We start from the raw sequence: 57,671 nt of genomic DNA, 5'->3' as shown, positions 1-57,671 counted from the left end.
GAAGAATCGCATGAATTCCTGCTTGTCCGGATACGCTTCGAAATTTTCGGTTTTAAGAACGATGTCTTTTATTGATTCAATTGATTTTTCATAGACGTTTCGAGTTTTTTTGTTTTCTTCATTATATATTTCTTGTATAGTCATTGAAAGACCTCCTATTCGTTGTGACTATCCGGTCGCATCTGTGGGAATAAGATGACATCCTTTATATTATGCGAATTTGTGAGCAGCATCACGATCCTGTCGATACCAAGACCAAGTCCGCCAGTCGGGGGCATACCGTATTCCATTGCTTCGAGGAAATCTTCGTCGACTTCGCTTGCTTCGACATCTCCAAGTTCACGCTGTTTTGCCTGTCCTTCGAGACGTTCTCTCTGATCGATTGGATCATTCAATTCACTGAAACAATTACCCAGTTCAAGTCCTGCAATAAATATTTCGAACCTTTCAACAAGACGTGGATTATCCGGTTTGGATTTTGCAAGAGGTGAAATTTCTTTAGGGAAATCGATAACAAAGGTCGGCTGGATAAGATTGTCTTCAACAAATCTCTTGAAAATTTCATCGACGATTTTACCAAAATTCTCGACTTCGAGTTCAATTTCATGCTCTTTACAGAATGCTATAAGCTCCTCCATACGTGAATTCTCAACATCGATACCTGCATGTTCTTTGATGAGTTCAAGCATTGGTTTACGCTGCCATGGTTTTTCAAGATGTATGGTTTTATCATCGTAGGTGATGTCCAAGGTACCGCACACTTCCTGAGCAATTCCGGTTAGCATATCCTCCACCAGGTCCATAATATCATGATAGTCAGCATATGCTTCATACAGTTCTATCTGCGTGAATTCCGGATTGTGGGTTCTGTCCATTCCTTCATTACGAAAATCTTTGCACACCTCGTATACTTTTTCGAATCCCCCGATGATCAGACGTTTTAGATACAGTTCGTCAGCGATACGCAGGTAGAGTTCCATATCGAGTTTGTTATGCTTTGTAATAAATGGTTGAGCTGCCGCGCCACCATATATGGGCTGAAGGATCGGAGTTTCAACTTCGATATATCCTCGGGCATCGAGAAAATCTCTCATCATTTTAATGATCTTGCTGCGGGTTTGGAAGGTATGTTTCACCTCAGGATTGAGGAGAAGGTCGAGATAGCGTTTGCGATATCGAAGTTCTTTATCTGCAAATTGATCATACATGACCTTTTTTCCGTCTTCGATCTTTTCTTTGACTACTGGCAGCGGCCTGATCGCTTTTGCAAGGAAGGTGAATTCCTCGGCATGAATGGAAAGTTCATTTGTCTGAGTATAAAAGACAAATCCTTTCACATGAACAAAATCCCCGAGGTCGCATTGTTTGAATATTTGATACTTATCAGTACCAATGTCGTCTCTTTTTACGTAAATCTGGATTTTGCCGGTTTCATCTTCAATATGACAGAAGCTGGCTTTGCCCATTTTTCTGAGTGAACGTATCCTGCCTACGATATCGACACTTTTTTTGCCCTTGATGAATAATTCGGGATTATCAAATATTTCTTTTATATGATTTGTGCGTGCTGCTTTTGTCGGGAACGGATTAGCTCCCAATTCGAGCAGGCGTCCAAGTTTCTCTTTTCTTGCATGAATGAGTTGATTTTCATTATCCATGAGGACCTCAATTAATTCAATGATTTATTTTTTAAAAATGCATCGATGAATTGGTCAATATTTCCGTCCATAACTGCTTGAACATTTCCGGTCTGCTCATCTGTTCGATGATCTTTGACCATTGAATATGGCTGGAATACGTATGACCTGATCTGGTTGCCCCATTCGATGCTTTTCTTCTCGTTTTCTATTTTTTGACGCTCTTTATCCTGCTCTTCTTTATACATCTGATAGAGCCGGGATTTGAGCACTTTCATTGCATTATCTTTATTATGAAGCTGCGAGCGTTCGGACTGACATTGCGCTACGATACCAGTTGGAATATGCGTGATCCGAACTGCGCTACTAACCTTATTGACATGTTGCCCACCTGCACCGCTTGCGCGAAATGTGTCAATTCTTAGATCATTTTCGCTGATCTCCACTTCAATATTATCATCAACTTCTGGATAAACAAAGACCGATGCAAAGGAAGTATGTCTTCGTTTGTTTGCATCGAAAGGGGAGATTCGCACAAGTCTGTGAATTCCTATTTCGGATTTCAAGTATCCATATGCATATTTGCCTTTAATTTCAAGCGTTGCAGAACTGATACCAGCGATGTCACCGGGCTGTTTATCGAGAAGCTCAACTCCAAATCCCTGGTTTTCAGCCCATCGAATATACATACGGAGAAGCATCTCTGCCCAATCGTGAGATTCTGTACCTCCTGCTCCGGGATGGATTTCGAGCAACGCATTTTTCTTATCATATGGATCACTGAGAATGAGTTGGGTTTCGAGTTTGTCTAAAAACTTCTTTGTCAGCAAGAGTTTGTTTTCTGCTTCAGTTTCGAGCTCCTTGTCCTTATCTTCCTGTAAAAGTGCAAGGAATGCTTCGAGTTCTTCAAGAGAATTTGTTAGATTGTCTGATGTAGCGATGTCATCTTTTAAATTGCTGAGTTCTTCCGCAGTTTGACGAGCTCGTTCCTGATCATCCCAGAAATCAGGACTGCTCATATCTTTTTCAAGCCGTGATATCTTTGCATCTTTAGTTTCTACGTCAAAGATACCTCCGCAATTCGAGTATTTTTTCTTTCAGATCTTCTATATCTTTTGCGAAAACATTAACATCCATATTCTTCCTATAATTATTTGTTATTCCAGCGCTCTTCCCGGGAGAACATAGTCTTCGAGCTCCTGGTTGAAATATCGGTCGGTCATTGTAGCTATAAAATCACGTACCTTTTCGGCATTATTCGTGCTCTCAAGATATTGTTCACTTTTATGATTTAAAAAGTGATTGTAGATCTTTGAATCATCATTCTTTTTCTCGAGATCATTCATATATTTTCCGAAAAGAATTTTCATGCCGCGACGGATCGTATATTTTTCTTTTTTGATCCATGGGTGGGTATAAATTTTTTGATAATTGAATTTTTTGAGAGTGTACAATGCGTCCGAAGTGTCTTTTCCAAAGGCGACAAAATCTTTATCAAAACTATGGTAGACAACATTCATGATAAGTGTGCTGACGATTTGTTCGTTTGTGGACCCCAATTTTTGAACCGCATCTTTTGGCAATTCATCCCGCTTAAGAAAACCAAGCCGTATTGCATCTTCTATATCCTGACCGATATATGCAATCGTGTCTGCAATGCGAACAACACATGCTTCCAGAGTAGCGGGTGGACTAGTTGTGTCCTCTGTTTTCATTATCTTGAGAAATTCCTGAAGATCTTTTTCTGTTTTATGCCGTTTGGGATGAAGCTCCTCATCGTGCACTTCGCCGTCATGAGATACGATCCCATCACGAACCTGGAAAGTAAGATTCAATCCCTTCCCATGGTTCGTGATCTGATCGACAATATACAAACTTTCAATATTATGATGAAAACGTCCAATGCCATGATTCACACAGCATTCACTGAGCATTTCCTCACCATCATGTCCAAAGGGAGGGTGGCCGAGATCATGACCCAGTGCTATTGCTTCGATAAGATCAAGATTTAACCTAAGCATCTTACCAATACTACGGGAGACTTGTGCTACATAGGTTGTGTGTAGACTCCTGTTGGACATCTCTTCATCGAAGAGATTTGAGAAATATACAACCTGTGTTTTTCCCTGATATCGTCTATATGCGCCAGTATAGAGTATCCTGACTCTATCTACAGCAAACGGACCGCGCAAACGTTTTTCATGTTCTTCAACTTTCCTGTATGCATCCTCGTTTTTTGTGGCAAACCTGGAAAGTTGATGTTCATCATGAAGATTTGTCTCTTTAAAAAGCTTTTCTAAGAAATGTTCTTTCTCAAGCATACATGTTATAGAAATTATAAATCATGTGTTCTGCGGACTTTTGTCGCCTGAACTCCCTTTTCTGTTTCAACTGCTTCAAATTCTACTTCTTCATCCTCCACAAGAGTACGATAACCATCGCTCTCGATGGATCGCCAGTGGACAAAATATTCTTTGCCGTCATCTCCTGTGATGAAGCCGTATCCCTTGTTTTTACTAAACCATTTAGTCTTTCCTTTCATCTGGTCTCCTTATATCATTTTCCGACATAACACGTATGCCATTGGATTTAAGTATTGTAGCTGTTACACCCATTCCTTTTGTCAATTTTTCTTTCAAATAAATCTGATGTGTGCCACATGATGGACTGTTTTCTTTAAGGATCGCTTTTTTAACATCAAAAAGGCGACAAATCTTCAAGGCTTCCTCTGCACCTTTTCTAAAAAGATGGGAAACATTTTCATTTTGATCATTTATCATATTATTGATTCCCTGAAGGGTTAATGATCCGTCGCCTTCGATGAAGAACGATGGAGAACGGGGGGTTTGCATGCCGCCAAGTTGTTCCGGGCACAGGGGAATAAGTGTGTATGTATCTCTTAATTCCAAAACTCTCTCATCAGTGTTATTACATCCATTATAACAACAACCTAATCCAAGAAGGCAAGCACTGACAACGATCATTTCTTTCACGGTTATAACCCACCCCGATGGTAAAATTATGTCAACAAATATTGACAAAAACTCAAGTGAATATTGCAAATACAAGATGATAGAGCAATATAAAACAGTAGCTACATCAACGTGGATCAAACTGACAATCAGAAATTCCAAATTTCATGGTAAGATTTTTCACGTCAGGTCTGAAAGTGAAGTCAATGATGTTCTTCGATCTGTTGAGGATGAGTTCAAAAAACCGACACATATTGTCTATGCCTATCGTCTGCTTGAAGATGAGAATGTGTATGAATATGCTACTGATGCAGGAGAGCCGACTCATTCTTCCGGACCTCCTATCTTAAAAGTGCTTATCGGAGAAGAACTTGTGAACGTGCTCCTGGTCGTTGTTCGATATTTTGGTGGTACAAAACTTGGGATTGGTGGGCTGGTCAAAGCATATACGGAAACTACGCAGGAAGCGATTAAAAATGCAAAGATCGTTGTTATAACAAATAAGAAGGAAATCATCCTTGAAACAACCTATAAAGAACTTGGTGAAATGCTCTATAAGATCGAACAAAATCAAGGAAAGGTACTTGATATAATTCACGGTGCAAAGGTGCAGATAAAAGCATTGATACCTGTATCTGCAGGTCACAGTTTGAAAAATTGATTTAGATTAAAAACTTGACTGAACAGAGCGATGAAATTCATTTAAACAAAATTTTTAGGAGATAATAAATGCTCAGAAATAGTAAAGGGTTCTCAATTTATACAGTAATAAGCATAATAGCGATCATTGCGCTTGCTGCTATTCTCCTTATTCCACAGTTCTATAATGTTAAAGCACAAGAAAAAACAGACCAATGTATTGAGAATATGAAAAAGATCAGGGATGCCGTTGATGACTATATGTTTGAAAGAAAACAGTCTTTTAACGGTGATCTTGTGGAACTTGTCCGAACCGGCTATCTACGGCATGCTTATGAATGCCCGGAAAATGGAAATGGTGATAAATATATTGCTAGCGGAGATTTTGAAACAGGAGAGATTGTTGTAATTTGTCCAAATGAAGCTGAATTCCCGGATCACGTGTTGCCATAAAAAATAATATTTTCAAAAAAAAAGGGCGAATTAATTTTCGCCCTTTCGTTTTATATATCTTTGTTAATTATAATCTAAAGAATTTACTTCTCCAGTCTTTTACGTTCGCTTGCTCTTTCACTTTATTATACCACTGATTGTAGTTTTGATTGAAGAGTTGATTCTCTACCTGAATTCGCTGCTCATCTTTCTTTTCTTCAAATTGAGCCATATCAGCTGCTTGAATTTCGACCAGCTTGGCGATATAATATCCTTTGGCTCCTCTTATAATACCTGTTATTGAACCAGGTGTTTGAAGCTCTATCAATTCTTTTACAAGCATGGGTTCTTTGCCGACATCTTGAATGTACATATTTTCAGCAACGAAATCGGTATTGACGAGTTTTAACTCGTTATCTTTCACTACGGCATCGAAATTATCCGATGTAACAACCGGTGCGATTGCATCAACTTCTTCTTTCTTCATTTTCATTTTCATTTCTTTTGCAATCTTATCATGAATCTGTCTTTCAACATCCTCGAAAGGTTTATAGTGTTCACCAATGGCATAGGAGATTTGAGCGACGTAATAATCACCGGTATCATTACGGTAAGGAGGTGCAATATCACCAACTTCATTATCAAATGCAAAATCTATGAGCATTTGTGTTCTTCCAAGACCCGGTACATAACGTGAATCGATCGCAAAGGGATTTGTTTCTTCAACTTCAAGTCCATGTTCATCAGCCACAACATCAAAGCTGTCGATCAATGCATTTTCATAGATACTTTGGGCTATAGTTTCGATATTTCTTCGCGCATCGGCACCCGGTTCTTCTTTGACGAGAATGTGACTAGCTCGCATCTCTTCCTGTCCCATCTCATTCGTTCTGCGATCTGTCACCAATATGACATGCCATCCGAACTGGGTCTTAACAGGTTTGCTGATTTCACCAACTTTCATAGCAAAAGCAGCGTCTTCGAACTCTTTGACCATTTTTCCTTTCGGAAAATAGCCGAGATCTCCACCTTCAGGACCGGAAGGACCTTCTGAATATTCACGAGCAAGCTCTGCAAAATCCTCACCTGCGATCGCATATTCATAAACCTTATTTATCTTATCTTCGGAATTTTTAACATCTTCCGGACTTGGAGTTAATGGAATTTTCACATAGCGATATTTGCGTTGAGGTTTCTCTTCATACTCATCAAGATGATCTTCGTAATAAGTCTGGACTTCTTCATCAGAAACATAGACCGAATCGATTTGATCGATGGAGAATACGATGACATCTGCCTTGACCTTTGTTTCCTTTTTAACATAATCTTCCAGAACCATCTGCTCGGTGATGATAACTTCTGAATTTACTAAATTTTTCAGCTTATCAAATTCGAGGATCTGCTCATAGTAATCAGAAAGCCATGACCAGTCAATCTGCGGATTTTGCAAAGCCTGCAGATATTTACTCTTGTCAAACTGTCCGTCAGTTAGGAATGCTTCATAGGTCGTTATCATTTCCGGGGGTTCATTAACCATCTTAGCTGCGACTTCTTTTGGAGAGATCTTGATGTCGAAATCCTTTATCGCCTTGGTAAGAATGACCCTTTGCACAAGCTGTTCCCAGGTCTGATCATTCAACCTGCGATAGGTTGCTTCATCCATCTCTTTTCCCTGGTTAGCGGGATCCTGCATGTAATTTGTATAGGTGTTTTGTAATAATTTATAGTATTCATCATATTTTATTTTTTCACCTGCGATCTTGCCAACAAAGGGCTTTTCCTGGAATACGCTGCTGATCCCCATCGTAGCCATACCGCCGATAAAAACGATCGCAACGATCCAGATAACAGGTCGAGAAATACCACGCATCTTGTCTAACATACTGATAAACTCCTTGAAGTATATATTAGTGGATAAAATCTTGAGGACCGCAAAATTAATGCAAGTTTTTTAGAGAATGCAATTGGACTATGATGATTTTATTGACACAAACGTAATGCAGCATAACTTGTTTTACCATGAGCACAGATAACGAAATACTGTACAGAATTTTTAAAGAAGACGCTGAACGTTCCGGCATGAATATGAAGGATTTCTATCATAAGCGTCGTCGTGGATTATATCCTTTCAGGACACCTGAAGATGGGATCGTATGGCTCAAAAAGGAGCAGTTCCGTATTATGTCTGTTGTGAAAAGGGCTCACGCAAAACCAACCAAAAAAAACAGAAGCAAAGAAAGGGAGAAGGGATCGTTTTTCACGCCTGAAATGGTGAGAGCTTTTATTGTAACAGGAAGTGGGATCGTAATAATTTTCTTCTTAATTAAGCTGATCCAGATACTAAAGGTTTTCTAACGCTTTTTGTAACTCTATCTTTTTTTGAGGAATTTCCTCTTTTAACCTGACAAATATCGGTTTTCCATAGATCATTTTTACAGGGGAGAAGGGTTTGGGGATCATGAAATTATCCCAGCTGTGTAACATCCACTTAGACTTCATCAAGAAAATACCCGGTACGATTGGTTTCCCTGTTTTCAATGCAAGGAAGAGAGCTCCATCCTTTACGATTTCTTTTGGACCTGTCGGACCATCAGGAGTTATCGCAAGATCATACTTTTTTGAAATACCGATTGCTTCTTTCAGTGCTTTCATGCCACCACGTCTGGACGAACCCCGGATCGTACCGAATCCGAGTCCTGTAATAACGCGTGCAATAAATTCTCCGTCACGGTGCTGGGATATCAACACATGAACATTCTGGTTGATATGAGTGTATGCTGGTATGAGCATCCTGTTGTGCCAGAAGGCATAAATGACAGTGCCATGAGCTTCCCTCATAGCATCCATGTATGACTGATTGTATTTCTTAATACGAAGCGTACCAATCAGCAGTTTTATAAGAGACGGACCGAAAATATCAACGAAATGGAGAAGTGTTTTACGCTTCATGGATCATTTCCAATACAATTGATGCTACTTTCTCAGATGCATTTAAGGAGCCAAGTTCTTTTTGTATATTATTCAAATCTTTTTTTGTTTCCATATAATATTCTTCATTATCGAGGTAACGTGTGACTTGGTATGCTATTTTCTTCGGGCAGGCATTATGTTGAATGAGTTCGGGAACAACCTTTTTCCCAAGAACGATATTTGCAAGAGCGATCATGTTGATCTTAATGAAAGCTCGCGCAATTAAATATGATAGCCATGAAGTTTTATATATTACGACCAGTGGCGTACCGAGAAATCCTGTTTCAAGTGTTGATGTGCCGGATTTACACACCACTACTTTAGAATATTTCATCAAGCCGTGTGTGTCATCAACGATTTTTATATCATTTTTAATTGGATGAAGTATTTCATTAAAAATATCATCAGAAACAGAGTCAGCTTTTGAGATGAGATATTCCTGTGTTTTTTTATTTTTCTTTTTAAGAAGCTTAATGGTTTCTACGATTTCCGGAAGTATTCTTTTTATTTCAATGTTTCGGCTGCCAGGAATGAAACCGATCCATTCCTTTTGAGGATCAAGAGCATATCGGTGAGTAAATTCTTCCTTAGTATGTTGTATATCTATTTCTTCTGAAATCGGGTGTCCAACATAGTCAACATCTGCACCTATTTCGTTATACATCTCTTTTTCAAAAGGAAAAATGACTGCTATTTTGTCAGAATACTCAGCAATCTTATAAATGCGTTTTTTTTTCCAAGCCCAGACTTGCGGGCTAATGTAATAGAGAACAGGAATGTTCATACTATGAAGTATGTTGGCAATGCGGATATTCATACCGGGGTAATCAACGAGTATGGCAAGGTCTGGCTTTCGAGATGAAAATTCAACTTTCAACTTTTTGAAAACCTTCATAATAAAGCCAAGATGTCCGATCACTTCAGCAAACCCTATGATAGAAAATTTGATAAATGGAAAGAGTGGTTCAAAACCAAGCTTTTGCATGCGAGGTCCACCGATACCCCATAACTTGATCGAAGGGTCCTTTGTCTGAAGTTGGGCTATAACTTCAGCAGCATGAACATCTGCAGACCGTTCACCAACAAGTATGAATATATTTTTCATAGGAGCAGGACAATTTTGTGATGATAAACGTCAAGAAAAAGAAATTTCTCATGTACTACTCCTCAAAAACTTGACGTGTGAAATAGCACAAAAATAAGTAGCACCAATAAAGGAACTGCGAGTTCCTACCTTATGACGCCGATGCTGTTAATAAGGTGAGAAAAAATAATTCAATAAATATTGAAAGTGAACCGCAGTTGTTCGCTTTTTTTATTTGGAGGTGCAGAATCGCTATCAATAGACGGTTTAAACCCTGGAAACAGCGGGAAAGCTATAAGAATGACAAAAAAATTAATGAGCAAATCACTGCAAGAAGAGTTCGTTTGATTGGTCCCGAAAAGGAAGCACTGGGTATTGTTCCGACTCAGGAAGCGCTTCGAAAAGCAAGAGAGTATAACATGGATCTCGTCGAGATAGCACCTGATGCTGATCCGCCAGTTTGCAAAATTATCGATTACAGCAAACTGATCTTTGAAGAGTCCAAAAAAGCTCGTGAAGCAAAAAAGAAGCAGCATTCTACCCAGCTCAAAGAGGTCAAATTCAGACCCAGAACAGATGAGCATGACTATAATTTCAAGGTCAAGCACATCAAAGAATTCCTCGATAAGGGCAATAAGGTAAAAGTCACCATCCAGTTCAGAGGACGAGAAATGGCTCATAAAGAATTGGGCTGGGAACTCATCCAGAGAATCCAGGAAGAACTTGAGGAGTATGGTGACTTCGAACAGGAACCAAAGATGGAAGGTCGTTTCCTGATCGGATTCGTATCTCCCAAAAAAATTCAGAAATAGCGAACAGACGCAGATAAAGGAATCGTTAGGAGTTTTCATTATGCCAAAACTTAAAACAAGAAGAGCAGCAGCTAAAAGGTTTAAAAAGACAGCGAGTGGTAAGATAAAAAGAAACAAAGCGTATCGCGGTCATTTTATGGAAAAAAAGACATCAGATCAAAAATCAAACCTGCGAAAGGGCGGGTATGTTGCAAAAGCCGATGAGAAACGTGTAAAAGACATGTTAGAATCATAATATCAAAATATTAAATTTTTACAAGGAGTTGTTATGGCTAGAGCAAAAAATAAAGTAGCTTCCAGAACTAGAAGAAAAAAAATCCTCAAAGAGGCAAAAGGATATCGTGGTGGTAGAAAGCTTTATCGTGCAGCGCGTGAAGCAGTCGAAAAAGGCTGGCAATATGCCTATCGTGACAGAAAAGCCCGTAAACGAGAGTTTAGAAGACTTTGGATCATAAGAATCAATGCAGCAGTACATGAACATGGGTTGAGTTACAGCCAGTTTATGAACGGTTTGAAAGAGTTGAATATCGAGATAAACAGAAAAATGTTATCCGAGATTGCGATCAACAATCCAGCAGATTTTGCAAAGATCGTTGATAATGTAAAAAAGAAATTAGGAAAATAACCTATTGTGAAAGAACAAATACAAGAGATTTTAGAAGAAGCGAGAAGAAGTATACCTTCTTGTGAGTCAGATAAAAATCTGGAAGAGCTTCGTATTAAATATCTTGGTAAAAAAAGTTCTCTTTCAGATTTACTGAGCAAGATCGGAACACTTCCCAAAGAAGAACGCCCTCTGATGGGAGCATTTCTGAACAAAGCAAAAAAGGAAATTGGTCAGCTTCTCGAGGATAAAAAAGTTGCACTGAAGCAAAAATCAGAAGCTTCTGATATTCACAAACTCGACGTGACCATGCCTGGAAAACCTTTTCCATTGGGTGCAAAGCATCCCCTGTATAAAATTTGGGAAGAGATCGAAGATATTTTTCTCGGTCTTGGTTTCGAGGTTGCAGAAGGTCCTGAAATTGAAAGTGAATATTACAATTTCGATGCATTGAATACACCGAGTTGGCATCCGGCAAGAAATGAGCAGGATACGTTCTATCTCAAAGGCGGAATGCTTCTCAGGACACAGACCTCACCGATGCAGATCAGAGTCATGGAGAAGTTCAAACCGCCGATAAAGATCATCTCAACAGGTCGTTGCTACCGGGTTGATAAGGTCGATCCCTCACATCTGCCGGTATTCCATCAGGTTGAAGCACTCATGGTTGATGAAAGTATCACCATGTCCGACCTGAAAGGAGCTCTCGATTCGCTGGTGAAGCAGATCTTCAGTCCTGATACTCGTTCTCGTTTTCGCCCACATTTCTTTCCTTTCACAGAACCGAGTGCAGAGATGGATATCCTTTGCATAAACTGTAAAGGTACTGGATGTAAACTCTGCAAGAATTCCGGCTGGCTCGAAATGGGTGGTGCTGGAATGGTTGATCCTGCTGTTCTCGAAGAGGTTGGATACGATTCGGAAAAATATACCGGATATGCATTTGGACTTGGAATCGAAAGGATCGCGATGCTTCGGTATGGAATATCTGATATACGGAAATTGGTTACGAACGATTTGAGAATATTGCATCAATTTCAGTAAATCTTTTCTTAAGAGAGTATCATGAAAATAAGCTATAATTGGTTGAAAGAATTAGTACCCACTCAGTTGCAGATAGATGAGTTTTGCGAAAAGCTGACCATGTTCGGTCTTGAAGTTGAAGAAGTTACTCAACCGGCTAAAGACCTTGATAATATTGTTGTGGGTAAGGTTTTAACTGTCGAAAAACATCCTAATGCAGATAAGTTGCACCTCTGCAGTGTTGAAGTTGGAAAAGACGATCCTCTCAGTATCATTTGCGGTGCACCGAATGTCGTCGAAGGTATCCTCGTTCCAGTTGCCATGATCGGTGCAAAGCTTGGAGATTTCGAGATCAAAAAGGCAAAACTGCGCGGTGTTGAATCCTATGGTATGATCTGTTCAGAGCGAGAGCTCGGTATTTCAGATGATCATTCTGGTATTATGGTCATAACCCAAGACATCGAACCGGGTACAGCATTTGCGGATGCGATGGGGCTTAACGATCATATCATTGAAGTGGAAGTTACACCAAACCGTCCAGACCTACTCGGCATGATCGGTGTTGCTCGAGAAGTCTCGGTTATGCTCGATACTGAATATGCACATCCGGAAATTACATTTGAAGAATCAAATCATCAAGCTGAAGAAGAGATCTTAGTAATTATTGAAGATAGCAAGAAATGCCCGAGATATTGTGCTCGAGTTATTCGGGGGATAACTGTTCAACCGTCACCTATGTGGATGCAAAAAAAGCTGATCGCAGCTGGACTGCGTCCGATAAATAATATTGTTGATGTAACAAATTATGTGCTTCTCGAGTATGGTCATCCATTGCATGCATTTGATTATTCTAAAATTTCAGATAATACCATCGTTGTACGCACAGCTAAAGATAAAGAGATAATGATGCTTCTCGATGATACGGAGCTCACACTCAATTCGAATAATCTTCTAATCACCGATCCAAAGCATCCACTTGCACTGGCAGGTATCATGGGAGGACTTGATAGTTCTATTAATGAGGACACCAAGGATGTTGTTATTGAATGTGCATATTTTGATCCGAAAAATATTCGTGCCTCAGCTCTCGAATATGGACTTCAAACTGAATCATCATACCGATTCGAGAGAGGAATGGATCCAAATGGACTTATTGAAGTGATCGATAGGGCAGAACAACTCATTCAGCTAACCGGCGGTGGTAAAATCTCTCAAGGTGTTGTTGATTGCTATCCTAAGAAGATAGATCCTAATACATTACCACTACGCGTTTCAAGAACGAATAGTATTCTTAATGCTTCGATGAATGCAAAAGAAGTGGAACATTATCTTCAGGCATTCGAGTTCAAAACAAAACAAATTTCAGATGATAAATTTGAAGTTACTATCCCTACATTTCGTCCCGATATCGAGCGCGAGATAGACATTATCGAAGAACTTGCCCGTTGCTATGGCTACAATAATGTTGAATCACATTTTGTCACGTACAGAATCGATGATAAACAGAAAAGAACGGTTGTTCGTTCGATAAAAAATCATCTCATCTCATTAGGCTTCTATGAAGTTAATAATATGAGTTTCGGAACTCCCGATGATTTAAATATACTTAGAATATCGGATGATGATTACAGGCGTCAGGTTGTAGAACTTACCAATCCGATCGGAGAGCAGTTTTCCATAATGAGACCTACGCTTATTCCGGATCTGCTAAAAAATGCAGCATTAAATATCTCTTATAAATTCAATGACTTTAAACTTTTTGAATTGAATAGAATTTATCTCAAGCAAGAAGATGCATTTGTAGAACCTACTTACCTCACCGGTGTCATCGTTGGTAAATATGAGTCATTTTTTTGGGGAGACACTCAAAAAGAGACGTCCTTTTATGATGCTAAAGGTATACTTGAATCTATATTTGTTAAAATCCATTGTGCAGAAAAGATTTCTTATAAAATATCAAGCGAACCTTATTTTAAAAAGAATTCTGCTGCAGATCTATACTTGAAAGAGGAGAAGATCGGATCGGTTGGTGTGATGGATCAGGATATTCTTGAATCATATGACGTCGATGCACCTGTAATACTTTTTGATATTGATGTATCAAAACTTATTCCTTATTATCATGAAAAGGAACTTCGTTTTAAGGAGATCGTGAAGTATCCTTCTGTGCTGAGAGATATAGCATTAATAGCACCTTTGAATGCCGATGTGGCTTCGATCCAGGAGATAATTATTTCAGTTGAACCAAAGATCATCAGAGATGTTCAATTGTTTGATGTCTATACTGGAAAACAGATCAAACAAGGTTTTCGCAGTCTAGCTTTTAATATCAGTTTTCAGTCTGACACATCGACACTCACAGACAAATATGTGGATAAATTATTTGACAATATTGTAAACAAATTATCACGTGAACATCAAATAGAATTGAGGCAGGAGTGATGGATACGCATGTACTTGATCTGATAGAAGAAAAGATTAGAAATTTAATTTCTAAATATAAAATTTTACAAGATAAATATATTCAGGTTTTAAAAGAAAATGAAAATCTCAATAATAAATATAAAGATCTGTTCTATAACACGGAGAATTCGCAAGAAACGATAGGCGAGCTCCAGAAAGCCGTGGAGCAGTATAAAGAACAGAACCAAGATTTGCAGAATAAACTAGCTCTCAAGGAAGAGCAGATACAAAACTTTACAGAACAGGCAAACGAAATCGATTCACGAGTTGGCTCGATGCTTCAGGAAATTGATACAATAATTGGAGAATCAGTTTCTCAGTCTGCTGGAAATAATGAATAATTTAAAATATACGAATAATATTTCTGTCGATATTTTGGGTGATACATACTCAATTGCAGGAGATGTTGATCCTGACGAGATCAGGCAATACGCGAGTTTTTTGGATAGAAAACTTGTTGAACTTTCTGAAGAGTACAATCCCAGAAAGAGATATGATCTTGCCATCCTGTGTGGACTTAATATCGTAGAAGAGATGTTCAGAAAGAAAAAGGAACAAGAGAAGTTAGAAAGTTTCGTACAAAAAATTTCAAAACTATTGGATTCTTTGGACGAAGAATAATTTTGTTCTATAAGATAGATTATTGCTCTTTCCGGTAGGCCTGCCCTGTTCGTGATAGCAATCTTGTTTTGTGCTAAACAGGAACTATAGGGTGTTCGATTGTGTATGGCGTGAATGCCTGCATTGCAGTAGGACTCATAAAGTACATATAGAATTCCCATCTTTTTGAAATAATAGTTCAAACTCGTTGTTACACGGCAAGGGCAGGTCTCATTATGGAAAGGAATAGAGATGAACGAGATACTGTTAGCAATAATTGGATTAGTTGTAGGGGTGTTCATCGGTTGGCTGTCTTTCAGACTACTCACATCCAAAAAAGTCAAACAAGCACATATCGAATCCCAGAAGATCAAAGATGAAGCACGCTTAGAAGCAAAAGTAATTAAAAAAGAAGCAGAAATTGAAGCAAAAGAAGATTGGTATAAACGAAAAGCTAATCTGGAAAAGGAAATTGAGGAGAGGAAAAAAGAACTCCGAAAAATTGAGTCGAATTACAATCAGAGAATCAGTAATATCGATGAACGTCTGAGTAAATTGGACAGACGTGAGCAATCAATAACCGACAGAGAAAGACATCTCCAAAATAAGCAGACAAAGCTTGATGACGATGAAGCAAAGTTGAAAGAAATGCTCGAGCAGGAAGCAAAGCGATTAATGGAAATCGCAAACCTGACAAAAGAGCAGGCAATCGAAATGTTGCTGAAAAAATACGAAAATGAAGCGCGTATCGATGCTGCAAAATTGAGGAAGACAATTATCGATAAAGCTAATTCAGAAGCTGATGACGAAGCAGTGAAAATCATTGCAAATGCGATACAGCGAACTGCGGTTGATTATGTGACAGAATCAACTGTTTCGGTCGTCGATCTACCATCTGAAGAAATGAAAGGTCGTATTATTGGTAGAGAAGGTAGAAATATTCGCACCTTTGAAAGTAGCTCTGGGGTAGAGATCATCGTTGATGATACACCGGAAGCTGTTATCGTTTCAAGTTTTGATCCAGTACGAAGAGAGATCGCAAAACGAGCTCTTGAAAAATTGATATCTGACGGAAGAATACATCCTGGTAGGATTGAAGACATAATCGCTAAATCAGAAAAAGAAGTGAATAAGATAATCGAGGAAACCGGAAAGAAGACACTCCTTGATCTTGCAATCCATGATCTGCCCGACAACTTGAAAACATTGATCGGACGTCTAAAATACAGAACCAGTTATGGACAGAACATGTTGAAACATAGTATAGAAAGTGCATGGATCTGTGGCATGCTTGCTGCAGAGTTGGGTCTGGATCAAGCACTCGCAAGAAAGATCGGATTGTTGCATGATATTGGAAAAGCAGTCGATCACGAAATTGACGGATCTCATGCAACTATCGGTGCAGACCTAGCACGAAGAAATGGCTTACAACCCGTTATTGTAAATGCAATTGAAGCACATCATGAAGAAGTTGATCCTGAATCGGTTTACGCTGTACTCGTTCAAGTTGCTGATGCAGTCTCAGGAGCTCGCCCAGGTGCACGACGAGAGACCCTTGAATCATATCTGAAACGTCTTGAAAAATTAGAAGAGATCGCATATTCCTTTGAGGGTGTTCATAAATGTTTTGCGATACAGGCAGGAAGAGAAATCCGTATAATGGTCGAACATACTACTATCGATGATGCTCAAGCTGAACTGCTAGCATCTGACGTTGCTAAAAAAATAGAAAATGATCTTCAGTATCCGGGACAGATAAAAGTCACCGTTATTCGGGAGATACGAAAAACCGTTCTGGCGAAATAATAATGAATATTCTCTATATCGGTGATATCTTCGGGAAACCCGGGAGAAAAACAGTTCAGGGATTACTGCCTGGCCTTAGAGAAGAATTTGGACTTGATCTTGTTATAGCAAACGGTGAGAATCTCGCTGGTGGACTTGGCATGACTCCAGATACTGCAAAGGCGATGTTCGAAAGCGGTGTCGATGTGCTTACTTCAGGTAATCATTTATGGGATAAGAAAGAGATTATTGCATACCTTGAACAGGAAAAGCGCGTTGTTAAGCCAATTAACTATCCCCCAGCCGTACCCGGAAATGATGTTTTTGAAATTGAAGTTCAAGGGAAACGAGTTGTTATTCTATGCTTAATGGGAAGAGTCTTTACCGTTACTGTGGATTGTCCCTTTAGAGTCATGGATACCTATCTTGAAAGATTAACGAGAGATGATCAGATTATAATTGTTGACTTTCATGCCGAAGCAACTGCAGAGAAACAAGCAATGGCTTGGTATCTAGACGGAAGGATTACGGCACTCATCGGATCTCATACGCATGTTCAAACTGCCGACGAGCGAATCCTACCTCAAGGCACAGCATATATCACTGATGCCGGTATGACAGGTCCTCAAGATTCTATTATTGGTCTGCGTCGCGAAGATGGTATCGAACGATTTCTAACACAAATTCCTAACAGATTTAATCCCGCAAAGGAAAACCTCATGCTTAACGGCGTTTTTATTTCTATTGACGAAGATGGGACCGTTGCAAGTATTAAGCGCATTCAAAGAAAGTATCAGGTTGATTAGATAAACATGGATAAAATTTTGGATGGCAGACCGGTCGCTAAGGAAATTTATCAGGAACTAAAAGAAGAAGTTGCTCAATTATATGACAAGGGAATCATTCCACGATTATCGGTTTTTAAGGTAGGAAACGATCCTGCTTCAGAGTATTATGTTCAAAATATTCAGAAGAAAGCAAAGAAGATCGGTGTTGTCGTTGATATTTTGAACTTCGTAGTAAACACTTCTCAGGATATGATCATAGCTGAGATACAGAAAGCAAACAAAGATCCTAAAGTTCATGGTATAATGCTACAAATGCCCTTGCCGAAACATCTTAATCAAAATGATGTTGTGATGCAGATTGATCCCAGAAAAGACATCGATGGTCTCCATCCGATCAATATGGGAAAACTTGTGCTCGGTCAGGATTGTTTTGTTGCAAGTACACCTGCCGCAGTCATGGAATTAATTCATTATTATAATATACCAACTAAAGGAAACCGGGTTGTGATCATCGGACGAAGCAACATTGTTGGGCTACCCCTTTTTCATCTTCTTGTTCAGAAGAACGCTGGTGCAGATGCAACTGTTACAGTTTGTCATTCGAGATCGACGAATTTACAGAAAATAGCATTGGAAGCAGATATTCTGATCGTTGCAATAGGCAAACCAAAATTTGTTGATCATGCATATGTTTCTAGTAACTCGAACGTTATTGATGTTGGTATAAACGAGGTTTATGATGCTGACGCTGAGACAAATCTTTTTGTTGGAGATGTAAATTATATAGATGTATTTCCCATAGTGAAGGCTATTACGCCTGTCCCGGGAGGAGTTGGCACGATTACGACGGCTTCGTTGCTCAAGAATGTGGTTCGTGCAAGTAAGTTGTGAATTGAAGTATATTTTTAGAAAAAGTGAAAATCGTAATTTTTTTATTGACTTATTAATATCAGGAAAGGAATCTTTGTTCAAAGATGGGAGGTTTATAGATGTTAAAAAATAGGTCTCTTTTAGTTTTGTTAATTTTATTAGTGATTGCAGTCTTAACTGTTCTAAGCTGTGGCAGGAAAGGTTCATTAAATCCTAATATTGCTCCTTATATTGAGATATCTGATTATAGCGGAATTGCACGACCTGATACTGTTTTAACAGATTCAGCCATGTATAATGTAATAGGTAATCTTATTGATCCTACCATTTATGATTCACTATATTTTCAGGAAATATATTGGAAAGCATGGGATGTTGATGGCGTTGTAAAATCTTATGCCTACAGAATCGGAACATGGGATAGCACAAATGGAAGCTGGCAATATGACCAAACCTATGGTGTTCGCGTAAGTGCAGACGGATGGGTATTACATTTACAGCCCAATGGTGAATATGATATTTGGACTCCACTGGCGGAAAGATTTCCAAAAACTCAAGTATATTTCACCGCAAAAGACACTGCCGATTATAAAAGAAATTTTGGCAAGTTTGAGGTTAAATGTAAGGACAATTATGCCGAAGAGTCAGAAATCGCAACCCGATATTTCTGTAGCTGGTCGGATGTTCCAAGTACCAGTGTTCAGACCTCACAGGGTGCTGTCGATTCAGTAAGACTTGGTGCAGCAATATCATTTGAATTCAATGTCCTCAATGATGATGATCCATTTGGTTACGGAGATGAGGCTGCGTACTTCAAATACCGTCTCGTGTACTATCATAGCACAGGCACTGATACTGTCGAAATAAGTGCTGCTGGTGAACAGACCGATAGCACACAGTGGTATTCAACAGAGAATTATCCTGTAAAAGATGAAGTTCTTCTAATGGCAAACTATCATGATGGTAATCCTTATGGGAAACCTCAACTAAGAGTGAATGAAAAGTACGCTGACGGCACGTATGAGATGACTGAGATTCAGGTTAAATCTGTAGATAAAGCTGGTATTGAAGATCCCGATTATGCAAGCATGATATTTTTTGTAAGAGGATATTTCCACCCAGACACTGCTCCATTTATGGCACAATGGGCAGATTATCTTCCAGACTTCCTCAGCAATAGTTCCCTTGATATTTTACCTCATATCTTCGTCATCAGTGACTATACTTGGTTGAACTACTTATGCGAAAATGAAGATATTCCTAAGCGAGTCATTGCAGGTGAAAATCATTATGCCAACCAGTTCTACATGGCTCAAGATACTACATTATCTGCTATCTGGTCGAGTAATATTGAGATATATTTGAAATGGGAATATCTCGGTCAGTATGAATACGATGTTGAACGCTCCAGGATAGCAGCAAATCATACCTATTATTATGATGCAAATTTAGATGAATATGTTCAGTATTATTGCGATGTCGAGTACATGGATATTCAGCTTGATGGAAGTGCAAGCGGATTACCTCCTATTGGGACTGTTATTACAGATAATGTAACAGGTGAAAATTGGATGCGTATCCCAATATATGATGAACAGAGTTGCAAGATATTTGATTTAACATCTGGCGAGCACGTTTTCAAGGTGCGTTCTGTTGATTTCCAGGGAGCTGTTGACCCAACCCCTTCAGAGTTAGTATTCTATCTTCATGAGCCAATATTGAATGGCGGAAAAGAAGGTTTACTTATAGTCGATGATACACAGAATACACCGATTTTTGCACCAGAGGATTCAGTAAATCAATTTTACGAAAATCTTGTTGAGCATTCTACCGAAACAAAAAAATGGTTTGATATTCGAGGAGCGAACTTATCCTCCATTTACACGATGAACAAGCAATTAAGAAACGATGATATGGCTCCGTATTTTGCTCCATCAGATATCCAGCAATATAAATTAGTGATCTGGTATGCAAACGATCCAAAAGGCTTTTATAGCGATGTCACAAAAGTTCATATGATACAGCACTATGATGTTATGAGATATTATATGTTATCTGGCGGTTCGGTGTTACTTTCTGCTTCAGCAAAGATATCAGATCCTCTCACTCCGGCAACAAGGAATTTCCTTCAGGTATACGGTGGACTTGCTGACACTCTTTCGGCTTTGTCACAAGAACTAGATACGAATAACTGGTTGTGGGGTAACCCCAATACAACTAACTCCATGTTCATAGGAGCTAATGGTCAAGGCGATTTCAGTGCTGTTAATCAGTTAGATGTTAATATGCAATTACTCTGTTGGGCTGATGTAAATCCAGCATTTCCAAGTGATAAATTCTTCCCTGAATACTTTCCATACTTATTACCATTAGGAAAAATAAGTAATGTAACCTTCTTAAACGTTAATGCAGCAGAAACAATCTTCACAAGTATTGTTGATACTTTAGCGATCCATGAACAATTTGCAGATGCCCCCGTTGGGACGAAATATATTCATCCTTCTGTTGATGAACCTGTATATATTCTTGGATTCCCCTTGTACTACATGATGCCTGACGAAGCAAAAACTTTCATCAATATCGTATTTGATGAAGTCGGTGTGGCTCATAACTAAAAACTATAATACGCAACAAATAAAAAAGGCGAAATCAATTGATTTCGCCTTACTTTTTTATTAAAATAATGAGCGTTATGACAAATACTTATCTGCAAAGAATTTAAAGAAATCTTTTTGGATAACTTTTTTTACTGAACGCAAAGCTCTATTTTCTGCTTCAGTTAAATTTAGATGACCTTCACGATCACTCTTTGTATAAACAACTTCTTCTGCATTGCTGATCTTATCAATTATAGTAATTGATAACTCCCAACGCACGAATTCCTCATCGCGATTAAGGTCGATCTGAGATATTGAAAGAGAGCTCTCTATGTGGAAATCAATATAGTCTGCATCCTTTGGTGAATCATAAACCGAGAAACCAAAATTATTAAAAACCTCTGTAAGATAGTCATCGAGATATTCTTTGTATTCACCCGAACCTTCAACAATAACATGGATCGATCGCGCAAAAGTATTTCTCTCAGCAACAAGTTTCTCAAGAGGTTGTTTGAGTTCTACTCCAGCATTGGAAGGTGATATAATACGAAGTTGTGCATTCAGTATCTCATTCTTTTCGGCAAAATCAATCGCTTCGCTGAGATATTTAAGCTTGTCGAGTTTAGATAACCCGGCTTCAAACTGAGCGTAATATTGATCTATCTTCTGTGTGTTTTGAAAGATCTCGTTATGATAAATGTCTTCCGTTTCGTTCCTATTTAAATATACGATGACGTAGTACTCACCACTATTGGGATCAAAAAAAGAATCACCCACTTTAACGTTTTTTAAGGTCTGCTCACTCTGAATCTGTGTGAGATTACGCATCTTCTCCTCAGCAGAAAGTGATGTTTTGTCACCAATGGTGGTCTCTTCAAATTTTTGGACGAGTGTTTCATCTGATTTTATCTCAGCTTGAAATATTTTGGAGAGATTTGAGTATGCGTCTTTCTCAGCAGATTTTTTTGTATCACCGGATCCAACAGCCGAAAGGTAGTACGAATCCTTGTATTTGGTCTGAGGATTCATGATCCAATCTGGCGTTTTGTTCTTTTTTGCTGTTACCATTGAAGGAGCACAAGACATAAATATAAGAACGAATAATAGTACGATTTTTTTCATAGTCTATCCTAATCTAAATAAAACGACTCAAACAACTGTAATCCGTTTTTGGTTATGTGTTGTTTATTTCTCAAATCCGAATAAACGAGTTTGTTGTCTGAATTATAATAATTTATACGAATGTTATATATACCCTCTGGTAGTAAGAAATGCCCAACAAAAGCTTTCGCCGGGAAAAAACGAGATATTCTTAAATCAGCGTTTTCTGTTGCGTCCACACCGACATCAGTAGCAATCATGGCAAGTTTACCAAAAAGATTATCACCTGTCTGTTTTACCATCTCCTGTTTTGCACTTTCTGCGAGAATTCCTTTTACAACTGTTCGGGTGATTGTCTTTAGATATATTAGTGGTTCTTTAATTTTATATGTAATGAAAGCAACCTGTTCCATACTTTCAAGTGGTATTAACTCAACGGCCATCTGGTCATTAATGAGGACCGCGATCTTTGCAATGTCTGTACCGATCAAGTCCATGTAGGGAAGATCAAATTTAAAATGGTACCCAGCTTCCATATCTTCCCATTCGATGATATCCAATGTGCCTTCATATTGACTGTCATTTTTTGTTTCTACTTCAGTTTCGGTCTCTTTGTGTGGTATTGAAACGGATGATTTTTTACTGGAAGAGCTACTGCTCGATGAACTTGATTTCTCTTCAGTATCGGTTTTCTTAAAGATATTACCAACAGACGATACAAATTCACCAGTTTCTTTTGCAAGTTTACCTGCTTCATCTTTAATATCAGGATTTTTACTGTTTTCAGAAACTTCTTTAGATGTCGCAATGATCAGCATGTCTTTTTCTGTATGCACCCAGAGTGTGTTTGATTTCTTGTCTGGAGAATTACCAACAAAAGATAGGAAGTAGATGGGAATACTGTCTGATTTTGCAATATGTGATTCAAGAGGTGGTACTTCGAAGTTATAGACTGTCGGCTGATTTTCGATGGCTTCTCTGATTTCTTTCAGGTCGATCCTGGCGTCGTCATATTTTCCTTCAGTGTAATAAAGAAGCATACTCAAGTAACGGGCAAGTGCCGAATTATAAAATTTTATATCACCTATCTTGAAATCCCTTTTCTTATCATCGGATTTATTATACTCATCAGCGATTTTTTTATACTTGTCTTCCAGAAGATTGAGTTTGTTATTGATCCTACGAATTTCGACGAACGCATCTTCAGGATCATTCAGATGAAGATAGTTCAGTGCTTTAAAGATATTCAGATAGATGTCTTCATAATCTTCACCGAAATAATCGAGTGCATTATCATTGAGAAGGACAGAAGCTGCAGCTTTCCCGATACTTTTAGTGTAGAGATCTTCGATAGCAAATTCAGCTTTTTCAAGGTATTCATTACTCTTCCGGTAATCACCACAATAATGATAAAGCATGCCTGCATCAAGGTAGAACAGCACTTTCTCCTTTTCTTTATAATGCTTCTCTTTTGCTTCTTCGATTTGAGTTAAACAAGTTTTGAAGTCATTTGCACGGAGATTTTCCATCATTCCTGCATATTGAGCTTTTGATGTCTTCATGCTCGAGCATCCTAAAAAGCACAATATAACAAGAGATAATATGATAGTTGAAAATAATATTTTTTTCATTATGATTACCATTTAAGTTTTGATTGTTCCATAAATTTTTTGATCTTTTTTGATCCCATCCAAACGATCTCACTCGTTTCGAGATTTACCAGGTTCATATCTGCCTGATAATACACTACTTTTTTACCATCAACTGAATCTTCGATAGATGAAAGCGTTCCCTGAAGCATAAAATCAGCGCCGAGTTCCTGGGCAAGTCTTTTAGCTGTTTCTTCTGTTGCCTGACTTTGCTGATCAAGACGTTCATCGCGAATTTCATCACGCTGTTCTTTGGCAGCAACAAAACGAACTTCTCCAGAATTGACAAGTTCCCTTTCGATATCAGTAGAAAATGTCTCTGTATTGATATGTTCGCTTGTTTTGTTTCCGATTGTTCCAACGATAACAATTGGTTTCTCATCATATTCATCCAGCCAGTTCATTAGCCATGCACCATCGAGAACATCCTCAACGATGTTTTCAGAAACCATACGAGCATCTGAGTCGTTCCAGCGGCCACTAAGGTCAATAGTCTCATCGACCCCCACGCGGGAAACCTGCTTGGTAGGTCCTCCGCATGACACAATAAGTGCAACAAGTGCCAATAATAAAACACTTTTTTTTAACATTACATCCTCCTTGGGATTAATTTTATAAGTGATTTATTCCGAGCTTAATTTTTGTCAACTAATGATTGAAAAAAGCCTGCTCGTGAGAACAGGCTTTGGTTTGTTGTATACTTTTGAGTATGTTATCGAGCAAGTAACATCTTGTTTACATAGGAAGATCCATCTACTTCCACCCTATAAAGGTAGATCCCATTTGTAACATCTTTACCTTTCAGATCCTTCCCATTCCAAATGCCAAATCCTTCAAATGGATTACCACCATGGTTCACTTCTAGGGTGTTAATGAGTTGTCCTTTAGGGTTATAGATCTTGATTGCAGCTTCTTGATATGTTTTCTTGGTCGTGAAATTAATCCTGGTCGTTTCGAAGAAAGGATTGGGATTATTGGAAACTAATGAGATCGGATTATAATGAGCTGGATCTATCGATATAGAATCCGGGAACAGAATTTGCACTTCACAATAGTTGAGTTGACCACCGGTATTCTGACCTTGCCCACTTTGTGCAAATGAGCCAAAAGAATTGTCATCATAGTAATATAGATAAACAAGTCCATAGTTATTACCCATATCAACAATATGATTACTAAGGTTAGGATAGACGGTTATCTCATTTGAGAAGTTGTACAATGTGCTATATATGTCAGTTAATTCGATGACATCTGACCAGGTTTGACCATTGTCTGAGGATACAGAAATGTAGAGGATTGGGTGTTCTGCATAAGCTTGATATGCCGGATCACCATCCTCAGCCAGCTGAACATATGTTCCATCTGACCAGAGCTGCACCATCCAGTTGTTATCAAGGTTCACGGTATTTCGCTGATTGTTTTCGTGGAAAATATTTGAGGTGCCCGTATATTTGCTGAAACCGACCGTAGTATAAAGGATCGTGTCATTACCGACAATTTCCCAAGGAACAGTGTGCCCAGACCAGGGGTCAATACCGGGCATACCAGGTACTTCATGATATTCCCACTCAGTTCCAGTCCAGACAGCTTCTGCCTGGGGAAGGAAATGATTATAGTAGTAGAAATCACCGGCATCATCTGTAAAACCATATTGCTGCAAAAAGGTTAGATGGAGAGAGCCGTCATTGTCATAAACAGCAGTGTTATGACATCCAGCCAATTGAACTTCTACTTCATCTACAATATTGCCGCTATTGTCCTCAAACTGGGGAATATTTTCCACAACATATATTATTTCGCCTGGACCATCACCGTGAATATTGCTTCCATCCCAGGTCGTTCCATAGTCGTTGGATTCCCATACGAAAAATCCTTCATCGACCGGCATGTCACCAAGATCACCTTCAAGCCATACCGCATATCCGATGATCGCAACTCGACCGGGATTTTCATAATCGATTGCAAATGCCTGGGAATAGGGACGACATGATTTGTATCTCCAGTAATACATTGGCCATTGAGTTGTCCAATTAGCCATATTCAACATAGGTGAAAGATCGGCAGTAGGTGTGTTTTCCAGATCGATATACATGATGCGCATATCTTCACAGGGATTCTCCCAAGCATCATTCGTAAAATTTTTAGACACCTGGTACAAACGAAGGTAATCTGTTCCCATTGGTGAAGGACCAACATAGAAGTATGGCCAATTATATTCATCAGGAAGATTTGGTGGAAGATATGTGACCGTAGACCAGAATCCCGGTATGCCTAATAAAGCATAATCATCATAAACAAATGTTGTGCCAAAGTAGCCTGTTGCATCTCCATCTTCATGCCAGGTTGCAAAGCAATCACCGGTTGCGGGATGAACCGTGCAGTTTCCGTAACCTTGCCAGATATCATAGTTCGATATGGTGCCCCATGATTCATTAACTCCTGAACTATTAATATAAGCGTAATACTGCCTACGGTTTGCCGTTGTAGAAGCAGTGCCGAACCACGTCAGATAATATCCACTACCAATTGTTGACTGCAGCCCATAGGGAAATCCTTCATACGATCCAGGCATATAGTCATAATATGATGTCATGATCGTTGTTGGAACTGTTTTAAAACTGAAGTCCGGAACCGGATAGTTCTCTCTATTTGAAGTAGTATTAAAAGGAACAATTTTTAGATCGGGATATTCAGAAAAAGGAATTGCTTCATTGGGATTTGGATTGAGAGTTTTTGCCTGAATTGGAAAGATTAAAACGCTTAATAGAATAATTGTAAAGATAATCGTTTTCATTTTTTCTCCTTTCAGATCATACTTGATGGTCTTTATAGGAAGTAGTATACATCATAAAAACTCCGAAAAAGACCTCCGTAAAAAGAGGATGCCTGCCCGTTTAGAACAGGCATCCTGATTATCTTTTTGTTATCTTGTTAACATCATTTTTTGGGTAAGAGATGAGCCATCGACATCTACCTTATAGAAATAAATACCGTTAGCAACATTCTTACCAGCTGCATCTTTACCATTCCATACAGCGTATCCTTCTGAAGGATTGTCACCGTGATTCACATGCAAAGTGTTGATCAGCTGTCCCCTTGTATTATACACACTGATCTCCGCATTTTGATATGCTTTCTTTGCCGTGAAATTAATGGTAGTTGACGCAAAGAATGGATTGGGATAGTTTGAAAGTGAGGTAACAGGAACAGAGGGCTGAGGATCATTTGAAAACGGTGGGAATACAATATCAACTGAACAATAGGTGATTTGACCGCCAACATCCTGCCCAGCTCCTGAACGGATATAGCAGCCGAATGAGTTATCATCATAGTACATGATATGAACTCGACCAACCGAGTCATTAATAGCTTCAATGTAGTTGTACAAATTTTGATAGACTGTTATCTGTCCCGAGAAGTCAAATTGAGTACTATAAATATCCGAAAGTTCAATAGGTTCCGACCATGTATCACCATTGTTTGAAGATACTGAGAGATAGAGGATCGGGTGTTGTGCATATGCTGCATATGCTGGGTCACCGTCTTCTGCAAGTTGAACATACGTTCCGTCAGTCCAGAATTGTACCATCCAATTGTTTTCTTTATTGATGGCATTTCTCTGGGTGTTCTGGTGAAATATTTCAGAATCTTCTGGATATTTATTATAAGAAACAGAGACGTAGAGAAGTGTATCATTACCAACTATTTCCCAAGGAACATCTCTTCCGGTCCAGGGATCGATACCCGGGAAGGCTGGCACGTTATGCCAATCCCACGCTATACCATCCCAAACTGCTTCTGCTTGCGGGAGGAAATGATTAAAATAATAGCTGTCTCCTGCATCATCGGTATATCCATACTGTTGCAGGTAACAAAGATGAGCAACACCATTTGCATCAAACTGGGCAGTATCATGCCATCCGTATGAATCTACTTTAATACTGTCGATAAGGTTTCCGCTATTATCTGTGAAATGAGGAATATTCTCAACCGCATAAATAAAGTCTTGCGGACCATCTCCATGCAGATTTGCCGTATCCCATGTTGTTCCATAGTCGAAAGATTCAAAAATATAGAAACCTGGATCAACAGGCATATCACCGAGATCACCTTCAAGCCATGAACAGTATCCTACGATAGCAACGTGTCCGGGAGTACTGTGATCAATTGCAAACGCTTGTGATTGAGGACGGCATGACTTTGCTCTCCAATAATACATTGGATTTACTGTAGTCCAATTGTTAAGGTTCAGGATAACAGTCATATCAGCAAAAAGAGTATTCTCAACATCAATATACATGATTCGAGGATCTTCACACGGATGATCCCATGCATCGTGAGTGTAGTTTTTTGAGATATGATACAACCGAATCCAACCATCTCCATTTGGAGAAGGACCAACATAGACATAGGGCCAGATATATTCATCAGGAAGTGGAGAAGGTATAAAAGTAACTGAAGACCAAAAACCCGGAATGCTAAGTAGGGAATAGTCATCATAACAGATTACACAACCATAATTTGATCCTGATGGATTTTCATGCCAGGTTGCAAAACAGTCACCAGTAGCGGGATGAACAGCTACACTTCCGTATCCCTGGGTCCGATCGTATGTTGAAATTGTTCCCCAGTTGCCACCAATACTTCCAAATGCATCAGCATATGCGTAATATTGACGACGTGTTGCGGTCGTTGTTGCTGTGCCAAACCATGTAATATACAATCCATCTCCATTATCGGTCTGCTTCTGTAATGGATATCCTTCATATGAGCCGGGCATATAGTCATAGTAGGACGTCATGATCGTAGTTGGATTTGTATAGAAGCTGTAGTCGGGAACCGGTGTGTTTTCTCGATGATCGACTTGTGTTATAGGAACTAATTTGCCGACGTTGATGTCTGTAATAGCAGTTCGTTCTGAACCGTCAGGGTTCATAAATTCTGCATGAAGTACGCTTATAGATAGAAGAAAGCAAAAGAGTAAAATTACTCCAATCTTTTTCATGTAAACCTCCGTAATTTTTTAATGATTTTTTTTGACCTGTCAAAGAAGATAACAAATAATGAAATTCGACATACGCGAAATTTCTGTTTTTACATCAAAAATACTATGATAAATGGAAGAAAAAATTGATATTTTTTTTGTCAAGAAGTTATAGGCAAAAAAAAAGCCTGCTCAACCAAATGAGCAGGCTAAATATTTATGCAAAGACGGGCTTATCTATTGAGCATCATCTTTTTGGCAATTGTAGCACCATTGGTTTCTACTTTATAGAAGTAGATTCCATTTGCTACATCTTTACCAAACTCATCGGTACCATCCCACATTGCATGTCCTGCAGTATGAGAATCGGCAATTGCATCAATAGATTTTACAAGCTGACCTTTAGTATTATAGATCGTGACTTTTGCATTTTCAACACCAACATTAGCCGAGAACTGGATTTGAGTATGTGAGAAGAAAGGATTCGGAACATTGCGAAGTGTCATAGTTGCTTCCGGTTGTGACTGTGAAGGATCTGTTGATACGATCATATTTGCAAAATCGATCTTGAATGAACAATAGACCATTTCACCACCAGTTGCCGGACCCATCTGCTGAATCGAGCTACCATAATCATTATCATCAAAGAAGTACATGTCGATCTGTCCCCAGCCATCACCAAGATCTTTGATCGTTGGATTGATATATGGATACATGGTGATCATGTCTGCAAAACCGGGGAATGCAGTACTGTAAATATCGGAAAGCTCAATTGGAGCACTCCAGTTTTCACCGTTGTTATTGGTTGCAGATACATAAAGAATTGGATGAGTTGCATATGCGTCATATCCAGGAATAGCATTTTCAGCCATGAGTGTTTTTGTGCCGTCATCCCATACCTGAACCATCCAGCTGTTTTCAAAGTTAGCAGCATTTCGTTGAGTATTTTCATGGAAACCGACGGTTGTAATATCGGTAAATGGCATGGTAAGCCAAGGGTAAATGAGAGTATCACCACTAACGGGTTCGATTTCCCATGGTACTGTGTGTCCGCTCATAGCATCGACACCAGGTAGATTCGGAACTTCGCGGATTTCCCAGGTGCCATCAGTTTTGTAAACAACTTCAACTTGATATTGGAAGAGATAATATGGCCAGTACGATGCATTTCCTGCTGCACCATCAACGTTACTTATCCAGAATTGTTCTGGAAGGTGAAGATTTCCTTCACTATCAAAAGTTGCTGTTCTGTGGGTTGAATGCTGGTTACCGGGCCAACCGATCCAGACATGAAGTTCAGGATAAGGAATACTGCTGTCATCTACAAAACCAGGAACATTGTCAACAGCCCACATGACATATTCATTGTACATACCAACATCTGTTTGATATGAATGGAAGTTTGCATAATCCCATGTTGCTCCACCATCATAAGAGTCCCAAACGTAGAAGCCCTGAGGTACAACTTCACCACCAACAAGACCGTTTGTGTATCCGGCGTAACCGAATATTGCCACGTGTCCAGCAGTGAATGGATCTACGGCAAATGAGGGATATGGACGGCAGTCGATGCCGGCTGCGGGATCTGACCAGTCACGTGAAATGTTTACGTAAGGAGACCAGTTGTTCTTGTTCAGCATAATTTCAAGATCGCCATATACATAGGTGTCTTCAGGAACATCGATCCAGCGAAGGATGTCGTGTTCGATTTCACCATCAGGATTCTGACCACTGATCTGATACACACGGTAGTTGCCGGTAGTAGCATAATCAGGAGCCATTCCAATGTACATATAAGGCCAGATATATTCGTCAACGTAAGGAATTGGCTGGTCAAATGTTACAGGTGTTTTCCAGAAGCCGGGTATAAACAGAAGACCGTAGTCATCATAAGTTACACGAGTGTTCGTGTCTTCAGGGGTGGCCGAGTCCATAATATCATGCCATGAGACAATAGGATCGCCAGAAGCAGGATGCATGGTCATTCCAGGATAACCCTGCCATGTGTCAGAAGTGGTAATTGTTGCATATTCAATATTACCAGCAGCATGCACATACGCCCAATAAACTCTTCTATTATCGGTTGTATTTGGACGACCGTGGAATACGAAGTAGACTCCACCGAATGCATCGGGTTGAGTCATTAAAGGGCGACCACAGTAACTACCTGGCATATAGTCATAGTAGTTAGTAAAACCCGCAAGAGTTGTTGGTTGTTGGATGAATTCCCAGTCGGGAACATCGAAGTTGCCGTCATTACGGGTTGGAGAGGCAACTTTGAGATGCTTTGGAGCTTCTGCCGGAACATATGAATTATTGTTGATTGGCTGAGGTATATCATTTGCCCAAACCATTCCAGCGAGCACGAGTAGCATCACGCTAAACATAGCAATTTTTTTCATTTTTGTTAATCCTCCGTAATTAATTAATGATTAATATTAAAATTTCATTTTCAGGGATAGACGTATAGGTCCGGTCAGGAATTGTCCATCCATCTTTTCTTCTAGTTTACCAAAAGGAGTGTATGCAGCATCAATATCCATAACAGCAAAGGAAGTAGCAAGTTTCCAGCCCAATCCGAAAGAAGCAGCTTGACAATCAAGATTAAATTGATATCCACCACGCAGGAAGAAGGTTCCGATTCTGTATTCAAGTCCAGCATTGTAGGTTTCAAGACGATCGACACAGTTGTCAATCTGGAAAACAGCATCGAGAGACTGCATGTTCGATTCTAAAATGCTCATTGCAATACCAAGAGAGAAGTTCATTGGAAGTGCGAAAGAGAGTTCTTCTCTATCTTCATCAACAAGTCCGTCAGCATCATTGTCGAGAAGATCATATGGGTCTTCATCAATAAGCCCATCTCCATCATTATCGAGGGTGTATTTCACTTCAGGACCAAAATTCCTCAAACTCATTCCAATCGTTAGATCTTTCCAACCGGTATTATAAAGTGATCCGAGGTCTATACCCCAGCCGTTGACGTCATATTCATCAAGGTTTTCCCTTAGATATTTAAATGATAAACCAACTGAAAATTTATCAGTCAGCATTGTTGCATAAGATAATCCAGCCATCATATCGCTACAGGTAAATTGTTCGCCGTTTGGACCAAATTCATCAGCAGTAGTAACATCCATCCAATCCATATACAATAGTGAACCGTTAATTCCGAAAACACCAAAAGAGGTTGGGAAGGCAATGGTGAGATAATCATAGTTAATGTCAGCAACATATCGCGTATGATTTAAAAATAACTCTGTATCGGTAGAATAGGCAAGTCCGGCAACGTTCCAATACGTGGATGAAGCTCCCTTTGTATATGCAGTATAAGCTTCTGCCATACCAATAGCACGAGCATCAACACCGATTTTCAAGAACTGTAAACCGGCAGTACCAACTTTTGCAAAAATATCAGCTTGAACCAAGGTTGGTATCAGTAAAAGGGCCAATAGTAATAAAATTATCCTTTTCATGTTAACCACCTTTATTTAATTAAAACAAGTTTATCGACTTTAACATCGCCAGTCGCATGGTCTTCAACAGAATAAAGATACACACCGCTTGCAATGATCTGATCGTGTTTAGAGAGAAGATCCCAAGGTTCGATACCACCTGGAGCAATACCTATATGTGTTGCTTTACTGGGATTAATAACATCAACGGTTGATACGCCGTCATGTTCAATCTCATCAACGAGATCACCGGCAAGAGTATATATTCTTATTGTACATTTTTCAGGGAGATTTACAAACCAGATACGTTTACTTCTGTCTCCATTCTCATCCTTATCACGTCGTCCATCAAATTTACTTTGTCCAAGATACGGATTTGGGACAACATAGATATCGTCAAGATTCGTTGCAGCAGAGGGACCGCCGAAAATTGTTATTCGGTTTCCATCTTTACCTGACTCAAGAGCTTGTAAGTTTTGAGAAGGAATACCTCTGTCAAACGATGTGACAGCAAAGTAGTTTTCTACACCTTTTTCAGGATAGAGTATCTCACTGATATAATATCTTCGAGATAAACGCTCCTTTTTCAATTCAAGCAAACCTTGAGGATGTGCCTGACCTAAATGTTCTGGTAGAGGTATCAATCTGTCGTCATAGAGGTCCAGATAAAGGTCATTGCTCATTTGGGGATTCTTGAAGAGAAGGGATTCTTTTCTATGTCTTTCTTCCTCTGGGAGGGTAGAATATTCTTGAACACTATCTTGTATGCATTGGTCTGTACTATCAAGAATATTATACAAAGGAATTCCATATACCATATTTCCATCAACAACTTTCACGAAAGAATATAGCGAGTCGAGTCTGTAATAGTCAGTCCAGTACACTGTGCTGTCAGTAGTATAAATGATATCTTCTGTTGGATTTGTTCCAACAATGTAGTCCATTGGAATTCCGTTATTGATTCCCAATTGTCCACCGTAAGAAACATTCATACTGTCAATAGGAAGATTCATACATACATTATAATCTCTCATATCCTGTTGAGTATCTATTTTATCCCATCGATTCATTCTCATGTATGCATCTTGCTCACCTGAGTTTGCAGCTTTCCAAAGCGAGTATCCCTGGAAGTCATGTCGCAAGCGATACGCTGTCCACGGATTAACAGTAGCATTTATATTATAAGTTTGACCATTCCAATGCCAAGGATCAAATTCTTCGGGAAAATAACCATAATGGGCTAACTGTTCATCATATTTTCCTATGTAACTATCAAGGAATGGAATGCTGTCCTGCCAACCTACAAATTCTTTTGTAAGGGTCATTCGATCTACAGTAAATTCTGATCGATTGTCCCAATAAACAAAGATTGTATCTCCATCTAGTGATTGATCGAGTGTCATATGTGGAATGTCAGGAGGTCCTGGTGCTTCATAATGTTTGAAGGTATCCGGTAGAACAACTGTAGTAAGAGTTTGAGCTTCACCATATAATACTTTTGACCATATAGCTGTTCTCTTCAGCTCTTCAACATCGTCTCCTGGGAAAACGGCAATAACGATTTTCATGGTTTCACCGGGAAGGAGGTTCCAGCTTGAATCCGTTGGTGCATCAAATCCCTGCATATCACCATAGAAGGCAAAGAGGTATCTTGTATCGCATGGATCATTTAATTGAGCGCCAGGATCTTCACGGAGCGATGTGTATTTTGTGCTGAATGAGTCTTTATTATGTGTCATCAGCCAGTATTTTTCGTTTCTATCCGCATTCGAAACATTATGACTTGGACCATCCCCAACGTCCCATGTCCAGCAAGCGAAGTCTAATTGTTCAGGATCAGGAGTACACACACGAGAACCTACGTAACCTGTGGTGAGACCTCCATCCTGATCAGCATCGTATGTATAGGCAAACTCAAAGCCTTCTCCAGGAACATAGCTACTTATATCGTCACCAGCTCGAGCCTGAGCCCCCCATGATTGAGGACCAACATCACAGTCCATGTACACTGCCATAGCACAGTCGAAGAGTGTATCGACAGTATTCATGTTGGTTATATCGAATTCGACATAAACCAGATTTTTAATATATTCATAACTCCACTGAAAACTTACCTGGCGGACACGGATATTATTAGGAATATGTTCTTGAGCATAGGATTGTGCTTCCTGTACTCGTTCGCCGGGTGTTCCAAAGGGACTATAGTCATAATAGTAGCCAAGGAAGTCCTGTTCTGAGATAGGATAGCCATCTTCATCACGAAGCAGATCTCCATCATCGTCCTGTATTTGAGCAAAGTTATAGATGCTATCCGGGTCTACATATCCCAGTTCAAGGAAACCGAGAGGGAACCAGATGTCGATGTTTGCGAGGATCTCGTCCGGTAAACACTGTGTTCTATCTACTACACCTCTGAATTCATTCATGCCTGATTCAAAAGTGTTGAATTGTGAGGGAACGGTACTACGATAGGGAAATGCAAATCCAGCTGGATCTTCATCGATTTTGCCATCTCCATCATCATCCACACCAGTTTGCTGGTCACGGATCGATGATTCAATAACACCATCTTTCAGGTTGTAGATATCGTACTTAGGTCCAAGAACATTTTCTTCTAACGGATTATACGCTGGAAGGAATTCGTAATAATCATCATCACCATCAAAACCAACAGTAACGAGTGTATCAATAACCCTTCCATAGCCCATATTAACTGTCCCGGTTGTCTCTTGGTTCGCATCTTGCCAATACAACATTTGTCCGAAGTCATTTCTTCGTTGTTTGCATGCACCGAACCAAAGAGCTCCTTGGTATAGATAATCGATACCGGATCCACCAGGATATTCCAGGGAGGGCCATTGGGGAACTACATCATCTCCAGAGCCAAAGAAACCATAGTTACTCACTCGCAACCATATGTTTCCAACATCATGATAGTGAAAGATATCAAGTCTTCTATTTGCGCCGGAGCCACCATTAACCGATCGAGCCCAAACTACAGAGCTTGAGAGGATCAGCATGAGGAGCACTACCAGAAAAACAGGCAGGAAACCAATTTTTGAGCGCATATTACCTCCTACTTTCTTCTTTAAAATTCTATTTTTCATATGTACTACTTTATAACTGGAATGTTATCGGAAAGGTAACCCAGACTGCAACAGGTTTTCCTTGATTTTTTGCAGGTATGAATTTCCATTGTTTGACTGCTTCAATTGCTGCTTCGTCGAGACCACCAGGACCAGACTGAAGACTTTTAACAATCTCAACAGCACCAACCGAACCATCTTCAAAGACTTCTGCACGAAGTGTTACAGAACCTTCGATGCCGGCATTTTTAGCAAAATCGGGATATTCGGGTTCAACCTTTTTCATCGGAATTGGCTCTTCTTCATGAACAACAAATTTCGGTGTTGTACCTTCACGAGATACGGGAGGGGGTTTTGTGAGATCAAGAGTGGTCGGACCGATAGTCTCGATTTCTTCAACCTCATCTTCATCTCCCATATCACTCTCTTCAATAGTGAGAGGTATGATAGGTTTTACTTCTTCCGGAGGTTTGAACTTCTGCCGTACTTCGGGTGGGATCTCAATGGTTTGGATTTCTTTTGCCTTATGCTGATAAGGTTTCACTTCGATCTTGGGGAAGACCATGAAAGTGAAGAGCAGCAAAAGAAGTGCGAGTGATAATGATTTCTCATAAAAAGAACTCGCAACGTCTTTCCAATCATTTTGAGTATTAACAGATTTATTTTGCATAATATAAAACCTTTAGTAATTTATAGTGCATTACCTAAATTTCCGGGCTTCAAAGGAGACCCTTAGAGCATTTGCTTTCTTAAGCTCGTTCATCACATCTACCATGATGCCGTATTCAGTATCCTTATCAGTTCTAAAGCTAGTTATCATTGCAGGATTTTCTGCAACTTTTGCCTGCATAACATACTGTATCTGGTCAACTGGAGTAGCAAAATCATCGATAGAGATAAGGCCTGAACGGCTGACATAAATAGTTGCAGCGTTGCGTCTGTTGATCTTCTGAATGGCTTGAGCGCGGGGAAGGTCTACCTTCAACCCTTTTTCTTTCACGAAGGTTGTTGAAACCATAAAGAATATCAGCAGTAAGAAAGCAATATCGGACATTGAAGCATTTGGGATCTCAGAATCGATTTTTGTTTTTCTTACTATTTTTGCCATAGAACCTCTTATCGGGTAGATAGTGATACGGTTTGAGCACCGGCAGCGAGTAATCTATCAAGAGCACGAACCATCATTTCGTACCGTGCCTGACGATCTGCTTCCAGCACAAAGACCATTTTCGGATTTTCCACGATTACATCAGCGACGATCTGCTCAAGTTCAGCAGGTGTGACAATTTTGTCATCAACAGCGATATCACCTCTTCTATTAACTTTGATCTTTGTGAGGTTTTCCTGCTTGATCTTGACCTTTTGACCGCCTGATTCGGAGTGAGGTGGAAGCACTAAACCGAGCCCTTCTTTCACATCGAACTTTGTTGTAACAAGGAAGAATACGAGCAAAAGAAATGCCACGTCAGCCATCGACGATGTCGGAATCTTAGGATTGAGACGCGGTTTTTTTGCTTTTATAATATTCATGCTAAATCAATTCCTTACATTGCTATTTGACTTCTAATAATGCTTCCGTCAATTTCTCAGAGCCAGTCTGCATGTCGATGATCAATCCATCAATAACAGATACAAAGAAATTGTTGAATAACTGGATAGGTATAGCGACTGCCAAACCTGATGCTGTTGTGATCAAAGCTACTGAAATACCGCTTGCTACAATTGTTGGTTCAACTTCACCAGCAGCAGCGATTGCTTCGAAAGCCTGGATCATACCAACAACCGTTCCAAGGAATCCAAGCATAGGAGCAAGGTTAATGGTCGTTGCCAAAGCAATAAGTCCTTTTTCAAGGAATGACATTTCAAGAATTGCAGCATGTTCAACAGCTTTTTCAACTTCTTCTGAACCTTTATCTGCTTTGAGCAGTCCAGCATGTAGAACGCTGGCAACAGGTCCACGGGTCTTCGCACACAGTGCTATTGCATCATCGAATTTCTTTTCTTTAACTAATGGGAGAAGCTTCTCTAAGAAATCGTGAACAGATATTTTTGCGTAACGAAGGGAAATAATTTTCCAGATGGAAGTTGCTAATGCCCAGATAACGAGAATGAGCATCGGGTACATGACCCATCCACCTTTGATGAAAAGATCAACTAAGCCGCTACCGACAATTTTACGTGCGAAGGCTTCAATGCCTCCAGTTTGGACTGTTTCTTCAACGACAACAACTTCTTCTTCAGTAATTGCTGTTGTGTCTTCAACTGTCATTTCATCCTGCGCACAAAGGTTGCCGACAAACATGCCAGTTATCAATAATGCCAAGAGTAGAATTCTGAATTTCTTATTGGTATACACTTGTATATCCTCCTAAATTTTTACCATTCAAATCTTACACCAAGGGAAATCCTGCGACCTATTGAATAGATATTGGGATTGGAAAGTCCTTCAAGATAAATGGCAGCGCCTGTAACGTCTTCACCATCTTCTCGTTCGATCTTGCCGTCATGATTTAAATCATAGGTGTCCCAATAGGTAAGGGTGCCTTTATCAGGTGTTTCACCGGTTTTTGTATCAACGTAGTTAATATTAAGGGTATTAAATAAATTTGAAATATTGCAGAAGATAGTGAATTTAGTATCACCAAAAAGGTTGAATGCTTTACTCACTCTCAGGTCTGCACTATTTGTCCAAGGAAGTCTATCGGAATTTGTTTCAAGTTGGACATTACTATCAGGATCAGGTGTTAAAGGAGTATAGGGAGCACCTGATTGAATTCTCCAGAGCAAGCTTGTATAGAATTTATCAGGCATCTTGATACCAAAGAGATAGAACTCTTCGTCTTCGGGAATTCTGAAATCAAAATTCAGTGAAGCATTATGTCTGATGTCCCAATCAAGAGGAAATTCTCTCAGGTTGTCTCTTGCTTCAACGGCACCGGAGTTACGTCCGTTTGCCCAGGAATATGTGTATCCAAGTGTGAAGCCCCAGAAATTACTAAAACGTTTTTTCAGGGTAAGTTCTACACCACGTGCACTGCCATAGTCCTGCGAAATATAAAGCCAGTATTGTCTGCCGGCTTGTGCAATACTATCCGGAAGGAGAGAGTAGTCATTATCAAGAATACTAACAAGATTATAGATATTCTTGTAGAAAATAGTCACATCAAGAAGGTAATCTTCACCCATCTGATGCTCGACACCAACCTCATATGTGATAGTTGTTTCGGGCTTCAGGTTAGGATTACCAACTTGAGCTCCCACCTCTCCTGCGCGCTCTGTTGAGCTGGTGAACACATACTGCATTGGAGGAAGCTGACTTTGGTAGTTATATGCAAAGTGAAGCACATCTTTATCAGTAATAGGATGTGATACACCTAAACGGGGACTAACCATGATTTGGAATTTTTTAACATCTTCAGTTCTGGTCTCAAATCCACCGCTGCCATCGTCTACAATGTATGTAACCTTGTCCCATTCTGCATCAATATATTTACCAGTTGTATCACTTTTAATCTGGTATTTGTTTCCAAGATACCAGAAGTCGAAACGCATACCGGCATTAACGATCATACCTTCCCACTCCATCTTATCTTGGAGATAGTATGCGCCCTGCCAGGGAAAGGCTTTATAGCCGTCAATATTTCCGCCAGCAAACTTGATTGCGTCGATAAAATCATTCTTCCAGTAAATATCTTCGCCATATGCAACCATATTTAGTTGATCATAGGGAGTAACATTTGTATCAACTTTTGTTACTGTTTTTAGATAATTAGGAAGTCTTGTAACGTCATCAATGTCCCAGGGATTATTAAGACGGTCTTTATAAATTTCGTTGAATTTGATCTCAATACCGGTTTTAGCTTGATGTATTTCGTTTATCTGGTAAGTGAAATCACTTCTCAAAGAATAGGTGATTGTCTGGTCTTTCCAGAAATTCCCCGCGTGTGTTCCCGGATTTGTGAACAGCGGCACTGGTTGTTCATCATTAAACTGGTCGTAATATTCTAAAATCTGATCTTCCTGCTGCCCGGGAATATGAACGCCAAAGTTATTGGAAGTCGGATCTTCAGTCCATGTCGGATTGTTCCAATCAACATTTTGAGCGGTGAAATACCAACCTCTATCAACACCGGAATTCAAATCAATATTTGTCTCGAACCTGCTTGCGCGGACAGTATAGAACATTTTTGGAGATATCGTTTGATCCCAGGTGAGTGCAAGTTGATTATGTTCTGTTGTCCAGTGGTTCATATAGCGAAGAGACAATCGGTTAAGATAATTGAAAGGAAGATTTGTTTCCCTATCACCTCTAACTGCTGCTGTAAGTTTGACAGTTGGACTAACCTGGAACTTTGTTTTAAAGTTAGCTTGATAGCTGTTAACATACCTGTCACCTACATCAAACAACCAAATTTTATCTCTTCCTTCTGTGATTGAATTGATCTCGTTAAAATAATATAATGAATCACCGAATCCGAAATAAGAAAGTTGCCCAAGAGGATTAGACAGAGGGTTGGTTTCTTCAAGAGCATAGTAATCTTTGTACCTTCCGTCTGTCCATGCACCAGTAGTGTTGAGATAGAATGTGAACTTATCTCTTTGATGTTGAGAGCCGGAAGGAATGATCGGCCCACCAAATGCAAATTTGACCTGGTCTTCATTGCTTCCTTCATCAAAGATGTGGTCGGAACTCATTTCGAGCTTTCCTGAATATTCAGGACCACCTGATTTTGTCACAAGGTTAATAATGGCTGATTGTGCGTTACCGAACTCAGCAGTAAAACCACCTGTCTGAACGGACATGTCTCCAACAGCGTCCATATCGAGCTGCATGCCAAATCCGTTATCAACCGGATTGGAAACCGACATACCGTCAACAGTGTACACAACCTCATTAGCACGACCTCCTCTAATGTGAAGATTTTCTCCAGAACCTACAGCACCAGCAGTAACAGCAACGATCTCTTGAATTGATTGAACCGGCATTTGTTCGATATCTTCGGAACTAATGATTTTTTCCGAACCTGTAATATCTCTCTCAACAAGCTTCTGTTCTGCTCTAACAGTGATACCTTCAATTTGTGTATCAGTGCTTTTGAGTTCGAAGTTTAAGGTTGTGGTCAAGTCAAGATTGATCTTTACATCTGTAATGGTGACTGCTTGATAACCCATTCTGAAAGCTTTGACTTCATAGGTGCCAGGAGGAATGTTAATTACCATATAACGACCTTTGTCGTCTGTGGTTGCACCTATTTGTTTCTCAATAATGATTACATTGGCGCCGATAACGGGCTCTCCAGAATCAATATCAGTAACCCGGCCAGCAAGTTTACCTGTCGTACCTGCATGGAGTACGGCTACTAGAAGAAAAAGCACAACGAATGTAAAAGCGAATAAGTACCTTTTCATAGCTTCTCCCTTCATGAAAAAATTGGTCTTAGGTACTAAGACACGGAACTAATTTCAAGTGCGCTAAAACATATGTCAACTTTTTTGTACATCAATAAAACATTACTTTTCATCGAAGTTATACTTATTTTTGAAACCTTCATACAATTGTTTCTCATATGATGTTAACTCATCGTTTTCTGAGAAAGTAATTCCAAGAATATTTTGGAAATTTTTCTTTAAGACATTTGCAAAATTATTAAATGTCACAGGATTCTCGAGAAGTGAATTCACTGCAACGGTTTTTTTTGATAAGAGTTTCTTTATTGTTTCTTTTTCTTTTATGCTTTTCGTAGGTAATAGCTCTGCCATCAATTCCTGATTATGATTGAAAAGAATTGATCCGTGCTGAAGAAGGGCATTGCCTTTTCGTATCTGAGCGCTACCTATTAGTTTTTTTCCATTATAGTTTATCTCATACTTTGAAGCGCTTGTGAAACAGGGATTGATCCAAATCTTCTGCTCTCTTTCGGATGGCATGCTGTCATACATAACAGCATCGATTCCAATCTCATGAAGAGATGAGAGTAACACTCTTCCTATTTTTTGGTAGGATTCAAGTATGGAACCGGAAAGAACTCCGTCAGTTCTGGATATAACTGCGTAGGTTACTTCATCATAATGAAGAACTGCTCTTCCGCCGGTTGGACGTCGAACAAGTCCAAATCCATATTCTTTTACTTTTTCAATACAAATGTGCTCGTGGATCTTCTGATGATATCCGAAAGAAACGGTGGGGGGATGCCAATCATAAACTCGTACTGCAGGAGGGTAATTTCTATTAATGACACCAAATAAAAGTGCTTCATCCATTGCCATATTCTCATAAGGTTTGAGTTTTCCGGAATTGATGAAGCGCCAGGTTTCTGCCATTATTGAAGTACTACTTTTTTCTTCCCTTTTTCAATTGAACCGATGATTATCGCATCAGTTTCCTCAATAATAATGTCAGCATGTTCTTCATCGACGATTGCAATCATTCCGATACCCATATTGAATGCTCGATACATCTCATCAATATGTACATTTCCCCCTTTTTGGAGCATCTCGAATAGTGGCGGTATTTCCCAAGAGTCCTTTTGTACAACAGCAGAGAAACCACCTGGAATTATCCGTTTCAGATTACCGGGTATTCCTCCACCTGTAATATGTGCAAGTCCCTTGATTATTTTATTTTCTATATACGGTTTTAAGATAGGGTAGTAGGATTTATGAACAGCAAGAAGTACTTCGGCAATTGTAGAATGTAAGTCTTCAATGAACGAACCCGGTTTTAATTGCATTATGTCAAAAACAATTTTACGAGCGAGGGTATAGCCATTTGTATGAAGTCCGGTTGAAGGAAATCCGAGAAGAATATCACTATCTGAAATAGTCTTACCTGAGATGACTTTATCCTCATTAACACAACCGATAATCGTTCCAACAAGATCAAAATCATCATCGCTATACAGAGACGGCATCTCGGCGAGCTCTCCACCGATAAGTGCACAGTCATTCTCTTTGCATGCTTGAGTGAGTCCTTTGACAATTTCTTGAATATGCCTAGGCAGTACTTTCCCGATGCCGATATAATCCAAAAAGAAAAGCGGATACGCACCCTGGGTAAGGATATCATTTACACAATGATTAACGATATCCTGCCCAAGAGTATCCCATTTTTGAAGCATGTTTGCAATGTGTACTTTTGTACCAACGCTGTCTGTGCTCGAAACGAGTATTGGTTTTGTCCATCTTGAGAGATCGAGTTTGAAAAGTGCCCCGAATGAGCCAATGTCAGTTACAACATCTTTTGAGAAAGTATTTTTTGCAAGCGGTTTTATAAGATCGACAGCTTTTTCTCCTGCCTTAATGTCTACACCTGCTTTTTTGTAATCGATCGAGTCTTTCATTATTCGAACTGTGTATATTTTTTTAGTTTATTAAAACGCGAAATAATTTTGTCTTTCGAGAGCTTTGTAAGTGCGTCTAGGCTAAAGCCCTCAACATTATAAGCCGATGTAATGGTGCCCATGATCGCTGCCTGCCTAAGCGTTGACTCATTAAGTGTTTTACAATAAGCAAGATGACCCATGAAACCTCCGGAGAAACAGTCACCTGCACCTGTTGTATCCATAACCTTTTTCAGAGGATAGCCTGGAGCAAAAAAGTAGAAATCCTTTTTTACGATCATAACACCGTGCTCACCCTTTTTGACGACAACCGTCTTTGGGCCATATGTCAGAATTTTCTGGGACGCATCATACAAATAGTGTTCCAGGGTTAATAATCTAATTTCTTCATCATTAATAAAAAGTATATCAATATGCTGTAACATCTCCATGAGTGCATCGAGTTTTTTGATGATCCAGTAATTCATTGTATCTGCGGCAATGATCTTAGGCTCTTTCATTTGTGTGATCACTTTGAGTTGTATTTCAGGATCAATATTGCCAAGTAGAATAAATGGAGAGGTTTGTAGTTCTTCAGGAATCGTTGGATCAAAAGATGCAAAAACATTGAGATGAGTTTCAAGTGTGATTGCCTGGTTGAGATTGGTGTAGCGTCCCCTCCAGCGGAAGGTTTGACCATCCGCAAACTGAAGTGCGGCAGTATTGACCCCATGTTTTTTTAAAAGCGTAATATATTCTTCCGGAAAATCCTTACCAACTATGCCGACGATTGCCACATTATCATACAAAAAGCTGGCTGAAACAGAGGCATATATCGCAGAACCTCCAAGTACATCACGGACCTTCCCGTGATGATTTTCTATAGTATCTAATCCGATGGAGCCGACAACAAGCAGACTCATTATTCGACCACCTCTTCTTCAATGATAACCGTCGCAGGTTTGTCGTTTTCATGAAGAATGTAATTCCAGAATTTTGAAACACCACCTGTAGAAAAAAACCGTATAAGAATAATGAGAATAATAAGAAGGAGAATGCGTATGATCAATTTCCAGACAGAAGTAAGGTCTTTATTTCGATATGTTCTTCGCTTCTTCCATTCGTCGGTAAAAAATGACATGTTATAAAATGCGATTCAATCCATCAGCAAAACGCTGCAAACCAGCTTCGATGTTCTCCATTGAATTTGCATAGGAAAAGCGAACATAATTATTTGCCCCGAAAGCAGAGCCGGGAACGATTGCGACCAGATTATTTTTAAGAATATATGTGCATAGGTCTGCAGATGATGTGATATTTTTCGAGTTGTTTTGAAGATAAAACGATATGTCCGGCATAGCATAAAAAGCGCCTTTTGGAAGTGTGCATTTAATATTAGGAATCGAATTCAGTCCTTCAACAAGGAAATTTCTGCGCTTTTCAAACTGCTGGCGCATCCGTTCGATACTTCCGTCATCCTCCCGCAATGCAACCACTGCAGCTTTCTGTGTCATTGAGTTCACGTTTGATGTGGTATGACTTTGTATGCGGCTTGCATATTTAATAACTTCAAGAGGACCTGCAGCATATCCAAGACGCCATCCGGTCATTGCGTATGCCTTTGATACACCATTAATGACAATGGTCTTTTCTTTTACCTCAGGAGAAAGGGATGCGATCGATACATGCTTTTCACCATCATAAATGAGTTTCTCATAAATCTCATCAGAAATAATAAAAATATCATTTTTTGCACATACTTCAGCAATTCCCAGTAAATCTTCTTCTGAATAAACACTTCCTGTAGGATTGTTTGGAGAATTAAGAATAAGTGCTTTCGGATTGCTTAATGAATTCAGTGCTTCTTCAAGTTGCTTCGCTGTGATCTTGAAATTTGTACTCATATTAGTGAGAAGAAGGATCGGGTGTCCATCTACCATTTCGACCTGCGATGTGTAGCTTACCCAATAAGGTGAAGGGATGACCACTTCGTCACGAGGATCGCAGATTGCAAGCAGAATATGAATGATAGATGCTTTCGCACCGGGAGATACAAGGATTTGATCAGCGCTGTAATCAAGACCGTTATCCACGCGTAGTTTTTCGACGATTGCATTTCTCAGCTCAGGAATTCCTGCAGCAGCTGTATAACGGGTGAAATTATCATCCAAAGCCTGCTTCGCAGCTTCTTTGATATAATCGGGTGTGTTGAAATCGGGTTCACCAACACCAAAATTGATTACATCTTTGCCTTCGGCTTTCATCTGTTTTGCAAGCGCAGAAACAGTAAGTGTCGGGGACGGCTTTATTGCACGGGCTCGATGGGAAAGGAATGTGCTCATTTAAACTCCATAAATTATAATTCATATACGATCTTCGAAAGATCAGCAGTTTTTACAAAGGTCGAATGTATTAAACGAAGAAGCGCCATGCGGTTTTCACGCAATTTTTCATCTTCGACCATCACCATTACATTATCAAAAAAATTATCTATAGAAACTTTGAGTCCGAGAAGATCATTAAAACATTCGACGTAATCCCTATCTTCAAGATGAGTTTTATATGATGGGATTATCTCGAGTAGTTTCTGGTAGAGCTTGGATTCTTCTTTTTCTTGCAAAAGCGCTTCTTGAAGTTTTACTTCCTTTTTTGAACTTTCCAGAATATTGGAAGCTCTTTTAAAGCCGACTATGAAATCCTTGAAATCATCATGGGTTTTGAATTGTTGTAGGCACTGAGCTCTGATGAGTGTATCCGGGATATCTGAAAAACCAGCTTCTAGCACTGCATTTATGACATCATAATCGATACCCTTGTTTTCGATGTACATACGAATCCTCTGAATGAAGAATTCGACGACAGCATCACGAAGCTCAGGATCGGCTTCCTTGAATGCTGCAATGCTTTGATCGATACATTCTACAAGATCGAGGGAAATATTGTTTGCAGCAAGAATGCTAACTATTCCGTTTCCTGCTCTCCTGATACCGAGCGGATCGCTTGTGCCGGTTGGTTGAAGTCCGATCGAAAAACATCCTGTGACAGTATCCATCTTATCCACGAGGGAGAGAGCTGTACCAGTTTGTGTTTCGGGAAGAACATCATTTTTAAAACGTGGAAGATATTGCTCAAAAATTGCCTGTGCTACTTCAGGATCTTCTCCATCATTGAGTGCATATTGCCAGCCCATGTAGCCCTGAAGTTTTGTGTATTCCTTTTCACCAAGAATGAGTGTTGTCAGGTCGGATTTGCATAGAAGAACAGCGCGTGAAATTTTATTCTCATCATAGGAAAGTGATTGTGCAACCCAGCTGCCGAGTGATTTCATCCTCGTTATTTTGTCATAAAGTGTACCGAGATTATTGATGAACGTGACCTTTTTCAGTTCTGGAACTCTGGCTTCAAGGGATGTTTCCCTGTCCGTATCGAAATAGAATTTTGCATCACTGAGACGCGCATTGATAACGCGTTCATTACCATAAAGCACTTTATCGATTGTAGCCGGATTGCTGTTTCCGATGCCGATAAAGAAGGGTATAAGTTCGCCTTGTTTATTTTTTACGGAGAATGATTTTTGTGTTTCTGAAAGGGTTGTTGTCAGCACTTTCGGAGGTAATTCGAGGAATGAAGGATTAAAGCTGCCAATGATAGGCGAGGGATATTCAACCAAATCTGTGACAGTTTCGAGGAGTTCCTCATCGTCGACTGGATATCCTCCTGCTTTTTCTGCTGCAGCATTTATTTCTTCACGGATCTTTGATTTTCGCTCATTCCTGTCTGCGATAACGAAATGTTCATTTAATAAAGAAATATAATTACTTATATTATTAATATAAATATTATTTTGCAATATCTGAAATCTATTTCCATATGTGAGATTATTACTTTTTATGCCGTCTACTTCAAATGGAAGAATATTATCATTATATAATGCCAGAAGCCATCGGATCGGACGGGCAAAAAAAAGAGCACTGTTACCCCAATGCATCTTCTTCGGGAAAGGAATGTTGGGGATGACATCGATTGAGATTGTTTGGAGAATTTCTTCTGTAGACTTTCCTTTGAAATGTTTCGTTGCGCTAAGGTACGCGCCCTTTGAAAGTTCTTTGATGATTACATCCTTTTCATCGAGTCCCTGTTTTTTCATAAAACCAAGCCCGACTTTGTTCAGATTCCCTTTATCATCATATGCAATTCGTTTTGGAGGACCGATTATTTCTTCAGATGAATCTGCTTGACCGGGTGGAAGTCCCGTAATAATAAGACACAATCTTCGTGGTGTGGAAAAATGTTTTATCTCTGAAAATTCAAGCTGTGCTTCTTTTAGTTTTTTTGAAAAATATTCCTGAAGATAGGTTGCTGCAGGACGTATGTAAGAAGCAGGAATTTCTTCTGTTCCAATTTCATAGAGATAGGTATTATTTTTCATATTGAGGGGGAAATTTCCGTACTATGGAAACTGTGTCAAGATTTTGGGTGACGAGTTACCGTAAGATCTATTCCCTCTCCAGCCAAAACGTAGCAGGACCGAAATTGAGCAGATCGATTTGCATGAGCGCACCGAATTTACCAAGTTTTGTTGGAACGCCTAATTCATTAAGACACTTTCCAAAATATTCGTATAGTGCTTCGGCTTTATCGGGAGAAGCCGGTTCAGAAAAACTTGGACGGTTTCCTTTATTCATATCTGCATACAGTGTAAACTGTGAAATAAGGAGAATCTCTCCTCCAATATCCTTGACACTGAGGTTCATCTTTCCCTCGTCATCCTCAAATATGCGCAAATTGATTGCTTTTTTTGCAAGGTATTCCACCTGTTCTTTCGTGTCTTTATGCCCGATTCCCAGGAAGATAAGAAGCCCTGTTCCAATTTCGGAAACAAGTTTGTTATCAACCGATACTGATGAACGTTTCACGCGCTGAACAAGAAGCCGCATGATACCTCCAAAAAATTGATATATGAATAGGAGATGTACACTCGTTATTGTCAACAATCATCAATTTCTTGACGATAAAATCCATGCCGTACATATACGAACTTCATATGAATAAGAGCAGAAGTATGATAACTGATAGGAACAAAATATTGACCGTAAGGGATTTGGGTATACATTTTGGCAATCAAAAGAGGAAAACTGCCTATATACTTTGATACTATCGTGATGTTGCTTGTATCGAGCACAAAACTGTTTCGCGGAAAAGTCCGTTCATTATAAAAAAATAATATGTAGATAGTAATAAGTTTAGGTATGAAAAATAAGTCAGTTTTTCCCATCATTTTCCTGTTTCTTATTGGAATAGGTTACACCTTGCTGCAATACAATGCAATACAGGCGGAGACTGTTATACATGAAGGGAAAGAAACCTCACATGAAGTAACAGAGAAGGTGACGGACAGCGCTGGCGAAGTACACGAAGATACACTGCTGATAGCAACAGACACACTTTTCATTGAAACACCCGAACTCGGAATTACAGATACAATTAGTCAAACAGATACACTGAACTTGACCGAACAGCATGAAAAGCAGCAGGATTCAGTTCGGGTAAAGGAGAAAAAGAAAAAATACATCCAACGAACCTCATCATTCCCGATTCTATTTAACTATCCATTCTCAATGCCGCTTATGGCTAAAAAAGATTCAGCTGAAGTCATGAACTATCTTCTGAAAGAGGTATTTCCCAGAAAGAAGTTCAGTAGGTATTTTGACAGCTATTCTCTCTATGCACAGTCGGATGATATCGATATACGAAAAAAGAGGGTGTTAGTAAGCAGTACGTTTGGTGATGCACGAATACATGCTCCCTTTGCAGTTGGACTTCCCGGTTATATGAACGCCCGTTTTCGGGAAAAATTCTATAATATGATGATCGTTGACATAGACGAAGCAGAACAACTCCGCCTCCAGGATCGGGAGTCACAGGGTATCATTCCGGACATTGAATTTCCTAAGATCAAGATGCCCAAAGCTATGCAGCGTTTCTTTGGGGATAATATCGGACGCCTGAAAGTGACCGGTTCTCAAAAGATCACGATTGGTGGCTCTTCGACTATCCGAAAACCTGAAGTGGTTACCGAAGGAACGAAAAAGGGGTTTTTTCCTGACCTGAAAATGGAGCAGAAACTCAATCTCGGCATAAGCGGTACTATAGGAAAGAAGATCAAAGTCGAAGTAAAACAAACCTCAGATGAATCAATTTTTGAAAAGAATAAGATCAGCATCAAATATGTTGGTGATGAAGACGACCCGATAAAACTTATCGAGTTGGGTGATACGAGGCTGTCTTTGTCCGGTTCCCAGTTCTTAAGCTACTCTGCTTCCTCCGAGGACCTTTTTGGTATAAAGGGTGAATTTGAGTTCGGTAAACTACGACTCACCACCATTGTCAGTCAGCAGGAAGGTCAGCAGGCATCTGCATCTGCCACAGGCAACGCAGTCGAGCAGGAAACAGATTACCTGGATAAAAGCTTTGTTCGGAATAAATATTTTCTGTTTAACCAACCCGATAGCTTGTTTCTAGATGCTCAGGGTCATTTTGTTAACCCAGACACACTTCCTATGACAGAGTGGTACTATATAGCAGATAAAATGCCCAAACAGGGAACAGTACAAGTATTTATTGATGATGGGAATTTTGATCCGGCAATCGATGTTACTGGATATGACCAGCATGGTAATGAATATAAGTTCAGACAACTTACAGATCCGATCAAAGAATTCTTTATCGATTATGAAAATGCTCCCTATATGATACAATTTGGGGTAGGTATTTCGGACAATTATGCGATTGGTGTAATCTATGAAGAGGTTAGCGGTAAAAAGTGGGGAGAATACATAGATGGCGTTCCACATGTAAAAATGATTAAAAAGAGTTATCTGGTTCCAAGTTCAGAACTTCCGGATGCAAAATGGAATTATCAGGTGAAGAACATTTATAGCCTTGGTGGAACTAATATAGATCCACAGGATTTTGACGTTAAGATATTTTACGAAGATCCAGACAATAATGGAAATGAGACTTTCGAAATTACTATTAATAATGTTCAGCATAAGCTCATCGATATTCTTGATTTAGATACGAACGGTGATGGCAAGGTAAATGGTAGTGATGAAACAATCGATCTTGAAAAAGGGATCGCTCAATTCCGTATGTGGGAACCATTCCAACCCTATTGGTTTTCTGATTATAGCTCAACGTTAGGAAATCCTATGGTCTACAATGAAAGAAATCCGGACATTACAGACTATAATCCTTTCTATGTTCGCGTAAAATCAAATACTGTAGGAAGTACCATAAACCTGGGACATATCAATATCATTGAAGGCAGTGAAAAGGTCTATGTTGATGGTGAACTTATGAAAAAGGGAGTTGACTATGACATCGACTATTTTTCTGGTACGGTTCGCCTTAAAGGAGATGCCGCGAGTGACCCGAATGCAGTAGTTAAGGTTGATTTTGAATACAAACCATTCTTTAATATTGATAAAAAGAGCATGTTCGGTGTTCGAGCGGACTATGAGTTCAACGATAATGCAAAGATCGGTGCAACTTTTATGTATGAGGGTGGTTCGACAGGCAATAAACACGTAAAAGTAGGAGGAGAACCAACAAAAGCATTTGTGGGGGATATTGACGGTTCTATACGAGCGGAGTTGCCGTTTGTCACTGACCTGGTCGATATGATACCGCTTGTACGAACAAAAGAAACGTCGACCGTGAATCTTTCCGGTGAAGTTGCCATGAACATTCCAGATCCCAATGCTACTGATAAAGGGGAAGCATATATCGATGACATGGAAGCGATCAATGAGATATTCTCAATAGGGCTCAGCAGAACTGAATATGATTTTGCGAGCTGGCCTCTCATTATTGATTCATTAATGATTGATTCACTTATAACAAGAGGTGACTTTAGCTGGTATAATCCTCATAATGTATATCAGAAAAAGGATATCTATCCTGATCTTCCTGAACAAGAGGGCAGAGAATATGTTTCAGTCTTGGAATGCAAACTTGACCCTCTATCATCACTTCCGAATTGGGGTGGTATTATGAAAAGCTTTGGCAGGACAGCAGAGGATGTTGAGAAGAAAAAATATCTTGAACTGACGTATAAAGCAAAGGATGCTGATCAGGGTGACACACTTTTTATAAATCTTGGCACGATGAGCGAGGATTATTATCCGATAACACACCCAAACAATGTTTTGAACTATGAAGATTTAAACCAGGATGGAGTACTCGATGCTGGTGAAGATGTCGGGCTCGATAATGTTCAGGGAACAGATCCGGTACCTCCCAAAAGCCATGAATTTGATGGAATTGAGGGTATTGATGATGGAAATGATGATTATAATTATTCTGCAGGTTCAACAGATTATAGCGGCATTAACGGAGCAGAAGTAAATGGGCGTCTGGATACTGAGGATTTGAACAAAAACTATGTGCTTGATACGAGAAATAACTATTTCCAGTATGCGATTGATCTTAAGAACGTCGATCCTGAAGTAATTATTTCCGAATATAATGACTGGATGTTCATTCGAATCCCATTACAGGACACTCTTTATTTTAAACCCCTTGGACAGGGTGGGGTTGCCTGGGATTATATTCAAAGTGTCCGTCTATGGATGAAGACCGAGACTTCTGATGATAAAATTATAGATATCGAGACTTTTGAACTTGTCGGAAATAAATGGGTAGCGTCCACGATCATGGATACCACACTTCATAAACCATCGAACCTGCAACCAGATGAAGTTTTTGAAGTAGCCACTGAAAATAACCTGAACAATCCAGATTACACACCACCTCCGGGATCGTTAATAGACGATGACGATAAAGAAAAAGAGATCGAGCAGTCACTGGTTTTGAACATTCAGAACCTCGAACCGGACAGGTACGTATATGCTAAAGAGACCTTCTCAGAAAAACTCGATCTACTCAATTACAGCAAAGTAAAGTTATGGGTCTATGCGCAGCATGCAACAGGACCTCCTCCAAATGCTTCAAACACTGAGACAATTGTTTTCCGGCTTGGAGCAGACACTTCGAACTATTATGAATATCGCCAACCAGTGCAGGTTTATGATGACATCGATACGAAGATGTTGGAAAGCAGGTGGCAGGGCATAACGATAGATTTTACAGAATTTACAAACCTCAAGAGAAGTGATGTACCGGACACAACATCCCGTCTCAGGATCGTAGGTAATCCATCCCTTGGATATGTCAAACAGGTTGTTGTGGGACTTGTCAGACCGGACTCAATGCAAACATCATTCAGCGGAAGAATATTCTTCGATGATATCAGAGTGAGTGATGCATATGGGGAAGTCGGCATGGCAGCACGGCTAACACTGGATACAAAATTTGCCGATTTTGCTGATTTGCAGCTTAGTTTTGAGCGTAAAACACCAAACTTCTACTCCCTTGGAGCAACCGGTGGAAGTAACCAGGACAGCTATTCGTATTCACTCAGAAATAATCTCTACCTTCATAAGTTCCTGCCTGGCGATTGGGGATTCAACATTCCACTGAAATTTGATTACACCTATGGAGAAAGCAAACCTCGCTTTAAACCAAACTCAGATGTTAAACTAACAACATCAGAGGAAAAGAATGAATATAAAACTCTTTCTGAAACAAGAAATGCATCTCTCTCATTAAGAAAATCCAAGAAATCAACGAACTTCTTTTCCAAACTCCTTTTAGATAATACGTTCATCAAAGCTACAGTTCAGCAAAGTAAAACGCTCTCACCCACAAAACGGGATACGACCCTGAAATATACCGGGACATTTGATTATACATTAAATATTGGAAAAAAACTCCTTACACTCAAGATCTTTGAAAAATTTAACTTTTACTTCGTTCCCCAAAAAATAATTTTAAATACAAATTATACATACTCAAAATTTAATTCATGGTCAAAGCAGGTTCAGGATACGGTCTTTATTAATGATAAAAAAGCACCGGTTCATACACTTAATCCGAAATTGACAGTAAATTATGAACTTTTCACTGATTTTGATGCGGACTATATCCTTAACATGACACGCGATCTGACCAAAACAAACAAGGTCGGGAATCTCAATATTGGTGTTGAAAGTTCTCGAAACCAGGATGTAACGCTTGAATATGTACCACAGTTCATGAAGTTCTTCAACTTCAATACAAAATACAAAACAATTTATAAGCAGAGCCGCAGAGAAAATCTACAGAACGACTCTTTGTCGATTCAATATGAAGTTGAGAATGAGAAGACAACCTCGGCAAATGTCACACTCAAGTTCAGTAAATGGGGTAAGGACATCATGGAGCTTATAGATATTGAGGAGGTTGTCGAAAAAGATGGAAAAGAGGAGATTATTGAGGAGGAAGAGGAAAAGGAAGAAATACCTGAGATAGACGAGAGAGAGCTTGAAGATATTGAACGGAAGAAACAGATGGAGAATGAGGATCCTGAATTGGGGAAACAGAACGAACTTATCGATTCTGTTCAGGTCGAGAAGATTGAAGAAGAGATAACTGAAAAGGATGATGGACGAGCGGCATTCAACTTCCAAAAGATGGTCATGTATGTCACAAAAGTGGTTGGATATAGTGTGAAAATGCTTGGAAATGCAGATTTTAGTTATACGAATACATATAAAACAAAATATTTTGCACCACCTGATTCTTTGCCGGGAATCTATTACCAGCTTGGTCTTCGAGATCAAACTGCTGGTTCCATCCAATCAACCGGCCAGTCGGATGCATTCTCTGTCAATACGCGAACAACGTTTGAGGTCTTTTCATTCCTCAGTGCAGACCTGAATGCAAAATACACGATTGACCTTACAAAAGCTTCAGGAAATAAAACAAAATCAGAATCGATCGTTCTACCCGGGGTGATGCTGAGTTTTAACAGTATCGATAAATTGCTGAAAGCAAAATTTATGACAGGAAGCAATCTCTCAACGAGCTTTACACGTCTGATATCGAACACCGGCCAGGGATTCTGGGAAACTCCTGAACAGACCACAGAGAAGTACCAATTCACTCCTTTATTATCATTTAATACAAAATTACTTAATAAGATAAATACTAATCTTGGTTTTAATTATACATTCAGTGACCAGAAAAGTTATACAGGGAATTTCAAGCAAACGCATACAAACGAGATGGGATTGAGCATGACGTTCAGATACTCGTTCCAGGCAGCAAAGGGTATCAAGATACCGCTCCTTGGACGATTGAAAATGAATAATAAGACTGATATTGATCTGAATGTCAGCTATACATCAAACAGATCACAATATACGGATACATCAAATCAGCAATGGCAAGATGCAAATCATAAAAACGTTCTGAAGATCGAACCGAGGATTGCGTACAACTTCAGCCGGGATATCAATGCAGGACTCACCGCACGATATGAATCGTCAAAGGATGTAAAAGCAGAGACATCAAGCACGACGACAGCCATTAATATCTGGGTAGAATTCAAATTCTAACATGAGGGAACAGGATTACAGACGCCTTATTGCAGTAGGTGACATTCACGGTCAGTTTGACATGCTGCAAAGGTTGATGGAAAAGATCAAACCATCGAAAGAAGATTTTTTTGTCTTCCTTGGAGATTATATCGATCGCGGCAGGAAATCAAAAGAGGTTATCGATTATTTAATAAAATTTCAAAAAAAGTATGATGCAGTGTTTCTGCGCGGGAATCATGAAGATATGCTTCTCGATCTTCTAGGACTGGATGATCATGCGATCAATGGTGATTACTATTACAGAAATGGGGGGGAATTTACTGCTCGTTCATACGGGAATGAGGATTCAACGATCAATGACCTCAAAGATCTCATACCAGCCGATCATATTGAATTCATGAAAAATGCGAAGATATTTTTTGAAACCGAGCTATTCTATTTTGCCCACGGTGGGATCATGCCGGGAATACCTTTCGAAGAACAGGATCGGGATGTTCTATTGTGGATTCGATACCAGTTCATTTTTTATCCTACAGGATTGAAAAAGATCGTGGTTTTTGGGCATTCACCGCAAAGAGAGGTGCTCTTGGCTGAGGATAAAATTGGTGTAGATACCGGGGCGGGATATTACAAAAAATTGAGTGCGATCGATGTATTCTCAAAGGAGATTTACCAGGTAAAATATTTGTAGGGGTGATTCTCCGAATCGACCCCGGTGTTTGTTAAAAATTATATCTTAACGAAACACCCAATCCCTCGAATTCAACATCCAACGTTTTTTTCTTCTCATTATAATTGAACAACTTGGCATCAACATATGCATCGACCAATGCCAACAATTTCACAGTTGCCCACCACCATAGCATGTTCTGCCGTTGTTGGTAATAATAATTATACTCATCATAATCCGTATCGCTATGTGATTGTTCATATCTCGAATATGCATCGTTCATCCATATATGATATTGGATTGCTGTTCCTATAAGCATGGATTCTGCAGCGATATCGATGCCTGCTTTGATATATTGCTTGTTATATATCTGCCCTCCCCCAGGAATGATCGACCAGAGAAGCGCTTTAGTTGAGCTTCGTCCAGTATCGAATTTCTCACCTGCCAAAAGTATAGACGTGATGAAAAAAACAAGTGATAAAAAGACCAAAATTTTTTTCATTCTTCCTCTTGTTGAGATGCAGTCGTATGTGATGGCAAGAGATGGAGGATAAATCCGGTAAAGGTCGGTAATAGTATATTAATTGTGAAAAGGATTAGAGATGCGCTTGCTGCCTGCCCTGGGTTAACAAATATTTGTTTGAAGAAATACACAGAAGCTAATTCTCTCAGACCCAGACCGCTAAAGGTGATGGGAATAGCATTGACCAGCATGACAATCGAGATGAAGAAAAAAGCACCAAAAATGTTCACGGGTCGAAATGCATTAAGTATCAAATAAAACTGGAAAATATACACGAACACGAAAAGGAGTGATATGAGTAATATTTTTGATGTATGAACTCCGCTTAAGATTGATGTGTATCTCTTGAAATAGGGCAAATGTTGCGCGAGATACTTTGAGGAGAACATAAGGACTATTACTGCCACAACAGCGATGAGATAATAAAAGCTCTCGTGAAAACTTAATGAGATAAGTCCGAACAACATAAGGGCGCAGAACGCAAAGAATTTTTCATAAAATGCGAGAACGACCATTTCGTCTTTTTTAGAATTCGTAATATGAAATGCTCTTCCGATCTCACCCAGACGTGCCGGTGTAAAGATACTATATGAAAAACTGTAAAGGATCGAGGAAAGAATCTCTTTATTGGATACCTTTTCTTTGCTCAGCGTTACGAGTACTTTCCAGCGCAGTGATTGCAGAAACATATTGAGTGGAAGCAGGAGTAAAGCAAGGATGATCCAGACGGCATCGGCATTTCTCATTGCAGAAAGTATCTGTTGAGGTTTGATGATATAGAAAAGAAATACCAGGAACAGAATACTGATGATGATCTTAAAAATGAGGTACGATTTTTTTTTAATCATAATGTAACAGGACACAGATTTGCACAGATAGGACATATCCTCGCAGATAAATATTCTTTGGTTTTATATTGTTCCATTTAATGTATTTTAATCAGTGCAAATCAGTTGCATCGGCGTTCCATTCACCTATCCTTCAAGGAGACTACCCATGAGAAGTGGGAACATTATCTCGTGATGACCAACAAAGTAATAACCCTTTCCCCCGCATGCAGTAGGACGGTGAACAATATTCGTCATTGGTCTGTAATGTTTTATCATATCGAAAACAGCAGTATAGAAATTATTAACTTCAAAACCAAGATTACGTACAACGGTCAATGCCTTGAGGAAGACTTCCGGTAGAATTACTGCAGAACCGAACGAGAGGAGAACGCCACCACCATTAATTTCTTTTATGATGTTGGCAAAGATCTTGAAATCTGTATAACTTGCACCGCCAAGTGCTGCTCCGTCTGCCTGTGGATGTTGATGGATAATATCGGTTCCGATAGCTGCATGGACAGTTATGGGTACATCATATTCATAAGCTTTTGCAAACACGCTGTAATCCCAATAGGGCGGACGTTCTTCAAAGATGAATTTTCCCAGAGCTTCACCATAGCCAAGATCGTTCTCAAATCCTTCAGAAATCACCTCGTTGATGATCCTGCCTGTTTCCGCACCCATACCGAAGCTGCCGTCCTCGAGTGCTGTTTCAACATCCTCGGATGTTTTTCCGAAAAATGCGATTTCAAAATCATGGATACTGACGGAACCGTTGACCGCAATCGCTGAAATCACTTCCTGCTCAATAGCTCTATTGACAAGTGGTGCTAAACCGCATTTGATGAGATGTCCGCCAAACATGAGAATGACTGGCTTTTGGTCGAGTATGGCTTTTTTTGTATGACGAACCAGTTCTTTAAGATCCTTTGCTGCGAGGATATCAGGAAGACTTTGTACGAATTCATTGGTATCCACAAATTCATCAGAAATAAAGTCATTAACATGAACTTTACTCGGTCGGTCTTCGACAGAATAGGTCGAAATATTACTAAGATCTATTTCTTCATATTTTGACATAGCTGCTTCTTCGGGACAAGGCCCTTTCTAAATTATACTAATTTTTCTTTAGACCAATAATGGAGGGGTACCATTGCTTTGTAAATATTAAAGCACCAATCGATAAAATTTGATGAGAAAAGAGCATCAGGCGGGGAGCACTCATACCATGTGTAGATACCTTTGAATTTAAGGAGTTCAGCATATTTATAATTTTGATCATAGCCGCGGGGTAT

The 57,671-nt window shown here is 39.5% G+C and carries 48 protein-coding genes, 1 other RNA gene and 1 pseudogene (1 of these 50 running past the window's edge); 17 read left to right on the top strand and 33 right to left on the bottom strand.

Going from position 1 to position 57,671, the window contains the following annotated elements; all coding sequences use genetic code 11:
- From JW794_03325 to JW794_03300, 6 genes and pseudogenes are all read right to left on the bottom strand, one after another.
- Positions 1 to 144, bottom strand: partial view of an aminopeptidase gene (locus tag JW794_03325; GenBank protein ID MBN2017153.1) — the beginning only. The gene continues 1,911 nt to the left of window position 1, outside the view; 144 of the gene's 2,055 nt are visible here — the first part of the coding sequence; it begins with the start codon at positions 142 to 144; its stop codon lies beyond the left edge, outside the window.
- 11 nt (positions 145 to 155) lie between these two features.
- Positions 156 to 1,658: a lysine--tRNA ligase gene (gene lysS / locus JW794_03320; protein MBN2017152.1), complete on the bottom strand. Its 1,503-nt coding sequence runs from the start codon at positions 1,656 to 1,658 to the stop codon at positions 156 to 158.
- Between the two features lie 11 nt (positions 1,659 to 1,669).
- A pseudogene (prfB, locus tag JW794_03315) lies at positions 1,670 to 2,770 on the bottom strand (peptide chain release factor 2).
- Positions 2,771 to 2,794: 24 nt separating this feature from the next.
- On the bottom strand, positions 2,795 to 3,958 hold the full coding sequence (locus JW794_03310) for an HD domain-containing protein (GenBank protein ID MBN2017151.1): 1,164 nt from the start codon (positions 3,956 to 3,958) through the stop codon (positions 2,795 to 2,797).
- Positions 3,959 to 3,972: 14 nt separating this feature from the next.
- On the bottom strand, positions 3,973 to 4,179 hold the full coding sequence (locus JW794_03305; protein MBN2017150.1) for a cold shock domain-containing protein: 207 nt from the start codon (positions 4,177 to 4,179) through the stop codon (positions 3,973 to 3,975).
- Complete coding sequence (locus tag JW794_03300; protein ID MBN2017149.1) at positions 4,163 to 4,630, bottom strand: DUF523 domain-containing protein; 468 nt, start codon at positions 4,628 to 4,630, stop codon at positions 4,163 to 4,165. The genes JW794_03305 and JW794_03300 overlap by 17 nt, the downstream gene beginning before the upstream one ends.
- Before the next feature lie 76 nt (positions 4,631 to 4,706).
- Here JW794_03300 and JW794_03295 point away from each other — a divergent pair, with 76 nt between their 5' ends.
- Together JW794_03295 and JW794_03290 are read left to right on the top strand one after the other, a co-directional pair.
- On the top strand, positions 4,707 to 5,270 hold the full coding sequence (locus tag JW794_03295; GenBank protein MBN2017148.1) for a YigZ family protein: 564 nt from the start codon (positions 4,707 to 4,709) through the stop codon (positions 5,268 to 5,270).
- Between the two features lie 68 nt (positions 5,271 to 5,338).
- A complete protein-coding gene (locus JW794_03290; GenBank protein ID MBN2017147.1) occupies positions 5,339 to 5,701 on the top strand; it encodes a hypothetical protein in 363 nt (120 codons plus the stop codon).
- Positions 5,702 to 5,768: 67 nt separating this feature from the next.
- Here JW794_03290 and JW794_03285 read toward each other — a convergent pair whose 3' ends face one another.
- The gene (locus tag JW794_03285) at positions 5,769 to 7,562 is read right to left on the bottom strand and encodes a peptidyl-prolyl cis-trans isomerase (GenBank protein MBN2017146.1); all 1,794 of its coding nucleotides are present in this window, start codon (positions 7,560 to 7,562) and stop codon (positions 5,769 to 5,771) included.
- Positions 7,563 to 7,699: 137 nt separating this feature from the next.
- Between JW794_03285 and JW794_03280 the strand changes: the two genes are divergently transcribed.
- Positions 7,700 to 8,035: a hypothetical protein gene (locus tag JW794_03280; protein MBN2017145.1), complete on the top strand. Its 336-nt coding sequence runs from the start codon at positions 7,700 to 7,702 to the stop codon at positions 8,033 to 8,035.
- Here the strand turns inward: JW794_03280 and JW794_03275 are convergent.
- Positions 8,021 to 8,629: a lysophospholipid acyltransferase family protein gene (locus JW794_03275; GenBank protein ID MBN2017144.1), complete on the bottom strand. Its 609-nt coding sequence runs from the start codon at positions 8,627 to 8,629 to the stop codon at positions 8,021 to 8,023. The genes JW794_03280 and JW794_03275 overlap by 15 nt on opposite strands.
- On the bottom strand, positions 8,619 to 9,755 hold the full coding sequence (gene lpxB, locus JW794_03270; GenBank protein MBN2017143.1) for a lipid-A-disaccharide synthase: 1,137 nt from the start codon (positions 9,753 to 9,755) through the stop codon (positions 8,619 to 8,621). Before lpxB ends, JW794_03275 begins: the two co-directional genes overlap by 11 nt.
- A gap of 233 nt (positions 9,756 to 9,988) precedes the next feature.
- Between lpxB and infC the strand changes: the two genes are divergently transcribed.
- The 12 genes from infC (at position 9,989) to JW794_03210 (ending at position 21,294) form a co-directional block, all read left to right on the top strand.
- Positions 9,989 to 10,546 carry a translation initiation factor IF-3 gene (infC, locus tag JW794_03265; protein MBN2017142.1) on the top strand — a complete coding sequence of 186 codons (558 nt, stop codon included), beginning with the start codon at positions 9,989 to 9,991 and terminating at the stop codon, positions 10,544 to 10,546.
- 40 nt (positions 10,547 to 10,586) lie between these two features.
- On the top strand, positions 10,587 to 10,781 hold the full coding sequence (rpmI, locus tag JW794_03260; protein MBN2017141.1) for a 50S ribosomal protein L35: 195 nt from the start codon (positions 10,587 to 10,589) through the stop codon (positions 10,779 to 10,781).
- 33 nt (positions 10,782 to 10,814) lie between these two features.
- Positions 10,815 to 11,171: a 50S ribosomal protein L20 gene (rplT, locus tag JW794_03255; protein MBN2017140.1), complete on the top strand. Its 357-nt coding sequence runs from the start codon at positions 10,815 to 10,817 to the stop codon at positions 11,169 to 11,171.
- A 6-nt stretch (positions 11,172 to 11,177) separates the two neighbouring features.
- Positions 11,178 to 12,194, top strand: a complete 1,017-nt coding sequence (gene pheS / locus JW794_03250) for a phenylalanine--tRNA ligase subunit alpha (GenBank protein ID MBN2017139.1) — start codon at positions 11,178 to 11,180, stop codon at positions 12,192 to 12,194.
- Between the two features lie 21 nt (positions 12,195 to 12,215).
- The gene (locus JW794_03245) at positions 12,216 to 14,615 is read left to right on the top strand and encodes a phenylalanine--tRNA ligase subunit beta (protein ID MBN2017138.1); all 2,400 of its coding nucleotides are present in this window, start codon (positions 12,216 to 12,218) and stop codon (positions 14,613 to 14,615) included.
- On the top strand, positions 14,615 to 14,977 hold the full coding sequence (locus JW794_03240; GenBank protein ID MBN2017137.1) for a hypothetical protein: 363 nt from the start codon (positions 14,615 to 14,617) through the stop codon (positions 14,975 to 14,977). Before JW794_03245 ends, JW794_03240 begins: the two co-directional genes overlap by 1 nt.
- A complete protein-coding gene (locus JW794_03235) occupies positions 14,970 to 15,257 on the top strand; it encodes a cell division protein ZapA (GenBank protein ID MBN2017136.1) in 288 nt (95 codons plus the stop codon). Before JW794_03240 ends, JW794_03235 begins: the two co-directional genes overlap by 8 nt.
- Positions 15,258 to 15,291: 34 nt before the next feature.
- A non-coding RNA gene (ssrS, locus tag JW794_03230) (6S RNA) lies at positions 15,292 to 15,471 on the top strand.
- 17 nt (positions 15,472 to 15,488) lie between these two features.
- Positions 15,489 to 17,042 (top strand): ribonuclease Y, encoded by a 1,554-nt coding sequence (gene rny / locus JW794_03225; protein MBN2017135.1) that lies wholly within the window; start codon positions 15,489 to 15,491, stop codon positions 17,040 to 17,042.
- A gap of 2 nt (positions 17,043 to 17,044) precedes the next feature.
- Complete coding sequence (locus JW794_03220) at positions 17,045 to 17,827, top strand: TIGR00282 family metallophosphoesterase (GenBank protein MBN2017134.1); 783 nt, start codon at positions 17,045 to 17,047, stop codon at positions 17,825 to 17,827.
- A 6-nt stretch (positions 17,828 to 17,833) separates the two neighbouring features.
- Positions 17,834 to 18,700: a bifunctional 5,10-methylenetetrahydrofolate dehydrogenase/5,10-methenyltetrahydrofolate cyclohydrolase gene (locus JW794_03215; GenBank protein ID MBN2017133.1), complete on the top strand. Its 867-nt coding sequence runs from the start codon at positions 17,834 to 17,836 to the stop codon at positions 18,698 to 18,700.
- A gap of 98 nt (positions 18,701 to 18,798) precedes the next feature.
- Positions 18,799 to 21,294, top strand: a complete 2,496-nt coding sequence (locus tag JW794_03210) for a hypothetical protein (protein MBN2017132.1) — start codon at positions 18,799 to 18,801, stop codon at positions 21,292 to 21,294.
- A gap of 75 nt (positions 21,295 to 21,369) precedes the next feature.
- On the opposite strand, the gene JW794_03205 is transcribed toward JW794_03210, so the two are convergent.
- From JW794_03205 to JW794_03110, 20 genes are all read right to left on the bottom strand, one after another.
- Complete coding sequence (locus JW794_03205) at positions 21,370 to 22,398, bottom strand: LPP20 family lipoprotein (GenBank protein ID MBN2017131.1); 1,029 nt, start codon at positions 22,396 to 22,398, stop codon at positions 21,370 to 21,372.
- A gap of 8 nt (positions 22,399 to 22,406) precedes the next feature.
- Complete coding sequence (locus JW794_03200) at positions 22,407 to 23,939, bottom strand: hypothetical protein (GenBank protein ID MBN2017130.1); 1,533 nt, start codon at positions 23,937 to 23,939, stop codon at positions 22,407 to 22,409.
- A gap of 74 nt (positions 23,940 to 24,013) precedes the next feature.
- Complete coding sequence (lpoB, locus tag JW794_03195) at positions 24,014 to 24,616, bottom strand: penicillin-binding protein activator LpoB (GenBank protein MBN2017129.1); 603 nt, start codon at positions 24,614 to 24,616, stop codon at positions 24,014 to 24,016.
- Positions 24,617 to 24,738: 122 nt separating this feature from the next.
- Entirely contained in the window at positions 24,739 to 26,820 is a 2,082-nt protein-coding gene (locus JW794_03190) for a hypothetical protein (GenBank protein ID MBN2017128.1), read from the bottom strand.
- A gap of 129 nt (positions 26,821 to 26,949) precedes the next feature.
- Positions 26,950 to 29,031, bottom strand: coding sequence for a T9SS type A sorting domain-containing protein (locus JW794_03185; GenBank protein ID MBN2017127.1), 2,082 nt, complete (start codon positions 29,029 to 29,031; stop codon positions 26,950 to 26,952).
- A gap of 212 nt (positions 29,032 to 29,243) precedes the next feature.
- Positions 29,244 to 31,412, bottom strand: a complete 2,169-nt coding sequence (locus JW794_03180; protein ID MBN2017126.1) for a T9SS type A sorting domain-containing protein — start codon at positions 31,410 to 31,412, stop codon at positions 29,244 to 29,246.
- 36 nt (positions 31,413 to 31,448) lie between these two features.
- Positions 31,449 to 32,486, bottom strand: a complete 1,038-nt coding sequence (locus tag JW794_03175) for a PorV/PorQ family protein (GenBank protein ID MBN2017125.1) — start codon at positions 32,484 to 32,486, stop codon at positions 31,449 to 31,451.
- 11 nt (positions 32,487 to 32,497) lie between these two features.
- A complete protein-coding gene (locus tag JW794_03170; GenBank protein ID MBN2017124.1) occupies positions 32,498 to 35,533 on the bottom strand; it encodes a hypothetical protein in 3,036 nt (1,011 codons plus the stop codon).
- 49 nt (positions 35,534 to 35,582) lie between these two features.
- Complete coding sequence (locus JW794_03165) at positions 35,583 to 36,221, bottom strand: energy transducer TonB (GenBank protein ID MBN2017123.1); 639 nt, start codon at positions 36,219 to 36,221, stop codon at positions 35,583 to 35,585.
- A 30-nt stretch (positions 36,222 to 36,251) separates the two neighbouring features.
- The gene (locus JW794_03160; protein ID MBN2017122.1) at positions 36,252 to 36,659 is read right to left on the bottom strand and encodes a biopolymer transporter ExbD; all 408 of its coding nucleotides are present in this window, start codon (positions 36,657 to 36,659) and stop codon (positions 36,252 to 36,254) included.
- 8 nt (positions 36,660 to 36,667) lie between these two features.
- Entirely contained in the window at positions 36,668 to 37,081 is a 414-nt protein-coding gene (locus JW794_03155; GenBank protein MBN2017121.1) for a biopolymer transporter ExbD, read from the bottom strand.
- Positions 37,082 to 37,103: 22 nt separating this feature from the next.
- The gene (locus tag JW794_03150) at positions 37,104 to 37,907 is read right to left on the bottom strand and encodes a MotA/TolQ/ExbB proton channel family protein (protein ID MBN2017120.1); all 804 of its coding nucleotides are present in this window, start codon (positions 37,905 to 37,907) and stop codon (positions 37,104 to 37,106) included.
- 20 nt (positions 37,908 to 37,927) lie between these two features.
- The gene (locus JW794_03145; protein ID MBN2017119.1) at positions 37,928 to 40,960 is read right to left on the bottom strand and encodes a TonB-dependent receptor; all 3,033 of its coding nucleotides are present in this window, start codon (positions 40,958 to 40,960) and stop codon (positions 37,928 to 37,930) included.
- A gap of 102 nt (positions 40,961 to 41,062) precedes the next feature.
- A complete protein-coding gene (locus JW794_03140; protein ID MBN2017118.1) occupies positions 41,063 to 41,872 on the bottom strand; it encodes a lipoate--protein ligase family protein in 810 nt (269 codons plus the stop codon).
- On the bottom strand, positions 41,872 to 42,891 hold the full coding sequence (locus tag JW794_03135; protein ID MBN2017117.1) for a phosphoribosylformylglycinamidine cyclo-ligase: 1,020 nt from the start codon (positions 42,889 to 42,891) through the stop codon (positions 41,872 to 41,874). The genes JW794_03140 and JW794_03135 overlap by 1 nt, the downstream gene beginning before the upstream one ends.
- The gene (locus JW794_03130) at positions 42,891 to 43,793 is read right to left on the bottom strand and encodes a sugar kinase (protein ID MBN2017116.1); all 903 of its coding nucleotides are present in this window, start codon (positions 43,791 to 43,793) and stop codon (positions 42,891 to 42,893) included. The genes JW794_03135 and JW794_03130 overlap by 1 nt, the downstream gene beginning before the upstream one ends.
- A complete protein-coding gene (locus tag JW794_03125; protein MBN2017115.1) occupies positions 43,793 to 44,011 on the bottom strand; it encodes a hypothetical protein in 219 nt (72 codons plus the stop codon). Before JW794_03125 ends, JW794_03130 begins: the two co-directional genes overlap by 1 nt.
- Before the next feature lies 1 nt (position 44,012).
- Positions 44,013 to 45,212: a pyridoxal phosphate-dependent aminotransferase gene (locus JW794_03120; protein ID MBN2017114.1), complete on the bottom strand. Its 1,200-nt coding sequence runs from the start codon at positions 45,210 to 45,212 to the stop codon at positions 44,013 to 44,015.
- A 14-nt stretch (positions 45,213 to 45,226) separates the two neighbouring features.
- Positions 45,227 to 47,299, bottom strand: a complete 2,073-nt coding sequence (locus JW794_03115; protein ID MBN2017113.1) for a glycine--tRNA ligase subunit beta — start codon at positions 47,297 to 47,299, stop codon at positions 45,227 to 45,229.
- Between the two features lie 67 nt (positions 47,300 to 47,366).
- A complete protein-coding gene (locus JW794_03110; GenBank protein MBN2017112.1) occupies positions 47,367 to 47,807 on the bottom strand; it encodes a D-tyrosyl-tRNA(Tyr) deacylase in 441 nt (146 codons plus the stop codon).
- A gap of 312 nt (positions 47,808 to 48,119) precedes the next feature.
- Here JW794_03110 and sprA point away from each other — a divergent pair, with 312 nt between their 5' ends.
- Complete coding sequence (gene sprA, locus JW794_03105) at positions 48,120 to 54,371, top strand: cell surface protein SprA (GenBank protein ID MBN2017111.1); 6,252 nt, start codon at positions 48,120 to 48,122, stop codon at positions 54,369 to 54,371.
- Between the two features lies 1 nt (position 54,372).
- Positions 54,373 to 55,044 (top strand): serine/threonine protein phosphatase, encoded by a 672-nt coding sequence (locus tag JW794_03100; GenBank protein ID MBN2017110.1) that lies wholly within the window; start codon positions 54,373 to 54,375, stop codon positions 55,042 to 55,044.
- 31 nt (positions 55,045 to 55,075) lie between these two features.
- On the opposite strand, the gene JW794_03095 is transcribed toward JW794_03100, so the two are convergent.
- From JW794_03095 to JW794_03080, 4 genes are all read right to left on the bottom strand, one after another.
- Positions 55,076 to 55,525 (bottom strand): hypothetical protein, encoded by a 450-nt coding sequence (locus tag JW794_03095; GenBank protein MBN2017109.1) that lies wholly within the window; start codon positions 55,523 to 55,525, stop codon positions 55,076 to 55,078.
- Entirely contained in the window at positions 55,522 to 56,394 is an 873-nt protein-coding gene (locus tag JW794_03090) for a flippase-like domain-containing protein (GenBank protein ID MBN2017108.1), read from the bottom strand. Before JW794_03090 ends, JW794_03095 begins: the two co-directional genes overlap by 4 nt.
- Before the next feature lie 126 nt (positions 56,395 to 56,520).
- A complete protein-coding gene (locus tag JW794_03085) occupies positions 56,521 to 57,456 on the bottom strand; it encodes a hypothetical protein (GenBank protein MBN2017107.1) in 936 nt (311 codons plus the stop codon).
- A 32-nt stretch (positions 57,457 to 57,488) separates the two neighbouring features.
- The coding region (locus JW794_03080; protein ID MBN2017106.1) for a DUF2461 family protein at positions 57,489 to 57,671 on the bottom strand (183 nt) is incomplete at its 5' end.

It is taken from the genome of Candidatus Cloacimonadota bacterium (genome assembly GCA_016932035.1).
In the GTDB taxonomy this organism is placed as follows: Bacteria; Cloacimonadota; Cloacimonadia; order JGIOTU-2; family JGIOTU-2; genus Celaenobacter.
Note: the sequence above shows the minus strand (reverse complement) of the source record. Positions and strands in the feature narration are given on the sequence as shown.

Bases quoted from the DNA above. Each gene is read 5' to 3' on its own strand.
- lysS (MBN2017152.1), bottom strand. From the start codon at position 1,658: ATGGATAATGAAAATCAACTCATTCATGCAAGAAAAGAGAAACTTGGA.
- JW794_03310 (MBN2017151.1), bottom strand. From the start codon at position 3,958: ATGCTTGAGAAAGAACATTTCTTAGAAAAGCTTTTTAAAGAGACAAAT.
- JW794_03305 (MBN2017150.1), bottom strand. From the start codon at position 4,179: ATGAAAGGAAAGACTAAATGGTTTAGTAAAAACAAGGGATACGGCTTC.
- JW794_03295 (MBN2017148.1), top strand. From the start codon at position 4,707: ATGATAGAGCAATATAAAACAGTAGCTACATCAACGTGGATCAAACTG.
- JW794_03290 (MBN2017147.1), top strand. From the start codon at position 5,339: ATGCTCAGAAATAGTAAAGGGTTCTCAATTTATACAGTAATAAGCATA.
- JW794_03285 (MBN2017146.1), bottom strand. From the start codon at position 7,562: ATGTTAGACAAGATGCGTGGTATTTCTCGACCTGTTATCTGGATCGTT.
- JW794_03280 (MBN2017145.1), top strand. From the start codon at position 7,700: ATGAGCACAGATAACGAAATACTGTACAGAATTTTTAAAGAAGACGCT.
- JW794_03275 (MBN2017144.1), bottom strand. From the start codon at position 8,629: ATGAAGCGTAAAACACTTCTCCATTTCGTTGATATTTTCGGTCCGTCT.
- lpxB (MBN2017143.1), bottom strand. From the start codon at position 9,755: ATGAAAAATATATTCATACTTGTTGGTGAACGGTCTGCAGATGTTCAT.
- rpmI (MBN2017141.1), top strand. From the start codon at position 10,587: ATGCCAAAACTTAAAACAAGAAGAGCAGCAGCTAAAAGGTTTAAAAAG.
- rplT (MBN2017140.1), top strand. From the start codon at position 10,815: ATGGCTAGAGCAAAAAATAAAGTAGCTTCCAGAACTAGAAGAAAAAAA.
- JW794_03245 (MBN2017138.1), top strand. From the start codon at position 12,216: ATGAAAATAAGCTATAATTGGTTGAAAGAATTAGTACCCACTCAGTTG.
- JW794_03240 (MBN2017137.1), top strand. From the start codon at position 14,615: ATGGATACGCATGTACTTGATCTGATAGAAGAAAAGATTAGAAATTTA.
- JW794_03235 (MBN2017136.1), top strand. From the start codon at position 14,970: ATGAATAATTTAAAATATACGAATAATATTTCTGTCGATATTTTGGGT.
- rny (MBN2017135.1), top strand. From the start codon at position 15,489: ATGAACGAGATACTGTTAGCAATAATTGGATTAGTTGTAGGGGTGTTC.
- JW794_03220 (MBN2017134.1), top strand. From the start codon at position 17,045: ATGAATATTCTCTATATCGGTGATATCTTCGGGAAACCCGGGAGAAAA.
- JW794_03215 (MBN2017133.1), top strand. From the start codon at position 17,834: ATGGATAAAATTTTGGATGGCAGACCGGTCGCTAAGGAAATTTATCAG.
- JW794_03210 (MBN2017132.1), top strand. From the start codon at position 18,799: ATGTTAAAAAATAGGTCTCTTTTAGTTTTGTTAATTTTATTAGTGATT.
- JW794_03205 (MBN2017131.1), bottom strand. From the start codon at position 22,398: ATGAAAAAAATCGTACTATTATTCGTTCTTATATTTATGTCTTGTGCT.
- JW794_03200 (MBN2017130.1), bottom strand. From the start codon at position 23,939: ATGAAGACATCAAAAGCTCAATATGCAGGAATGATGGAAAATCTCCGT.
- lpoB (MBN2017129.1), bottom strand. From the start codon at position 24,616: ATGTTAAAAAAAAGTGTTTTATTATTGGCACTTGTTGCACTTATTGTG.
- JW794_03190 (MBN2017128.1), bottom strand. From the start codon at position 26,820: ATGAAAACGATTATCTTTACAATTATTCTATTAAGCGTTTTAATCTTT.
- JW794_03185 (MBN2017127.1), bottom strand. From the start codon at position 29,031: ATGAAAAAGATTGGAGTAATTTTACTCTTTTGCTTTCTTCTATCTATA.
- JW794_03180 (MBN2017126.1), bottom strand. From the start codon at position 31,412: ATGAAAAAAATTGCTATGTTTAGCGTGATGCTACTCGTGCTCGCTGGA.
- JW794_03175 (MBN2017125.1), bottom strand. From the start codon at position 32,486: ATGAAAAGGATAATTTTATTACTATTGGCCCTTTTACTGATACCAACC.
- JW794_03170 (MBN2017124.1), bottom strand. From the start codon at position 35,533: ATGCGCTCAAAAATTGGTTTCCTGCCTGTTTTTCTGGTAGTGCTCCTC.
- JW794_03165 (MBN2017123.1), bottom strand. From the start codon at position 36,221: ATGCAAAATAAATCTGTTAATACTCAAAATGATTGGAAAGACGTTGCG.
- JW794_03160 (MBN2017122.1), bottom strand. From the start codon at position 36,659: ATGGCAAAAATAGTAAGAAAAACAAAAATCGATTCTGAGATCCCAAAT.
- JW794_03155 (MBN2017121.1), bottom strand. From the start codon at position 37,081: ATGAATATTATAAAAGCAAAAAAACCGCGTCTCAATCCTAAGATTCCG.
- JW794_03145 (MBN2017119.1), bottom strand. From the start codon at position 40,960: ATGAAAAGGTACTTATTCGCTTTTACATTCGTTGTGCTTTTTCTTCTA.
- JW794_03140 (MBN2017118.1), bottom strand. From the start codon at position 41,872: ATGGCAGAAACCTGGCGCTTCATCAATTCCGGAAAACTCAAACCTTAT.
- JW794_03135 (MBN2017117.1), bottom strand. From the start codon at position 42,891: ATGAAAGACTCGATCGATTACAAAAAAGCAGGTGTAGACATTAAGGCA.
- JW794_03130 (MBN2017116.1), bottom strand. From the start codon at position 43,793: ATGAGTCTGCTTGTTGTCGGCTCCATCGGATTAGATACTATAGAAAAT.
- JW794_03125 (MBN2017115.1), bottom strand. From the start codon at position 44,011: ATGTCATTTTTTACCGACGAATGGAAGAAGCGAAGAACATATCGAAAT.
- JW794_03120 (MBN2017114.1), bottom strand. From the start codon at position 45,212: ATGAGCACATTCCTTTCCCATCGAGCCCGTGCAATAAAGCCGTCCCCG.
- JW794_03115 (MBN2017113.1), bottom strand. From the start codon at position 47,299: ATGAAAAATAATACCTATCTCTATGAAATTGGAACAGAAGAAATTCCT.
- JW794_03110 (MBN2017112.1), bottom strand. From the start codon at position 47,807: ATGCGGCTTCTTGTTCAGCGCGTGAAACGTTCATCAGTATCGGTTGAT.
- sprA (MBN2017111.1), top strand. From the start codon at position 48,120: ATGAAAAATAAGTCAGTTTTTCCCATCATTTTCCTGTTTCTTATTGGA.
- JW794_03100 (MBN2017110.1), top strand. From the start codon at position 54,373: ATGAGGGAACAGGATTACAGACGCCTTATTGCAGTAGGTGACATTCAC.
- JW794_03095 (MBN2017109.1), bottom strand. From the start codon at position 55,525: ATGAAAAAAATTTTGGTCTTTTTATCACTTGTTTTTTTCATCACGTCT.
- JW794_03090 (MBN2017108.1), bottom strand. From the start codon at position 56,394: ATGATTAAAAAAAAATCGTACCTCATTTTTAAGATCATCATCAGTATT.
- JW794_03085 (MBN2017107.1), bottom strand. From the start codon at position 57,456: ATGTCAAAATATGAAGAAATAGATCTTAGTAATATTTCGACCTATTCT.